Genomic DNA, 46,135 nt, shown 5'->3' with positions numbered 1-46,135 from the left:
TGCTGGCCGTGCCAGGCCAGCGTGTGCCCGCGCACCCGCTTGCCGTTCTGCACGGCCCAGTTGTAGACGCGGTCGCCGTTGGTGAAGTTGAACTGGCCCTGGTTGGGTTCGGTGGCGTCGATCTTCATCTCGTTCTCGGCCGTCACCATGGTGAACTCGCGGCCGGCGATCGTGGTGTACTGCGAGTCGCCGAGCCGGCCCGCGCTGATGGCGGTGCCGAAGTATCGCCCGCTCTGCGCGGCGGCCGCGCCGAGCGTACTCGCCGCGGCTCCGGCCGGCGTGGTCGGCACCATCACCGCGGTGACCACGCCGAGTAAGCCGACGGCGGCGGCGATCAGAACCCGCGGGCTCCTGAGAGGCCGCGGCGGAAGTATGGCTTTGATCCCCATAACTGGCTGCTCCAGACTGAATCACGAGAAAGCGGACACGCGGGGGTCACCCCGCACGATCGACGCCGCGTCCCGTGATCAGGGAACGCACACCACCAGGGCATCGCGAACGGCGGTCCTCACCGCGCACCACCACGAGCAGGTGGAAGCCGCCTTGGGCCACAGTCTGGAAACCACGCCGAAATGTGTCAAGGTTTTGGCGAAAGTTTCAGAGTGACGCTCTCGCCGTCACGGGCGGCGACCCCTGATAACGCCTGATGAGCCGCACGCCGGTCCGCCGCCCCTCCGTGGGCGCGAGGTGCCGTCCTTGACGTCGCCGCTTCGTCTCGTATTGGCTCCGACCTGTCACCACCACCATCTGACAGAAAAGGAACCGCGACCGGAAAACAAGACGTGTGAGCGCTAACAGCCGACCTGGGCCACCACCCGGCGGCCATGGTGCGGAGGCGGTCCGGCGGACAGACACCACGTCCCTGGAGCCGTCCTCCCGGAGAGTCACCGATGAGGAGGTTCACGACGGCGAAGACGAACGCCCCGGACGGTCGCCTTCGTCGCGGCATGTCATCACCGGCGTACGTTCGCGGTGGTGAGGAATCCGCTGAGTGGCGGCCGGCTCTTCCTGCCGCCGGTCCCATCAACCGTTCAGGGCGGCTGTTGGATGCGTCTTCGACGCCCGGATCGCCGGGTAGAGCCCGGCGACCGCGCCGATCAGCATGGTCGCGCCGATGCCACCCGCGAACACGACGGGAGGCACCGCGATGGGCCAGCTGTTCGTCACGGCGAACACCGCGATGACGCCGAACCCGATGACGGCCCCGGCGAGTCCGCCGAGTGCGGACAGCAGGAGGGCTTCTGCCAGGAATTGGGTACGGATGTGGCTCTGGGTGGCGCCGAGAGCCCGCCGTAGCCCGATCTCCCTGCGGCGTTCGAGCACGGAGATCACCATGGTGTTGGCGACGCCGATCCCTCCGACGAGCAGCGCGACGGAGCCCAGGCCGACCAGCAGGCCGGTGAACGCGAGGTCCGCGGCGTTCTTCGCCGCCAGAGCGTCAGAGGGCCGGGAAACACGCGCGTTCTCGGGATTCTCCGGGTTCACCGTGCGCGGCAGGAGCTCGCGCACTGCTTCCACCTCGGCATCGGCCGAGCGCTCGAAAATGGTGGTCGGTTTGCCGTCCCAGCCGAACCGCGCGGCGGCGTACGCCTCGCCGATGAACGCGGAGGTGTCCAGTTCCGGGGCGAGAGGCAGGGCATCGAGTATCCCGATGACCGTGAATCGGGTGTCGCCGAGCCAGACCTGGCTTCCCGGACTCACGATGCCGAGCCGATCGGCGGAGATGGCGCCGAGCACGACGGTGGGGTAGTTCGCGGTCGCCTTGGTGAGCCAGGTTCCCTGGCGGAGCGTGCCGTCGAGGAGGCTCAGGATGTGGAGGTCGGCGACCCGCACGATGAGGCCGCTGGACTTGTCCGGGTCGATGAGCCTGCTCCGGTACACCTTGACGTCCGGCAACGTCGCGACCGCGCCGGCGATCGAGACTCCGCGGATCAGCCCGACCTTGCCGGTGGATTCGGCCGGCAGAGTGGTGTCCTGGCCGGTGAGCGACGTACCCGGCTGGACGGTGAGCAGGTTCGTGCCCAGCGCCGCCAGCTGGGCGTCCAGCCTCGCCCGGCTCGAGGTGGAGATGCCCACGACGGCGATCATCGCCGCGATGCCGTGCGGCCGTGTCCACGCGGGGCGCGCTCCGGCTTTCCGGACGTCATTTGCGGTAGCACTCCGTCAAGCCGTCCTGCGAGACGCCCTCAGGCACCTCGACCTGTGCGGCCTGCCCGGGAGCGGGGTCTTTGACCTTGTACCCGTGGTCGCGGAGGCACTGGAGGGTCTTGAGCTCCTTTTCCTTCGCTTCTTTGTCGGACATCTCGGGCTGGTCGTCAGAGGCTGCGGGCGGCTTGCCGATCTTCTTGATGCAGGCGTCCCTCGCTACCTCGTACGCGTCCTGCCGGTCGCCGAAGTCGATTTTTCCGGCCTCCTTCGGAAGTACGAAGCCCTTGTCGCTCAGGCACGACCGGAACTTGACCTCCCATTCGGTGTACTTCTGGTCGGCCGTACCGGCGGAAGACGAGTTGTTCGGCGGGCCGCTCGACTCGTTGGCGTTGCCGCAACCGGCCAGCAGGCCCGCGAGGCAGGCGAAAGCCGCGAATGCGACGCGAGCGCGAGGGCGGTGAAGTGTATTGGGCATGGTTGGCCACCCTGCGCGATGCGGATGTCCGCGTTGTCGCGGTCGCGTATCGGCGGCCGCTTGGCTACGTATCGGATGTGTGTCAGCCCTCGGAGCTGGATCACCCCACAGGTGAAGACCGGCGTCCGGACCGTTGGCGATGGCGAGCCCAGCGGGGGCCTGATACATCCCCAATACGCGTCTAAGCGGCCGCCGATACGCGACCGCCTCAGCATGGACACCTGAACCGCGCAGGGTGTCCCAATGCGTTTTCGAATTCTTCTCCTCGTTCCCGTGGCGCTGGCCGCGCTGGCGGCGACCGCGACTCCGTCGTTCGCCCTGCGCGGCGGCGTCGAGTCGGTACGGCCGTACTCGTTCATGGGCTCGTTACAGCGCGCCGAATCCCCACGCGCGGACGGCCATGTCTGCGGAGTCACGCTGATCGCGCCGCGGTGGGTGGTCACCGCGGGCCATTGCGCCCGCACGCCCAATCAGGCTCAGGTGGGCACCCCTCGGGGCTGGCGGGTGCGCATCGGCTCCCTGAGCGTGACCTCCGGTGGCGAGCTGGCCGAGGTCGACAAGTTCTATCGGTACTCCACCGAGATCTACGGCAAGGATCTCGCGCTGCTGCACCTGCGCACCCCGGTTCGGGCGAAGCCGGCGCGGATCTCGCCCGCCACGCCGACCGACCACACCGCGACGCGCATCATCGGCTGGGGCGTGACCTGTGACGAGCGCGCGCCGAAGTGCTACCCGGACCGCCTGCGCGAGGCCGACACCGTGGTGCGGCCGGACTCGGTTTGCGAAGTGAGCGGTATCACCGCGAAGCGTGAGCTGTGCGTGGGCAGCCCGGACGGAAGCATCTCGGCCACCAACATGGATTCCGGCGGGCCGGCGCTGGTCCGCCGAGGTGGCAGCTGGCTGCTGGCCGGAGCGGTCAGCGGCAGCAACGGCCCCGACACCCCGACCGTGTACAGCGACGTGTCGTTGTATCGGAAATGGATCTGGGGCATCGTCACGGGCACCGCCGTTCCGCCGAAATCGCACCTGCCGTCCCTGGAGGGCGCCGCGCAGTTCGGCGAGTGCTCCGGCGCCGTGGTCCGCACCGGGACCGGCCGGGCGCAGGATCCGGCCCTGCTCCTCACGAACGGCCACTGCGTCCGGGGCACCCGCCCCGCGCCGGGGTCGGCGCTCGTCGACCAGCCGGCCGCCCAGCCGGTCACGATCACCGACCGCGAGGGCTACCCCAAGGTCGAGGCCAGGACGACCCGGCTGGTGTACGCCACCATGACCGGCACCGACGTCGCCCTGTACCGCCTGGACCGGACCTACGCGCAGCTGGCCGCCGCCGACGCCACGGTCTTCGACCTCACCACAACCCCGGCCGCGGCCGGTGACCGGGTGGACCTGTTGTCCGGCACCTGGGGCCGGCGCTGGAGCTGCGCGGTGAAGGCCGTGGTGCCGGGGCTGCGTGAGGGCGGGTACGAACAGGAGAACGCACTCAGGTACACCAGCGCCTGCGAACCGGGGCACGGCGCCTCGGGGTCACCGCTGATCGCCCCGGACGGGCAGACCGTGGTCGGGCTGCACAACACGAGCAACGACGACGGGAAGAGCTGCACGGAGAACAACCCGTGTGAAGTCGACGCGGCCGGCCACGTGACGGTACGCAAGGGAGCCCACTACGGCCAGCAGGTCGCAGCCGTACCCGCCTGCCTGGCGCCCGGCTCAGTGCTGGACCTGTCCCTTCCGGACTGCACGCTGCCCCGCCCAGCCGCCTGACGGGCAGCGTCTCGGACGCCGGCCGGATCCGCTCCTGAACAGCCTCGCGGCGCGATCCACTCGCCTGGGAAGGACCGGCCTTCCCATGGCGAGCAGGCGCCGGATGTTTTTCGTGCCGCCCGGCAGTATTATTACGTGCCATCGACATCAGCACGATATTAAGGAGCGTCGGCGTGCTGGAACCGCATGACACCGAGGCCTGCCGGCATTGCGGCCGCCCTCTCCTCTCCCAGCCAGGACGTGGACGCAAGCGTGAATACTGCGACTCCACATGCCGCAGCGCCGCACGACGCATCCGCGACCGCTCCACAGATGTAAATGAAAGCTTGACATTCTCCTCTCGTAAAGCAAATATTGACGACGTGACGGAAACGGCGGCGTCGGCCGACCTGACGGACGCAGCCCGGAGGCTGGCGGAGCGACTGAGCGCTCCGGATGCGTCCCCGCTGGACGCGGTGGTCGCCACCCGGGATCTCGCGCGGGCCGTCGACCGGGCCATGCGGGCAGCGGTCGACAGGGCACGGGCGACGGGACACACCTGGCAGGAGATCGGCGACGTGCTCGGCTCCAGCCGGCAGGCGGCGTTCCAGCGGTTCGGCCGACCACTCGACCCAAGGACAGGAACACCCATGACCGACAAGATGCTGCCCGGCGCCGCCGACCGCGCTGCCGCCCTGGTCGCGGACCTGACCGACGGCCGCTGGGAGGACGTACGCCGCGACTTCGACGAGACGGTCGCCGCCGGCCTGAGCGCGGCCCAACTGGCCGCGACCTGGGCACAGGCGATCGGCATGGTCGGCGCGTACGAAGGCATGGGCGAACCGGTGCCCCACCAGGCGGGCGACCACACCATCGTGGACATCCCGCTGTCCTTCGAGGCGGGCGACCTGACCGCCCGCGTCGCCTACGACGGTCACGGCAAGGTCGCCGGGCTTTTCCTCCGGCGTCCCGACCCTGCGTAAATCACTCGGATCAAGAAATGGAGTGACCCTGCGATGTTCTTAACTGAGTTCGTACGCGCACGGAACGACCGCGCGCCGCGTCTGGGCGCCGGTCTCTGCGCGCTCGCCCTTGTGGTGAGCGGGTGCGGGAGCGGGTCGGTCACCCGCGTAACCGCCTCCCCCGCTTCCCGTACTAGCCCCGCCTGGGTCGAGGAGGAGGTGAGCTTCCAGGTGGACGGGATGACCGTCTACGGCACCTGGCGCCATCCGGCCCGGCCAGGCGCGAAGGTCCCGGCTGCCCTGATCATCGCGGGCAGTGGTCCCACCGACCGCGACGGCAACAGCCCCGGGCTCAGCGGGATGGACACGTACAAGACGCTAGCCGGGCTGCTGTCCGCCGGCGGCGTGGCGAGCCTGCGCTACGACAAGCTCGCGAGCGGCAAGACCGGCCTCGGGCCGTACGCGTCCAAGATCGCCGACATCGGCATCGCCCCGTTCAAGCACGAGGCCGCGGCGGCGCTGGACTTCCTGGCCAGGCGTCCCGGGACCGACAAACGGCGGCTCACGGTCATCGGGCACAGCGAAGGCGCCTTGTTCGCTCTCCTGCTCGCCACCAAATCGAAATCGAAGACACACGTAAACAGCCTCGGCCTGCTCGAACCGCTGAGCCGCCGATACCTCGACATCCTCAGCGGTCAGATCACCGCCCAGATCAAGGCCCAGCAGCAGGCAGGGAAGATCACCGCCGCCCAGGCGGCCGAGGTCGAGGACGCCCTGGCCAGGGCTGTCGCGTCGCTGCGCGCCAACGGAACGGTCGCGGCGAACCTGCCCGGCGGCCTGTCGAACGTGCTCTCCCCGGAGAACGCGAAGTTCCTGTCGGAGGTCGACCGCGAGGACCCGGCCAAACTGGCGGCCCGGCTCAAGGCGCGCACCCCGGTTCTGCTGAGTTGCAGCGACGCGGACATCCAGGTGAGCTGCGACGACGTCGAGCACCTGGCCGCGGGGCTGGCGAAAGCCCCCGCCGCCACCGACTTCGTCCGCCTGACCGGGATCAACCACGTACTCAAGGAGGACCCCAGCCGGACCGCGGCCCACTACACAGACCCCCTGCCGTTCTCGTCCAAGCTCAAGCAGGCACTCCTCGCGTTCGTCCGGGCTTCCTGAAGCGCTTCCTCCCCGAGCTGTGAGATGTGGACGAGTAGGTGTCTAGGCGAGGTCCGCGTCGCGGACGACAGCGGCTCGGTCGACCATGGCGACATTGGTTGATGGCGCCGTTCTCGCCGATCAGGCCGATCCTGTCGCCGGGCGCGGCAGTGAAAGAGACGCCGGCGAGCACGCGCCGCGTGCCCAGCGTCCGTACGAGATCGCGGGCGAGCAGCGCCTCACTCACCAGCGGGACCCCCGGTCTCCAGGAGGCGACCGTCCGCCAGCTCCAGCCACCGTTGTACGCCGATCTCGGCGAGGAAACGTTCGTCGTGGCTGACCACCACGAACGCTCCCTGATACGCGATGAGCGCCCCCTCCAGCTGCGCCACGCTGACCAGGTCGAGGTTGTTCGTCGGCTCGTCGAGCAGCAGGAGCTGCGGCGCGGGCTCGGCGCACAGCACGCAGGCCAGGGTGGCCCGCAGCCGTTCGCCGCCGGACAGCACCCCCACCGGCAGGTGCGCACGCGCGCCGCGGAACAGGAAGCGGGCCAGCAGGTTCATCCGCTCCGCCGCGGCCATGCCGGGGGCGAAGGCGGCCAGGTTCTCCGCCACGGTGCGTTCGACGTCGAGCAGGTCGAGTCGCTGCGACAGGTAGGCGACCCGCCCGTCGGCCCGCCTGGTCGTGCCGCCGTCCGGCTCCAGCTCGCCGCTGATCAGGCGCAGCAGGGTGGACTTGCCCGCGCCGTTGGGGCCGCGCAGCGCGATGCGTTCGGGGCCGCGTACGGTCAGGTCGAGGCCCGGCTCGGCGAACAGGCCGCGGGCCCGCAGGTGTTCGCCGAGGAAGACCGTGCGTCCGGCGGGCACGTTCGTCCCCGGCAGCTCCAGCGTGATCTTCTGGTCGTCGCGCAGCGCCCACCCGGCCTCGTCGAGGCGGGCCTGGGCGTCGCTGACCCGGGAGGCGTGCATCTGGCCCGCCCGGCCGGCCGACTCCTGGGCGCCGCGTTTCATGTTCCCGGCGAAGATGCGCGGCAGCCCGGCGTTCTTGAGGTTGCGGGCGGCGTTGCCCGCCCGGCGCTCGGCCCGCTCGCGGGCCTGCTGCATCTCCCGCTTCTCGCGCTTGAGGTCCTGCTCGGCGCTGCGCACGTTCCGTTCGGCGGCCTCCTGCTCGGCGCGTACGGCCTCCTCGTACGCGGTGAAGTCGCCGCCGTAGAAGCGGACCTCGCCCCGGTCGAGCTCGGCGATGCGGTCCATGCGGTCGAGCAGGGCCCGGTCGTGGCTGACCACCAGCAGGCAGCCGGTCCATTCGCCGAGCACGTCGTAGAGCCTGCGGCGCGCGGCGAGGTCGAGGTTGTTCGTCGGCTCGTCGAGCAGGAGCACGTCGGGACTTTTGAGCAGCTGCGCGATCAGCCCGAGCGAGACGACCTCGCCACCGCTGAGCGTACCCAGGCGCCGGTCGAAGTCGATGTCCGCGAGGCCGAGCCGGTCGAGCTGGGCTCGGGTGCGCTCCTCGATGTCCCAGTCGTTGCCGATCGTGGTGAAGTGCTGCTCGCTCGGGTCGCCCGACTCGATGGCGTCCAGCGCGGCGATCACCGGGGCGATGCCGAGCACCTCGGCCACGGTCGGCTCACCGACGAGGGGCAGGTTCTGCGGCAGGTAGCCGAGCACGCCCTCGACGGCGACCCCGCCGCCCGAGGGCCGCAGCTCACCGGCCATCAGCTTGAGCAGCGTGCTCTTGCCCGCGCCGTTCGGGGCGACGAGGCCGGTACGGCCGCCGCCCACGGTGAAGGACAGGTCGTTGAAGACAGGGGTGTCGTCAGGCCAGGAGAAGGACAGGCCGGAACAGATGATGAACGCATCGGACATGCGACAGACCTCGATACGAGACCCGGGCGTGCGAAGAGGGCCCGGCAAGGGGACAGGTTTGGGGGTACGACGACGAGGGCCACGTCGGCGGCGGTCATGCGCGCCTGCCGGGGCCGGTCAACCTCCGGTATCACCCGGAGATGTCGTCGTCACCTGCCATGCCTGGTCTCCTAAGGTCTGAACACGAGCATTCATCACCGTAGCAGCCGTTCCGATCGGGCGCACAGGGTCAACGTGCCTGTGGGGTGCCGACGCCGCGCAGCAGGGTGTCGACCACGACGTCGGCGGCCTGTGCCGGGCTCAGCTCGGACAGGTTCTCGGCGGCATGCTCCATCAGCGGCGGCAGGACCGTGGCCACCCAGCCGCGCGGCAGATCGGAGCGCAGCAGGCCCTCCTCGGTGGCGCGCCGCAGGAAGGCATCGACCTCGTCGATCAGGCCGCGGCGGCGCTCGAGGATCGTCGCCTCGCGGAGCATGAGGCTCGTTTCCACCGGCCATTTGCGGTTGACGGCGATGATGCCCTCGACGTAGCGATGCAGCGCGACCGCTACCGGGGCCTCGCGCAGCCTGGCGGCCTCGATGGCCGCCTCGACCGCGTCGTAGCGCGCTCCGTAGACGGCGGCCATGAGGTCTTCGCGGGAGGCGAAGCGGCGGTAGACGGTGCGGCGGTCCACTCCCGCCTCCGCGGCGATGGCGGCGATGGTCGCCGAGGGGTCGTCGGCGAGCATGCGGGCGCCCGTGCTCAGGACGCGTTCCAGGTTGCGCGTCGCGTCTGCTCTCACCTGCCCAACATACCCCCTTATGTGGCACATGGAGCGTTTTTACGTCACCTTTATGCGGATGTTAAGACGATAAGTGCTACATTGATGAGACATCTAGAGAGGACTCACTCATGGCCAAGACATGGCTCATCACCGGAGCGTCACGCGGTCTCGGACGCCGGCTCACCGAAGCCGTCCTCGAGGCAGGCGACCAGGTCATCGCCGCCGCACGTAGCCCCAAGCAACTCGACGACCTGGTGGCCCGCCATGGCGACCGGATCCGAGCGGTCGCACTCGACGTCACCGACGCCGCCGCGGCCTCCCGGGCGGTCAAGGCGGCCACCGACGCCTTCGGCGGCCTCGACGTGGTCGTGAACAACGCCGGCTACGGCAACAGCGCACCGATCGAGGAGATGGCCGAAGACGACTTCCGCGCCCAGATCGAGACCAATCTCTTCGGCGTGGTGAACGTCACACGGGCCGCCCTGCCCGTCCTGCGTACCCAAGGATCAGGAGTCTTCGTACAGTTCTCCTCCATCGGAGGACGTGTCGGCGGCACTCCTGGAATGGGCGCCTACCAGACCGCGAAGTTCGCCGTCGAAGGCTTCTCCGAAGTCCTTGCCAACGAAGTCGCGCCCTTCGGCGTCAAGGTCATCATCGTCGAGCCGGGCGCGTTCCGTACCGACTGGCAGGGCTCCTCCATGGAGATCCACCCCGTCGGCCCCGACTACGAGCAGACCGTGGGCGCCATCCACCGCTACCGGCGCGACACCGACGGCACCCAGCCCGGCGACCCCGCCCGCGCCGCCAAGGTCATCATCGACGTCGTCCGTGACGACGACCCACCTCGACGGCTCCTCCTCGGCAGCGACGCCGTTGCCTCGGCCCAGAAGGCCGCCGAGATCCGCGCCGCCGAAACCGAGAAATGGGCCGACGTGAGCCGCTCGGCCGACTACCCCGCCGACGAACGCTGACCCTTGCGGTCGCACGCGAGTGCGCCGCTCCTCAAGGTCGAGGTTCGTGCGGTTGTGAGGGGCGGCCGGGCAGGTCGTGCTGGGTGAACATGTCGATCAGCAGCCGGATCGGCAGGCCGGCCTCGGTCGGGTAGCGGAAGTGCTCGTCGAGGTTGATGCTGTAGTGGTTGCGGCGGCCGACCCGGTCGCGGGAGAGGTAGCCGGCCTGGTGCAGGTCGGTCACGATGCCTTGCACGGCGCGTTCGGTGATGCCGATGCCGGCGGCGATGTCGCGCATCCGCGCCTGTGGGTTGCGGGCGATCTCCAGCAGGACGCGCGCGTGATGGGTAAGGAACGTCCAGGCGGACGAACGGTCGTCGGATGCGCTCACAGGTCTTCACCTTCTCCGCCCCCGGCGGTTATCAGCGGCTGCGGGGCGGACTGTACCCTCTCTTCCCAGAAGATCCTATGGGGAAAACTCTTTCCGGTATCGGTCTTCGGGATTACAGTTCGGATGCGAGGAAGGAATCGCGCCCGTACTCGGCCAACCCTGAGAGGACGTCATGACTGTCGCGCCGCCGTCGGCGGCCTGCTGAGCAGGCCGTATAGCCGCCATGCCCCCTTTGAGCCTGGACAGCCAGCGCCTGATCACCGGCGTGCTGATCACCGTGACCGGCGAGGTGGACACCACCAACGCCGCCCAATTGGAGACCTACCTCAGCGGGCAGCTCCGGCCCGGCGAGCCGCTGCTGCTCGACCTGGACGGGCTGACCTTCCTCGACAGCATGGGCCTGCACCTGCTGCTGCGCCTCAACACGGCCCTGAGCGAACAAGGTGCCGCCCTCCATCTGGCGTCCGTGCGCGGCGCACCTGCCCGCATCCTTGAGATCACCGGCCTGTCATCGGCCCTGAACATCCACACCACCGCGGAGCAGGCCATCAGCAGCATCCTGGCCGAGCAGGTCCAGCCATAGGAGCCTCGATCTCAGGCGGGTCCGCTGCGTTCGCCTGGGGGACGGGGCTCCGGGTACTGATCGCCACGAACGAACCGTGGGGCACCTACCACGCGGCTCCGCTGCTGCCCGAGGCGCGCCGTCTGGGGTGGGAGGTCGTGCAGTTGGTGCCCGATCGGTCAGGGATCAAGCCGGGTGATCCGGTCCCGGTCGCGACGCCTGACGAGATCCCGCAGGCCGACCTGCTCGTGGTGACGGGCGCCGGCGACTGGCCCGCCGAGTGTGCCGCGCGGTTGCGCCATCTGCCGCTGGTCGCCAGTTCGCTGGCCTACCAGCTGCCGGTGGAGGCGCCGCGGGCCAAGGAGTTCCGCGAGCGGCTGCGGGCGATCACCGCGTCGTCGCCCGCCGAGGCGAAGGTGTACGACGACTACCTGGGTGTCCGCCGCCCGATCACGGTCGTGGGTACGCCACAGACCGACGACCTGCCCAAGCACAACCCGGAGGAGGGCACCGTCCTGGTGCTCACCAGCGTGACCAAGTCCAGCGGTACCGGCGGCTCGGCCCCCGGCACTGAGTTGCTGCTCGCCGCGGCGGAACGCCTCGCGGCGGCCGGCAAGCACATCCTGGTCGGGCTGCACCCGCGCGAGGACCGCTCGCTGTGGGAACGGTACGAGATCAGCGCGGACGACGTGGTGAACGCCGTGGAGACGGCGGAGCCGGTCTCATCGAAGGTGCTCTATGAGGCGGTCGGGCCGGTGGGTGGCTCGGCCAGGCGGCTGTTCAAGGTGTGGCGGAAGGCCGGTCTGCGGGTCCACGCGGCAGCCTGACGTCGGGCTCCGGCGAGCGATACGGCCAGCCGGTCGGCCGTGGGCAGAGTGCTTACGAGGCGTGCGCCTTGATCGCCACGCTGGTCAGGGCGAGCAGGAGTTCGAGGTCGGGTTCGGCGTCCACCTGCACGGCCACCCAGGCGCGATCGGCGCAGGCGTGCACCTGGTCACAGACCCGCAGATGCGGTTCGAGCCGGTCGATCGCCGCCGCCGTCAGACGTAGGTGCACCTCGTCCCGGCCGGACGGGCGCAAAATCTCGGTGCCCCGCACCGCGAAGGCCACGCCGCGCCGGGTGTCGCTGACCGCCAGTGCCGGCCAGGAGCGCAGCTCGGCCATCGCCCGGGCCACATAGGGCCCGTGACGCAGACTCGCCCGCCGCCAGACGGAGATCCCTGCCACAACCTCAATGCTGCTCTACCGCACACCGCATCGCCATGCTGCGTTCTTCAACCGTTATCTGTTATTCAGACGCAAGGGGCCCCTGGGCACAGGTGGAAACACTTGCGGAGGTGCCGGACACCTAGTGAGGTGTTCCGGCATTCTTCGGTTAGGAGACACCCGTGCAGGATCAACGCGTGCCACCCGACACGCGAGATCGTTTCGAGGCGCTCTATCTCGCCTGTTATCCGGCGGTACACCGCTATGCGATACGTCGTGCAGATTCGGTGGACGACGTCGCCGATGTGATCGCGGAGACCTTCCTCGCCGCGTGGCGGCGGCTGGATGACGTACCCGAGGGCGATGCCGCCGTGCTCTGGCTGTACGGCGCGGCCCGGCGGGTCCTGGCCAATCACCGGCGCGGCGAGTCGCGCCGTACCGCGCTGGCCTCGCGGCTCCGTGGCGAACTGGCTGTCGGACAGGGGCAGACGGCCGCCGACCCACGGACCGAGGCCGTACGGACCGCGTTCGCCGCCCTGAACGCGGCCGACCGGGACGTGCTCGCGCTGGCCTGCTGGGAGGAGCTGACCGGCCCGCAGATCGCCAAGGTACTGGGCTGCAGCAGCACCGCCGCCCGGCTCCGGCTGCATCGGGCCCGTAAACGACTGGCCCGGCTGCTCGACACGACCACGACGGATGGGGTCACCGTGATGACCGCACTGAGGGGAGAGACCCGATGAACAAGATCGACCGCATGGTGTCCGCCATCGATCCGGCCGCCGAGTACACCAAGCCTGCCATGGACCAGGGGGTCCAGGACCTCCTCGCGGAGATCGTGGCGACCCCGCCCGCAAGCCGTCAGTCCTCCTGGCTGCCCGGCAGGAGCACCGTTTCACCGTTGCGTCGTCCCGTGCTGGCGGGGTTGGCCGTCGCGGGCATCGCCGCGGCCGCGCTGGTGGCCGTGCCGCTGGTCTCAGGGACGTCGAGTGCGGCGTACGCGGTGGTGAAGAACTCCGACGGCACCGTTCAGGTGACGGTCAAGGAGTTCCGGGACCCCGACGGGCTGGAGGCCAAGCTCAAGAGCGCGGGGATCGCGGCTGACGTGACGTTCACGGAAGCGGACAAGCAGTGCGCACGTGGGCGTTTCATCGGCGCGGACCTGGCCTACGACCCACCGAGCACCAAGAACATGACCGAGCAGCAGCGCAAGGAGTTCGACAAGCCGGACAACTGGCGCTCCCGAGACGTCGCCGCGCCGATCAACAAGGACACCTTCGTGATCTCCCCACGCTTCATGCGCCCGGAGGAGACGCTCGTCCTGGAGATCCGACCGGGTAACTACTCCGGAATGAACTATGCGTTCCTCCCCTATCTGGCCAAGGCCGGCAGCCCGATCGCGCCCTGCCGGCTCGTGAAGGCGAACTCCGATGAGGAGCTCGCCAAGAAGCTGGCCGGAAACTGAGTACAGCCGAGCACACTCTGCGGCATACCGTGGCCTGATGGCTGACGATATGTTCGAACATCCGCGTCTGGCCTCGATCTATGACGCGCTCGAACCCGACCGTGGTGATCTGGACGCGTATGTGGCCATCGTCCATGAGCTCGGTGCCCGTACCCTGCTGGACGTGGGGTGCGGGACGGGGACGTTCGCGCTGCTCCTGGCCGGTCGCGGTATCGACGTCATAGGCGTCGACCCGGCCCGCGCGTCGCTCGATCTCGCGCGGGCCAAGCCGGACGGCGACCGGGTGCGCTGGCTCCACGGTGACGCGACGGCCCTTCCCTCGATGCAGGTAGATCTGGCCACCATGACGGGAAATGTCGCCCAAGCGATCGTGGACCCGCCAGATTGGGAGGGGACGTTACGTGGGGTCTACGACGCGTTGCGGCCCGGTGGGCATCTCGTGTTCGAGACCCGGGATCCGGCGAAACGCGCCTGGGAGGGGTGGGATCGCGCGGCGACGTACAACGTCACCGAGATCCAGGGCGTCGGCGCGGTGGAGAGCTGGTGCGATGTGCTCGACGTCAGCGGGCCGCTGGTGACATTCCGCGGGACGCACGTCTTCGGCTCGGACGGGCAGGTGCTGACCTCGCACTCGACGCTGCGCTTCCGCGAGCGTGACGAGGTCGAGGCGGCGCTGGTCGCCCATGGGTACACCGTGGAGGAAGTCCGTGGTGCGCCCGACCGGCCCGGCCTGGAGTTCGTCTTCTTCGCCCGGCGACCCCCGATGGTCAGTGTTCTTTGAACAGGGTCCTGCACAGCCGTTCCCTGAGTCCCTGCAGCCGGACGCAGGCCGAGCGATGCTCGACTCTCGCGCGATGCACGGGGTGATGGCGAGTCTTCGCGGTCTTGACGCGATGGCGGGTCTTCGCGGTCTTCAAGCGATGTTTCCGCTCGACAGCAGGATGGGCAGCCTTCCGGGCAGCCCGATGAGCGACCCGATGAGCGGCCGGACGGGCGACTGGGCGGGCAGCGGGAGGGGCAGCGGGCTTCGGCGCCGCGTGAACCTGCTCGGCGGCCGGCGGCGCGGCCTCACCGGTCGTGACCGACATGGCGGCCACCCGCGGAGGCAGCGACGACTGACGCTCCTGGACGGTCCGGCCCACCGAGTAGCCGAGCCCGCTGCCGAAACCCATGGCTCCGGCGAGCGCGAGCGCCATGCACGCCGATCCCCACCGCCGTCGTGGCGGAGTCGGCGTCCTGCGAATGAACGCTGACGGCGGAAGCATCTCCATCATCATCACCCCCGGGGATCATGAGCTGACAGTTAGTGGGCGATCACGAAGCGTTATGATCTCAAGATTTCCACGCAGATCCCGGGTCAACCCTCCATCCAGGTACGAAAGGCGAAAGGGCCGGCTCCGCCACGCGGAACCGGCCCAGACGAGGCCCTCAGGAGGTGAAGATGGTCACCCCAGGCCGCTCTTCATGGCGGTGATCAGCTCACCCCCGGTGGTGTCGCCGCTGAGCTCCCAGAAGAACGCGCCGCCCAGGCCCTGGCTCTTCGAGTAACTCATCTTGCCGCCGATCGTGCTCGGCGTGTCGTAGCTCCACCACTGGCCGCCGCAGTAGGCGTAGGCCGTACCGGCGACGGTGCCGGTGGCCGGGCAGCGGGTCTTGAGCACCTTGTAGTCCTCGATGCCCTGTTCGTACGTGCCGGGCGCCGGTCCTGTCGCCGTGCCGCCGGGGGCGGACTGCGTGACCCCGCTCCAGCCGCGGCCGTAGAACCCGATGCCGAGCAGCAGCTTGCTCGACGGCACGCCCTTGCTCTTGAGCTTCTGGATGGCGTTGTCGGAGTAGAAGCCCGGTGTCGGGATGCCCGCGTACGAGGTGAGCGGCGAGTGCGGGGCCGTGGGGCCCTGCGCCGCGAAGGCACCGAAGAAGTCGTACGTCATGACGTTGTACCAGTCGACGTACTGGGCGGCGCCGCCGTAGTCAGCCGCGTCGATCTTGCCACCGCTGGTGCCGTCGGCGGTGATGGCCGCGGTGACGAGGTTGCCGGACCCGAAGCGGGAGCGCAGGGCCGACACGACGTTCTTGAACGCCGCCGAGCCACTGCTGTCGCAGCTGAGGCCGCAGGCGTTCGGGTACTCCCAGTCGATGTCGATGCCGTCGAACACGTCCGCCCAGCGCGGGTCCTCGACCAGGTTGTAGCAGGAGTTGGCGAAGGCGGCCGGGTTCTGGGCGGCCTGGCCGAAGCCGCCGGACCAGGTCCAGCCGCCGAAGGAGAAGAGCACCTTCAGGTTCGGGTACTTCTTCTTGAGCTTGCGCAGCTGGTTGAAGCTGCCGCGCAGCGCGCCCGCGTCCCAGGTGTCGGCGACGCCGTCCACGCTCTCGCCCGCCTGGTAGAAGCGGTCGTAGTCGGCGTAGCTGTCGCCGATGGCGCACTGCCCGTTCGTCACGTTGCCGAAGGCGTAGTTGATGTGGGTCAGCTTGGCGGCCGAGCCGCTGGTGTCGATGTTCTTGACGTGGTAGCCGCGCTGGTAGACGCCCCACTGGACGAAGTACCCGAGCACCTTGTTGCCGCCGCCGGTGCACCCGGTGGTCGCGCCGGTGACCTGGGCGCTGGCCGCGGACTCGCCCACCGAGTTGTACGCCTTGACCGTGTACGTGTGCGACGTACAGGCGCCCAGCGACCCGATGGTGGCCGACGTGCCGGTCACGGTCGCCTTGACCGTGCTCCCCTCGTAGACGCGGTAACCGGTGACGGTGCCGGAAGAGGCGCCCCACGACAGGGCGATCGAGCTGCCGGTCGAGCCGGTGACACTGGGCGTGCCCGGCTGGCCGGGAGCGCCGGTGCCGCCCGAGGTGGTGACGGTGACGGAGTTACCGGCGGCCGAGACGTTCCCGGCGGCGTCACGGGCGCGGACCGTGTAGGTGTAGCTGGTGGCGGCCGCGAGCCCGCTGTCGGTGTAGGTGGTGCCGGTGACCGTGGTCACCTGCGTCGAGCCGCGATAGACGTCGTAGCCGGTGACGCCGACGTTGTCGGTGGCGGCGTTCCAGGCCAGGGAGGCGCTGCTGGAGGTGGTGCCCGTCGAACGCAGGTTGCCGGGCACGGACGGCGCGGTGGTGTCGGTGCCGCCACCGGTGACCGGCTTCCACAGGGCGGGTACGTTGGGCGGCTCCCAGCCGGGCTGGGAGGTATGGCTCTGGATGCACTCGTAGTCGACGCCGTTGTAGGTGACGCGGGTCCCTGCCGTGTACGCGGTCCACGGGGCCCAGGCGGCGGCGAAGGCGACCGAGCTGGCGCCGTACGCGCCGGTAGGTGCGGTGACCGTGGCGGTCAGCGGCAGCAACAGCGCCGCCAGGACCGCGAGGCCCTTCTTCCGGATCGTGTGTCTCATAGTGCTCCGACCTCCGGCGGTTTTGGGGGTGGGTGGGAGGCCCGACACGAAACTTATAGGAAAGTTTCCTGTCAATTATGAGACGACGCTAGCCGCCGCCTGCGAGATCGTCAAGACAGGCAGTCAATTTTCGTCATACACGGAATTAACACCCCGCCCGGCAGTCTTCATCGTGACCGGCCGGTCGTCACAGCTCACAACCCTCAGAGAACCGTCAGAGAAGAGAGTCACATGAGACGCGCACTCGGTGCCGCCATCATCGCCGTGGCGGCCTTCGGCACCACCGCTGCCGTGTCCGCTCCGGCATTCGCCTCGGACGACCCGTCGCAGCCTCAGCTGATCACCAGCGACCAGCTCACGCCCATCCTGGAGTGCTCCGAGCCCGACGTCGTGTTCAAGGGCGAGCAGGGCAAGAGGATCAGCCTCAAGGACGGCCGGTTCGCGGACGAGGACGGCAGGCTCATCAAGGGTAAGGACGTCAAGGATAAGAAGGTGCGCGTCTTCTCGGAGCGGCTGGGCCCCGAGGATGACGCCTGCGGGGCGGACGAGAAGATGAAGTGCGTGGTCAAGCACCGCGAAGGCGGCCGGGTCAACGTCCGGTTCCGCGATGAGAAGGGCGTTCTGCACAAGCGCGCCTTCAAGAGCAAGCAGGGCGCGGAGTTCTTCACGAAGAAGGACAAGCACGTCATCAAGTGGGTCGGCTGCACCGTCGTGCGCTGATAACCCGTACGTGCCTGGCGATGACTCGCCCCGAGCCCGGGGCGAGTCATCGCGGGGTTACTTGGCGTCCGGGACGGCGGGCTGCTCGTTCGTCCAGCCCACCTTGTACGTCTCCACCTTGGTCTTGGCCGGGAACGGCTTCCCATTGACCGTGGTGTCGGTGTACTCGGCCAGCAGCATCATGGCCTTGGTGTCCACAAGGAGCTGCTGCTTGAGCACGGTGCCCTTGGTGGTGAGCGTCGGCAGGGCGAACTTCTGCCCGGAGCGGTTCAGCGAATCCTGGGCCCGCCCGAGGTCGGTGACACCCTTGGTGGTCTTGAACGCCTGGAAGGCGGCGCTCCTGACCTTCCGCGGGACCGGGTTCTCCCAGAGCATCCGGCTCAGGTCGATGGCCACGTACCGGTCGAGCTGGGATTCCCAGTCGCCGATCTTGGAGTTCGGGGAGGTGGTCTTCGCCTCGTCCGCGGCCTCCTTCGTCCAGGTCTTCACGTCCGCCACGACATATTCCTTGAGGGCGGCCGGATCCGACGGCAGATCCTGGAGCTGCTGGTACGTCACCCACTTCCGGCCCAGGTGGAAGCCCTTGGGGGCGCCTTTCGTCGGCCCCACCTGCCCCTCACCGGGCTCCGTGGACAGGGAGATCTTCATGCCTTCCGTACGGTAGGTCCACGAGGTCGGGGAGCCGTCGGCGCGCCAGGCCGCCTCGTCCTTCTTGGTCTTGGGCCGGGCACCGAGCGTCCGGAAGCCGAACCAGCTCTTGCCCTCAGGTGGCTGCCAGTTGGTGGACACCTCCCGCTGCGTCAGCCAGTAACCGCTGCCGACCGGACGCGGATGGGTCCTGCTCAGGATCGTGTCGACCCGCCAGTACTTGCCCTCGGGCGGGGTCGCCTGCGCGGGTACGGCGAGCGCTCCGGTGAAGGCCAAACCGGCGACGGCGACGATCAGCGATCTCACTTCTGCTCCTTCAGTGGGTTGTCATCTGTCCAGACGCTCTCCTGGATCGCGGTGAACTCCAGGAGACGGCCATCGTCCGTGGCGCGCGTCTCGATCGAGAGGGGCTTCCCGGTGGCCGGATCGATCACCAGCCGGGTACGAGTGCCCCCCGCGTACTCGGTCACGGGACGCTGCGCGGACTGGTATTCGAGTGCCTGCCCGGTACGTCCAAGCGTGTCCGTCACCTGCCCGACGGCCGAGACCCCGGGCAGCGACGCGAGCAGCCGGTAGGCGGCGGCCCGGGTCTCACTCGTCACCGGCGCGTACACGAGCAGGCTCACGGCGTTGTCGACGAGCGCCCGGCCGTCCACGTCGGAGAAGAGCGCGCGCAGCCCCTCTGGAGTCGTCGGCACCTCGTTCATCCTGGTCAGCGGCTTACCGGCCAGGACGATGCGGAAGTCCCAGTCCTCGCTGGAAAAGGTCCACGGCTTGCCCCGCGCCGCCCGGACGATGCCCTCGGCCCGGTCGTCGGTGATCAGGCCGGGAGTCTTGCCCTGTCCGTAGGTCCAGGTCGTCGGCGCGCCGGCGGCCCGCCAGGCGGCCTCGCCCTCGGAGTTCGCGAGCACGGCGCCGAGGTAGGTCTCGCGGTACCAGGTAAGGGCCTCCGGATCCGCTGGGATCCAGGATTCCATCGACTTGCTCTGCCGCAGCAGGTAGTGGTGGCCCGGGTCGTAGAACTCGCGGCCGTCGATCAACTTGCTGCCCCACCAGGAGCCCGCGTCGGGCGTCGCGGCCACCGAGGTCGCGGCGGCCAGCAGGATCTGGTTGGCGCTCATCGGGGCGACCGCACTGTGCGTGGCGGGCGACCCGCCCGGCGACACGGAGCTGGTGGCCAGCAAGGCCACGGCCGCCGCCCCGGCCAGGCCGAGCCCCAGCGTGCTCCATCTGGCGGTCCTGCGGCGCCGCCGTGCCCCCTCGTGAGCGAATACGCCGGCCAGCCGTTCGCGCCCGGCCCGCCGGACCTCCGGCGACAGCGGCGGCGCGGGCAGCAGTTCGCGCACCGCCCGGTAATCATCCATCAGAGCCTCCAAGCAAGGGGTTGACGCCGCCCAGAGCGGCCCGGAGCTTCCTGCGCACCCGTGACAGACGGGACCCGACGGTGCCGTACGGGATGCCCAGCGCCTGGGCCACCTCCTCATGGCTCAGCTCGCCCAGGGCGCTCAGCAGCAGCACGTCCCGGTCCCCGTCCGAGAGCGCCTGCAGCTCCGCCGTGAGCCGCGCCTGCTCGTTCGCGGCGTCGACGCGGCTGACCACGCGTTCCTCGTGACCGTGGTCCGTGCCCTCGGGAGCGGCCGCGCTGCGGCGCAGCGCCGCCAGCTTCCTGGTCTCAGTACGGCGGTGCACCGCGATCAGGTTGGAGGCGATGCCGTACAACCAGGGGCGCACCTCCCCCCGTTCGCGATCGAACGTGGTGCGCTTCCTGAACGCGGCCAGAAACACCTCGGCGGCGAGGTCGTCGGCGGCCTCCTGACCGAGCCGCCTGCCCAGGTACGCGTGAATCTCCCCGATATAGCGGTCGTAGAGCTCCCCGAACCGCTCGGGTCTTCGGTACGACGCCTCCACCAGGTCCGCGTCGCTGATCGCCCCCGAGGGATCAACGAGCCGGAGCCGAGCCGTCATGTTGGCAGTCACACCTGTTACTCAACCGATGGGGCGATCTGCTTTCACGGGCCTCAGCCGTCGATGGCCACCAGGCGCGGTTCGCCCGCGACCAGCTCGACCTCCTCCCGGTGCCCGGAGGCGCGGTGGATCAGGGTGATCCGCTGGTCCACCGGCGAGCGCAGCACCGCCCGCACGCTCCCCTCACCCCAGGTCAGCTCCTCGACGACGACCCGCCCCCGGCAGGCGACGCCGCGGATCGTCCCCTTCGCCAGCGGCTCGGGTACGGCGGGCAGCAGCTCCACGGCCCCCGGCCGGGAGTCCACCAGCAGCTCGATGACCAGCCCGTGCAGGGTGTGCGCGGCGTCGGCGTTGTAGATCTCCCGGCCCGGGTTGTGCGAGGTCATGAGCGATCGGAACAGCATGTCCGTGCCCAGGATCTTCATCAGGTTGGCCTGGGCCAGCCCCGCGTCCTTCAGCCGGGCCGCCGCCAGTGCCCGGTGCAGGCTGCCGTGGGCCGACAGGTTCTCGTCGCCGCGCAGCTCCAGAGCGCGGTGCGCGGCCGCGGCCAGCTCCGGCTCGTCGTCGGGGTTGATCTCGTGCAGCGGCCACACCGGATAGAGGTGGCTGACGTGCCGGTGATCCTCGTGCGGGGCCGCGTCCCAGGCCCACTCCGTGAGCGCGCCCCGCTCGTCGATCCGGTACGGCGGCAGCCGCTCGGCCAGCGGGGATCCGGCCAGGCCCAGGGCGTGCCTGGCCGCCGCGATGTCCATGGTCGCGTTGACGCTCGCGTACGAAGAGCCCTCGGGACCCACCTCGGGCGAGAACGACGGCACGATCACGAAGTCGGACCCGGCCAGGAACCCCTCCCAGAACGCCGCCGCCTCCGCCAGCCAGCCGGGCAGTTCGTCAGGCAGGTCACCGGTGACCTGGTGGTGCTCATGGAGCGGGTACAGCAGCCAGTCGGCCCCGGACAGCCACATCGTCCACGGCCAGTCCTCGTCGAAGTGGAACAGGTAGCCGCTCTCCCCGTCGGTACGGCTCGGCGCGAGGATGCCGTCGACCCCGTAGATCTCGCGGGCGTTGACCCTCCAGTGGTCGATCTGGTCGCGGATCAGGGCGGCGTACCCCGTCATGAGCTCGGGCATCGCGCCGATGTTCACCCCGGCCACCTGAAGGTTGAGGTTGGCGTCGGTGGTGAAGTCGCCCGACCAGGCCGCTCCCCACGCGCCGAGCCAGAGACCGGTGAGCCGGGGCGGCAGCACGCCCGAGGAGCTGAGCAGCAGGTAGCGGCCCGAGTGGAACAACCGCTCGATCAGGGCGGGGCCGGGCGGCTCGGCGATCAGCTCGCCGACCGACGGGTTCTCGGCCACACCCAGGTCGAGGGTGACCCGCTCGTAGATGGGCCGATGGATGGCGACATGCCGCGCCAGCAGTTCGTCGTACGAGTGGCCGGCCAGGGCGGTGAGCGCGGCCTCCAGCCGGTCGGTGCCCCAGCCGGGCTCCTCGTACCGGTCCAGCTTCGTCAGCAGCAGCGTCTCGCCCCGCGTCACCACCGCATCGCCCGACACGGAGACGTCGGCGGCCAGGACGAGCGTCAGCCCCTCGAACCCGGCGGCGCCCAGCCCGGCCGGGTAGGCACCGCGAGCGCTCAGGAAGACGTGCCCACCCTTCTCGTAAGCGGTGGTCTGGTAGACGACATCGTCGGGCTTGCCCGGCAGGTCGCCCGTCAGACACAGCCTCAGCTCGCCGGTCAGCCGCTGGACCACCACGGAGTCGGCCCGCGAGACGAACGCGTGGTGCGCGCGCCCACCCGACGTGCCTGCGACCTCCCCGGTCGCGGAGCCCGATGTGCCTGCAACCTCCCCGGTCGCGAGGCCCGACGTGACCACGATCTCCCCGGTCGCGAAGTCGGTGACGCGCCGATAGGGCCCGGCGCACGGGCCCTCGACGACCAGCTCGTACCCCGGATGGAACGCCTGCGTCCAGGCCAGGCCCCGCCCGTCGGCCGCCACCCGCTGCGCCTCGGCGGCCCGCCCGGACAGGATCAGCTCGCGGATCTCCCCCAGCCGGTCGGCGATCGCGGGCGGGCGCAGGTCGCGGGTGCCGTTGGGCAGGACGAAGCGGTGATGGTCGAACACCACGCGCTGGGCGTGCGGCTCGCCGTAGACCATGATCCCGTACTCGCCGTTACCGGAAAGGAACGCGTCCTCCCAGGTAAGCGCGGGCTCGGTGTCGTGAATGCGGTGCGCGGGCATCGGACCTCCGGCATGGGGAAGCGCTTTCCCAGCCCACCCTATTAAATGCTACAGATGCTTGACGCGGCAAAAAAATAATGTCGAGATAAGGACGTACGACAGCGAGATCGCCTTCGACCGGAAGCGAGTGTGAGATGTCCATCGACTACGGCGAGCGCATCCCGAACAACGTCAACCTGGCCGATGACCGGCGGCTGCGACGGGCGCTGGAGTCCTGGCAGCCCGGCTTCCTGCGCTGGTGGGGCGAGATGGGGCCGGCGCTGCCGACCCAGGACGTCTACCTGCGCACGGCGGTGGCGGTCGGCCGGGAGGGCTGGGCGCACTTCGGCCACGTGGCGCTGCCCGAATACCGGTGGGGCATCTTCCTGGCAGAGCGCGACCCCGACCGGCGCATCGCCTTCGGCCGGCACCGGGGACAGCCGGTCTGGCAGCAGGTGCCCGGCGAGTTCCGCGCCGAGTTGCAGCGGCTCATCGTGGTGCAGGGCGACACCGAACCGGCCAGCGTGGAGCAGCAGCGCCGCCTCGGGCTGACCGCGCCCAGCCTGTACGACCTGCGCAACCTGTTCCAGGTCAACGTCGAGGAGGGCCGGCACCTGTGGGCCATGGTCTACCTGCTGCACGCCTACTTCGGCCGCGCCGGTCGCGACGAGGCCGACGCACTGCTGCTGCGCAACTCCGGCAGCGAGGACTCGCCACGCATCCTGGGCGCCTTCAACGAGGAGACGCCGGACTGGCTGTCGTTCTTCATGTTCACCTACTTCACCGACCGCGACGGCAAATACCAGCTGGGCACGCTGAAGGAGAGCGCCTTCGATCCGCTCAGCCGTACGTGTGAGTTCATGCTGAAGGAGGAGGCCCACCACATGTTCGTCGGCACCACCGGCGTGGACCGGGTGGTGGAGCGGACCGCGACGCTGATGCGCGAGCACGACACCGACGACATCCAGAAATATGGCGGCATCCCGCTTGATGTCATCCAGAAGTACATCAACTTCCACTACAGCGTCAGCCTGGACCTGTTCGGCGGCGAGACCTCCACGAACGTGGCCAACTACTACACGGCCGGGCTCAAGGGCCGCTGGCAGGAGGAACGTCGCAAGGACGACCACCTGCTCACCGAGGCGGCCACCACCGTCCAGCAGGTCGTGGACGGCCGCCTGGCCGACGTGCGCCTGCCCGCGCTGACCGCGCTCAACGCCGACCTGCGCGGGGAGTACATCGCCGACTGCACCACCGGCCTGACCCGGTGGAACCGCATCCTGGACGGCGTCGCCACCCTGTACCTGCCGTATGTCGGCTTCAACCGCCAGGTCGGCGCGTTCGCCGGTCACCACCTCACCCCGGACGGCCGCCTCGTCGACCGGGCGACCTGGGAGCACGACCGGGACCGCTGGCTGCCCACCCCCGCCGACAAGGCGTACGTCCACAGTCTGATGCGGCCGGTCTACGAACCCGGCAAGATCGCCGCCTGGCTGGCCCCGCCGCGCAACGGCATCAACGGCCGGCCGCTCGACTACGAGTACGTCCACATCTGAGGGGTCATGGATGTCTCGGGCTCGGACCGCGGAAGGCGAGGGCGGGGACGTGGCCGCCGTACAACTCGCTGACCGTCACGAAATGGAAGCCGCGCTTGGCCAGCCTCTTCAGTACTTGGGGGATCGCCGCCACGGTGGTCGGCCTGATGTCATGAAAAAGGATGATCGTTCCGGGTCGCGCCGGGCCGACCGCGGCACGGGTCACGTGGCCGCTGTTGCGGTACAACCAGTCCATCGTGTCCACGCTCCACAGCACCAGCGGGTGCGGTGACTGCCTGCGTACGACGCGGTCGAAGGCACCGTACGGCGGGCGGACCAGCGTGGGCGTCACCCCGGTCGCCTTCCGGATCGCCTGGTCGGTCCTGGCCAGGTCCGCTCGCACCTCACGGGCGGACAGCCTGGTCAGGTCGCGGTGCGACCAGCTGTGGTTGCCGACCTCGTGCCCGGCCCGCACGACGCCGCGCACCACGCCGGGGCGCGCGACCACGTTCTGCCCGACGACGAAGAACGTGGCCCGCGCCCGGTACCTGGCCAGGTACTGGAGCAACCTGGGGGTGTACGGACTCGGGCCGTCGTCGAAGGTGAGCGCCACGCACTTGACCCGGCGGCAGTCGACCGAGCCGTCCGCCGTATATCCGGGCAGCGCCATGCGGCCGGACGGACGCATGACCTGAGCCTGCGCCCGCCGGCCGAAGTCCGACAGCAGCGGCTCCACCTCGGCGCGCGGCAACACGGCTTGTACCTGCACGACGGCCCCGGCCGCCACCTCCCCCTCGTCGAAGGTCACGACCAGATCGCCGTCCTTGGTGAAGCCCAGGTCGTCGAGCGTCTGGGCGCTCCGGTCCGCGAGCCGTGCCGGCCGGTCGATGCCATCCGGCACCTTCTCGGCCAGCGCCTTGTCGGCCAGCGCCTCGAACCCGCTCATGGACGCCGCGTCGATGAGCGACATGGCGGGCACGACCTGGCCCTTGACCCCGTCGTACCAGAGCGACGTCGTCGACTTGCCGTCGCCCGCGCCCCCGAGCTGGTAGACGGTGAACCGGACCCCGATCACATCGCCCGAGGCCGCCACGAAGCCGAACCCGACGTTCAGCTCCGGCGCCTTCCCGGCCTGCTCGCCGCACCCGCTCTCCCGCGCCCACTTCAGGAACGTGGCCCGCCGCGCCTCGACCAGCCGGCGCAGCGCGTCCGTCAGCGGCTGCGCGCCCGGCACCTGCGGGTACGTGGTCGACCAGGCACAGGATCCCTCGTTGCCGTTGTCGCGAACCACCCGCAGCCCACGCATCCACGTCGGCGCGACCGTCGCGACAGGGTCCTCCGACCGGACGGAGGCCTGCCACACCTGGGACGCCTGCCCGATTCCCCCGCACGATGTCGATGTCAACGTGACCACCGCAAGCGCTGCCACCAGACGCCTCATGATCACGACCCCCCGTCGTTTCCGCCCCTGACCCGTTCGACTCCTGGTTCCAGCTATTGGTTCGCCAAACAGGCCGTCCTGGATGGTCTACTTCGACGGTAACTCGGCCGGTCAGCTACGTTTGCCCAGCATGAGTGACAATCGCATCCCGCCCCCCTTCATCGCCGATGAGCGCGCCATGCTCACCAACTGGCTCGACTGGCATCGCGAGACTCTGGCTGTCAAATGCGAGGGTCTGTCGGAGGAGCAGTTGCGGCAGCGTTCGGCTCCGCCGTCGACCATGTCGCTGCTCGGTTTGGTCCGCCACATGGCCCACGTGGAGCGGGCCTGGTACCGGGGGGTGCTGAACGGCGAGGACGTCCCGAAGTTGTGGGGCAAGGATGCCCGCCAGGACGCGGACTTCGACGACGTCGACACCGCCTCGGCCGACGAGGCGTTCAAGACCTGGCAGAGTGAGATCGAGCACGCCCGCGAGGTGTCGGCCGAGGTGCCGCTCGACGCCCTGGGCAAGGCACAGCGCCACGGGCAGGACTGCTCCCACCGGTGGATCCTCGTCCACATGATCGAGGAGTACGCCCGCCACAACGGCCACGCCGACATCCTGCGTGAGCAGATCGACGGTGTGACGGGCGAATAGCGTCCCCCCGCTGACGTCCCCCGCCCGGCACGCGGCGCTCAGCTAGGCCGCCGAGCACGCGGCGCTCGATCAGGCCACTGAGCACGCGGCGCTCAGCCAGGCCGCTGAGAGGGCGGAGGTGGGTTATATACCTACTATCTAGGTAGGATATGGTGGTTTTAGTTCCAGCGACCACCGTGAAGGATGTCCCATGCGTTCCGCCGCGCTCACCATGCTCACCGCCTCGGGGCTGGCCGTCTCGGGGCTCCTCGCCGCCTGCGGCAGCGGCGGTCCCGCCGTCCAGGCGCAGGCCACCGGCGGGGCACCCGTCTACGGGGGCACGCTGACCTACCTGGAGCATCAGCCGCCCACCTGCCTCTACCTGCCCGCCGCCGGGTTCTATCCGAACGGCGGCGTGCTGAACCAGCTCACCGACAAGCTGACCTGGCAGGACCCGAAGACACTGCGGATCGAGCCGTGGATCGCCACCAAGTGGGAGGTGAACAAGGACGCCACCGAGTACACCTTCCACCTGCGCGACGGCGTGACGTTCAGCGACGGCAGCCCGCTCGACGCCTCGGCCGTGGCCGCCAACTTCGACGTTTACGGCCTGGGCGACACCGACCTCAAGCTGCCCCCGGCCGAGTTCGTCAACAACTACGAACGCAGTGAGGTCATCGACAACAGAACCGTGCGCTTCCATTTCAAGAAGCCGTCACCCGGTTTTCTGCAAGGAACCTCGGTCATCGGCGCGGGCCTGGTGTCGAAGAAAACGATCTCGCTGCCGTACGAACAGCAGTGCCAGCTCAAGAACGTCATCGGGTCCGGCCCGTTCACCGTGGCGAAACAGGTCGTGGACAAGGAGATCGACCTGACCGCCCGCAAGGACTACAACTGGGCGCCGGCGTCGTCGAAGCACCAGGGCCGCGCGTACCTCGACACGATCAAGATCATCGTGACGCCCGAGGACAACGTGCGGGTGGGCGCGCTCACTTCAGGCCAGGCCGACTACGTCCGCTACGTCCAGGCTTATGACGAAAAAACCGTCAAGGACGCGAATTTCAAGATTTATGCGGAGCCGACCAGAGGCGTGAACAACGGCCTCTACCTGCGGCCCGGCAACAGCATCCTCAGCGACCTCGACGTACGCAAGGCGCTCCAGGCCGGAACCAACGCCAAGGAGGTGGTCGACACCCTGTTCACCCCGAGCTACCCGGTCGCCACCTCGGTCCTCAGCCACCTCGCCCACGGGTACGTCGACCTGTCCAAGGAGCTCGCCTACGACCCGGCCAAGGCCAACGCCCTGCTCGACAAGGCCGGCTGGGCGCGCGGCGCCGACGGCATCCGCGCCAAGGACGGCAAGCCGCTCCAGCTGGGCGTCTTCGTCTCGGGCCCGCAACCGCTGTCCAAGCAGACCCTCGAACTCATCGCCCAGCAGTGGACCAAGATCGGTGTGAAGCTGGAGATCCGGCCCGCAGACGCCGGCACCCAGGCCGTCGACATCAAGAACGCGGAGAAGACCGCCATCGCCCACTCGATGGTCGGCCGCGCCGACGAGGACGTGATCAAGAGCCACTTCCACAGCCAGAACCGCGACGTCATCCTGTCCAAGGACGCCAAGCTCGACAAGCTCCTGGAGGAGGAGTCGGCCCTGGCGGACAAGGCCGCCCGCGACGCCAAAGTCGGCGAGATCCAGCGCTACGTGGTGGACCAGGGCTACGCGATCCCGCTGTTCGAGGAGCCGCAGGTCTACGGCGCCGCCCCTTACGTCCAGGGTGTCGCCTTCGAGGCGGTGGCCAGGCCCACGTTCTACTCGGTCTGGCTGTCGAAGCGGTGACCCGATACGTCCTGCTGCGCGTCGGGCAGGCGGCGCTGGTGCTGTGGGCCGCCTTCACGGCGGGCTATGTGCTCCTCCAGCTACTGCCCGGCGACTCGATCCTGATCAAGTTCCAGAACCCGGAACTCGGGCTGTCGCCCCAGCAGATCGCCGAGATCCGCGCCTACTACGGCGGCGGCGACCCGCCGATCATCGGCTACCTCCACACGCTGCTCGGCTTCCTGCGCGGCGGCTTCGGCTACTCGATCGACACCGGCACTCCGGTGGTCGAACGGCTGGCCGAGGCGCTGCCGGAGACGGCCAAGCTGGCCACGGCGGGGTTCGCGCTGGCCGTGCTGATCGCCGTCGTGCTCGCCTTCGCCGCCGGTTACAGCCGTACGTCCTGGCTGCGCGGGGCGCTGCTGGCGGTGCCGTCGCTGTTCGTCTCGGTGCCCGCCTTCTGGCTGGGGATCCTGCTGATCCAGGTGTTCTCCTTCCGGCTCGGGCTGGTGCCGGTGATCGGCGGCAGCCCGACCCAGCAGCTCCTGCTGCCGGTGCTGACACTGGCCGTGCCGATCTCGGCGCCGATCGCGCAGGTGCTGGCACGCGGCATAGACCAGGTGTACACGCAGCCGTTCGTACCCGTCGTGGCCGCCAAGGGCGCGTCGCGGTGGTGGATCTTGTGGCGGCACGTGGCCCGCAACGCGATGCTGCCCGCGCTGACCGTCGCCGGGATGACGTTCGGCGAGCTCATCGCAGGGTCGGTCGTCACCGAGACGGTCTTCGGCCGCAACGGCATCGGGCGGCTGACCGAGCAGGCGGTCAACGCGCAGGACACGCCGGTGATGCTGGCCGTCGTGGTGCTCGCGAGCACCGTGTTCGTCCTGGTCAACCTGGGCGTGGACCTGCTGTTCCCGGTTCTCGACCCCCGGCTGAAGGCGGCGGCGTGAAGATCCTTTCTCTTGTCGTGCTCTGGGAGGCGGCGGCGTGAAGGCCCTGTCCTGGTTGACGATCGCCCTTGTCGTGCTCTGGGCCGTCGTGCCCGCCCTGTTCACCGGGTACGACCCGCTGGCCGGCGTACCGGCCGAGAAGCTGCGCCCGCCGAGCACCGAGCACCTGTTCGGCACCGATGCCGTGGGCCGCGACCTGTTCGCCCGCGTGGTGCACGGCTCCGTGCACTCCCTGTCGGGCGCGTTCGTCGCCGTCGCCGTGGGCCTGCTCGCGGGCACGCTGCTCGGTCTGCTGGCCGGGTCGACCGGCGGGCTGCTCGACGACGCCGTCATGCGGGTGGCCGATGTCCTGCTGTCCGTGCCCGGCCTGCTCCTGGCGCTGACGGTGATCATTCTGCTCGGTCCCGGCACGGTCAACGTGGCGGTCGCGGTGGGCATCGGGTCGGTCGCCGCGTTCGCCCGCCTGTCGCGCTCGGAGGTCGTACGGGTGCGCCGGTCCGATTACGTGGAGGCCGCGTTCGGCAGCGGCGGCCGGTTCCCGGCCGTGCTCTGGCGGCACGTCCTGCCCAACTCGCTCGGCCCGGTCATCGCGCTGGCCGCCCTGCAGTTCGGGGTGGCGATCCTGGCCATCTCGACGCTCGGCTTCCTCGGCTATGGCGCCGAGCCGCCGACGCCCGAATGGGGACTGCTCATCTCGGAGGGCCGCAACTACCTGGCCACCTCGTGGTGGCTGACGACGCTGCCCGGCGTGGTGGTCGTGGCCGTCGTACTGGCCGCTAGCCGAATCAGCCGCTCGATCGGAAGGAACACGACATGAGCTGGTCCATTGGAGGCCCCAACCAATGAGCCTCCTGGACGTACGCGACCTCGCGGTCTCCTACGACGCCCGGCCGGCGGTCCAGGGGATCTCGTTCACGGTCGAGCCCGGCGAGGTGGTCGCGGTGGTCGGCGAGTCCGGCTCCGGCAAGACGACCACCGCCCACTCGATCATCGGCCTGCTGCCCCCGAACGCCACCCTCGACGGCGGCCGGATCCTGCTCGGCGACTCCGACCTGGCCACCTGGTCCACCCGCCGGATGGAATCGATCAGGGGCGCCCAGATCGGCCTGATCCCGCAGGACCCGTCCAACTCCCTGAACCCGGTCAAGACCGTCGGCGCCCAGATCGGCGAGGTCCTGCGCATCCACAAACGCGGCGACCGTCGTACGATCTCCCGCCGCGTCGTGGATCTGCTCACCCGCGTCGGCCTGCCGGACCCGGAGACGCGCGCCCGCCAATACCCGCACGAGCTGTCCGGCGGGATGCGTCAGCGGGTCCTCATCGCCATCGCGATCGCCCTGGAACCAAGGCTCGTCATCGCCGACGAGCCGACGAGCGCGCTGGACGTGACCGTGCAGCGGCGCATCCTGGACCTCATCGACGACCTGCGCGCCGAGTTCGGTACGGCGGTGCTGCTGGTCACCCACGATCTGGGCATCGCCGCGAACCGCTCGGACCGTCTGATCGTCATGAAGGACGGCCGGATCGAGGAGCAAGGCCCGTCGGGCCAGGTCCTGTCGGATCCGCAGGCCGCCTATACCGGGCAGCTGCTGCGCGACGCGCCGGCGCTGTCGGTACGCGAGTTCCGCGCGGTCGAGGAGCCTACGGAGGTGGAGCCCGCGATCGTGGTCCGCGACCTGGTCAAGGAGTTCCGCGTCGGGAGACGTCCGTTCCGCGCCGTGGACGGGGTGTCCTTCGAGGTACGCCCCGGCACCACGCACGCCCTCGTGGGCGAGTCCGGATCGGGCAAGACGACCACGGCCCGCATGGTCGTACGCTTCGCCGAGCCCACCTCTGGCACCGTCACGATCGCCGGCGCGGGGACGGTCGCCGGAAAAGGGACAGAGCGCGACTTCCGGCGCCACGTGCAGCTCGTCTACCAGAACCCCTACGGCTCGCTCGACCCCCGCCAATCCATCGCCGCGATCGTGGAGGAGCCGCTGCGCAACTTCCGGCGCGGGGACCGCGCCGCCCGCCGCCGCAGGGTGCGTGATCTGATGGAACGTGTGGCGCTCCCCGAGAGCCTGCTCGACCGCAGGCCGCGCGAGCTGTCCGGCGGCCAGCGGCAGCGCGTGGCCATCGCCCGCGCGCTGGCCGTCGATCCGGGGGTCGTGGTGCTCGACGAGGCGGTCTCCGCGCTCGACGTGACCGTGCAGGCGCAGATCCTGGACCTGCTCGAAGAGCTCCAGCGTGATCTGGGGCTGACTTATCTGTTCATCTCGCACGACCTCGCGGTGGTGCGCCAGATCTCACACACCGTTTCCGTCATGAACAAGGGACGCATAGTGGAATTCGGAACCACACAACGGGTCTTCACCGACCCACGGCACGACTACACCCGCGAACTCCTGGCCGCGATCCCGGAGCCGGTGCGATGAGGCTGGGATTCTTCAGCCGGCTGCTCGACGAGGTGCCCGCCGACGAGCGCTACCGGCTGGCCGCCGAGCAGATCGGGCACGCGGAGTCCTTCGGGTTCGACACGGCGTGGGTGGCGCAGCACCACTTCGACGGCGCGGAGGGCGGGCTGCCCGCGCCGCTGGTCTTCCTCGCCCATGTCGCGGCGCGTACCAGCCGGATCAGGCTCGGCACCGGCATCATCACGCTGCCGCTCGAACATCCGGTACGCGTGGCCGAGGACACCGCCGTACTCGACCTGCTGACCGGCGGCCGGCTCGAAGTGGGCGTCGGCAGCGGCGGCACGCCGTCGTCGTTCACCGCGTTCGGGAAGGAGAGCGCGCGGCGGGCGGCCGTCTACGCCGAGCATCTCGCGGTGCTCGTCGACGCCTGGTCGGGCCGCGACCTCGGCGGCGGCAACCGGCTCTATCCCGCGGCGCCGCGCCTGCTCGACGCCGTCTGGGAGGCGACGTTCTCGGTGAGCGGCGGCGCCAGGGCGGGCCGGGCGGGCAACGGGCTGATGCTTTCGCGTACCCAGCCACGCCCCGAGGAGCATCCCGAGGCGACGCTGGCGGAGATCCAGCGGCCCATCGTGGACGCCTACTACGAGAACCTGCCCACGGGCACCGCGCCCCGGATCGTGGCCTCGCGGACCGCGTTCGTGGCAGACAGCCGGGCCGAGGCGCTGCGTTACGCCGAACGCGGGCTGAGCCGCGCCCGGCTGCCCTTCGAAACCTCCCGCGACCGCATCGCCGCCTTCGACGTGCACGTGGGCACCCCGCAGGACGTCATTGACAGCCTCAAGGCGGATCCCACGCTCGACCGGGTCACCGACCTGGTCCTCCAGGTGCACTCGGTCGACCCGCCGCACCCGCTGATCCTCCGCTCCATCGAACTGCTGGCGACCGAGGTCGCCCCCGCGTTCGGCTGGGCCCCGGCTCCCGCGACGGAAATGACCTCCACGCGAACAGGCCCCGCATGACCTCCACACCAACCGAGCTCCACCGGGCCCCCACCCCAACCGAGCGCCACCTGACCTCCACGGAATTGAGCACTACATGATCGACGTTATCGACCACCTGGTGGGGATCGAGCCGGACTCCCCGCTCGATCGCCTGCGTGACCGGCGGCCGGACGCCCGCGAGCACGCCCAGCGCGGCTTCGACGCACTGCTCACCCCTGACGTGCCCGGCGCGGTCTCGCTGGTCGAGCGGGACGCGGTGGCGGCCTTCGTGACCGGCCTGCACAGCGATCCCCGTACCGCCCGCTTCTACGCCGACCGGCTCGCCGAGCTGGCCCCCGAGCTGCTCGGCGCGGTCCGGCTGGAGATCGAGGCCGGGAGTACGACCGGCCCCTACGGCACCTACCCCGCCGACGGACCGCTCGCCGCCGAGAGCGACGAGGGGCTGCGCTACCGGACCCGGCAGCCCGAAGCGCTCGGGTCGCGGCTCGCCGCCGCCTTCGAGCACGCGCACCTGCTGGTGTTCCGCCCGCGCGAGGCCGATCCCAAGGACCTGCGGGCGCTCGCGGACGCGGGCTGGAGCGACACGGCCATCGTGACGCTTTCGCAGCTCGTGGCCTTCCTCAGCTTCCAGATCCGGGTGGTCGCGGGCCTGCGGCTGCTCGGCGCCGCCCAGAAGGAGACCACCGCATGACCGGCTTCACCACCGACCGACTGGGCTTCACCACCGACCAGCTGGGCTGGAAGCCGTGGCTGGCGCCGCTGGCCGAGCACGAGCTGACCGAGGCCCACCGCGAGGCCCTGGTCGACGAGGCCCGGGCCGCCTCGCCCTACTTCAGGCTGCTCGCCCGCGACCCGGAGATCCTGCACGCGCGGACCAAGACCGACAACGACATCTTCTACAACACCAAGGGCGGCCTGCCGCGCCCGGAGCGCGAGCTGGCCGCCACCGCCACCTCGCGCCGCAACGGGTGTGTCTTCTGCGCCTCCGTGCACGCACGGTTCGCGGCGCACTACTCCAAACGGCCCGACGACGTACGACGGCTGCTCGACGAGGGCGTGGCGGCGGCGCAGGAGGGGCGGTGGCGGGCCGTCATCGACGCCTCGGTGGCGCTGGCGGCCACGCCGTCCGAGTTCGGCGCCGAGCACATCGAGGCGCTGCGCGCGGCCGGGCTGGACGATCTGGCGATCAGCGACACGATTCACGCGGCGGCCTTCTTCAACTGGGCGAACCGGCTCATGCTCTCGCTAGGAGAGCCCACCAGCGACCGGAAGGCAGACCAGTGACCGATCCGCATCTCGACCACCTCGTCTACGCTGTACCCGACCTCCTGCTCGGCGTCGCCGACTTCGCCGAGCGCACCGGGGTCACCCCTGCGGCCGGGGGCCGTCACCCCGGCGGCACCGCCAACTACCTGGTCTCCTTCGGTGAGACCTCCTACCTGGAGATCATCGGCCCCGATCCGGACGCCGCGGACGGCCTCCAGCGCTCCGTCTTCGACCTGGAGACCCTCTCCGAGCCGCAGCTCATCACCTGGGCCGTACACCCGGCTGACCTCGACAAGTCCGTACGGCAGGCCCGCGAGCACGGCTACGACCCCGGCGACGTCGAGCCACTGTCCCGGCGCACCCCTGACGGCAGCCTGCTGGAGTGGCGGCTCACCAGGCGGGACGATCCCGCGCCGGTCAGGCCGGTGCCGTTCCTCATCGATTGGGGCGGCACCACCCACCCAGCGGCGTCGGGACTGCCCCGGCTGGGCCTGGCCGCCTTCAGCGCCGTACACCCGGAGCCCGCCGCGCTCCGCCGCGACCTGACCGCGCTGGGCGTCGAACTGGACATCGCTGAGGGCCCGGAGATCGCGTTGCGGGCGGTGCTCGACACTCCCCTGGGCCAGGTACCCCTGGCCTGAACCTCGCATTTCGTTGGCTTGATCGCGGGCCAACCGCAAGAATGGCGCGATGGCTGACACTACGGAGACCGACTGGGTCTCCAGGTTCGCGGATGAGGTGATCTCCGAGGCGGAGCGTCGTGCCCCGGGGAAACCGATCGTCTGCGCCTCGGGATTGAGCCCGTCCGGGCCGATCCACCTGGGCAACCTGCGGGAGGTCATGACTCCGCACCTGGTCGCCGACGAGATCCGCCGCCGCGGCCTCGACTGCGTGCACCTGCTGTCGTGGGACGACTACGACCGCTTCCGCAGGGTGCCCGCGGGCATCGACCCGTCCTGGGCCGACCACATCGGCAAGCCCCTGACCTCGGTGCCCGCCCCGCCGGGCAGCAAGCACGCGAACTGGGCCGAGCACTTCAAGGCGCCGATGACCGAGGCGCTGGCCGAGCTCGGCGTCACCTTCACCGGCATCAGCCAGACCGAGCACTACTCCGCCGGCACCTACCGCGAGCAGATCCTGCTCGCCATGCGCGAGCGGGAGCGGATCAACGCGGTCCTGGCCCGCTACCGCACCAAGGAGACGGCCCGCACCGAGCCGGTCGGCTACTACCCCTACAAGCCCTATTGCGAGCTGTGCGAGCGGGATCTCACGACGGTCACCGCCTATGACGACGACAGCACGGAGCTGGCGTACGTGTGCGAGTGCGGGTTCGGGGAGACCGTGCGCCTGGCCGAGCACGACCGCGGCAAGCTGGTGTGGAAGGTCGACTGGCCGATGCGCTGGGCGTACGAGGGCGTGGTGTTCGAGCCCTCGGGCGTCGACCATCACTCCCCGGGCTCGGCCTGGGTCGTCGGCGGGCAGATCGTGGGCGAGGTGTTCGGCGGCGAGCGGCCGATCGGCCCGATGTACGCCTTCGTCGGCATCACCGGCATGGCCAAGATGAGCAGCTCCAAGGGTGACGTGCCGACTCCGGCCGACGCGCTGGAGATCATGGAGGCGCCGGTGCTGCGCTGGCTGTACGCGCGGCGCAAGCCGTCCCAGTCCTTCAAGATCGCCTTCGACCAGGAGATCCAGCGGCTCTACGACGAATGGGACAGCCTGGGCCGCAAGGTCGCCACCGACGCCGCCCAGCCCGCCGAGCTGGCCGCCTACGAGCGGGCCGTACGCACGGCCGAGGGCCCGCTGGCCGCCACGCCGCGGCCGGTGGCGTACCGGACGCTTGCTTCCATCGTCGACATCACCACGGGCGACGACGAGCAGACGCTACGGATCCTGCGCGACCTCGACGGCGAGCTCACCTCGCTCGACGAGGCCCGGCCGAGGCTCGACCGCGCGCAGCTCTGGGTCGACACCCAGGTCCCCGCCGACCAGCGCACCCGCGTGCGCGAATCGCCCGACGCCGAGCTGCTCGCCGCGCTCGACGAGGACGAGCGCGACTCGCTCCGGCTGCTGGTCGACGGGCTCGACGAGCACTGGTCGCTCGACGGGCTGACCACGCTGGTCTACGGCGTACCGAAGGTGCGGGCCGGGCTGGCGCCCGACGCCAAGGCCACGCCCGAACTGAAGGCGGCGCAGCGCGCCTTCTTCGCCCTGCTGTACCGCCTCCTGATCAACCGCGACACCGGCCCCCGCCTCCCCACCCTCCTCCTGGCCGTCGGCGCCGACCAGGTCCGGAAATTGGTCGGCGCATGAGGGGTGGCCAGGCCCGGGAGACGACCGTCTGACGGTCGCCCGGGTGCGGTTACTTGCGGCCGGTGCGGGGTGGGCTGGGGCGTTCGGGTGGGAGGACCTCGACCGAGGTCTTGCGGATGTGGTCGTAGACGAGCGACGTACGCACGTCGGCGATGTTGCGGTGCCGTGAGACGTGGTCGAGCACGAAGTCGCGCAGGTGGCCCGTGTCGCGCACCGCCACCTGGATGATGAAGTCGTCGCCGCCCGACACCACGAAGATCGCCAGCGTCTCCGGCAGCGTGGCCACGTAGTCGCGGAAACCCTCGACCGACTCGCGGATCTTGGGGTGCAGCCGTACGTGGATGAGCGCCTGCACCGGGCGGCCGATGGCGGCCAGGTTGATCTCGGCGTGGAAGCCTTCGATCACCCCGTTGCCGCGCAGGGATCGCACCCGTTCGAGGCAGGTCGAGGGCGCGATGCCGATCCGCTCGGCGAGCTCGCGGTTGGTCTGGCGGCCGTCGCGTTGCAACTCGACGACGATGGCCGTATCAAGTTCGTCCACAACCGCATCCTGACACGAATCTCCGAACTTTCTTCGGAATCGCCCACCCTGAGTTGTTGATCCAGCAGAGAAAAGTGCAATCTCCCCTCATAAGTTCGGAGAAGGAGAGAAGGATGACCGCGCTCGCAGACTGGATCGACAGCCTTGACCACCGTAGCGACCTGCCCACCCGGGAGCTCCCGGTGAAGTGGGTGATGGTGATGGACCGCGACCTGCCCCGCGGCCTCCAGGCGAACGCCGCCGCCTGCCTCGCCGCCTCCGTGGGCCGTACGGTGCCCGCGATCCTCGGCTCGGGCGGCACCGACGCCGGCGGCCACGCGCATGCCGGGCTGCCGTGGATCGGCTGCACGGTGCTGGCCGCGCCCGCCGCGATCGTCAGCCGGGTGCGGGCCGAGGCCGCCGCCGAGCCCGACCTGGTCGTCACCGACATGGCGGCCATCGCCCAGCGGACGAACGTCTACGACGACTACTTGGCCGAACTCGCTCGCACCGAGGACCCGCCCTACTACGCGGTCAGCCTGCTCGGCCCGCGCGAGGTGGTGGAGCGCCACACCGGACGGCTTCCTTTGCTCCGCTAAATATCCGGGTGCCTCAGTTGCGGGAAACCCGGGACTCTATATGCGGACATATACATATATCCGCGATCAATGCAAGAAGCTGTCAAGCGGCTTGCATGCGGGCCAGCGCACCTTCGGGGCATGAACAAGCCCTTCGCCGTGAGCGTCACTGTAGTCGTTCCTGCGATGAACGAGGCCGGCAATCTCCCTCACGTCTTCGCGACGCTGCCTACCTGGATCGACGAGGTAGTCCTTGTCGACGGCAACTCGACCGACAACACGGTAGCCGTGGCCCGGCGGCTCCGGCCCGACCTGCGCGTGGTGGCGCAGTCGGGACGCGGCAAGGGCAACGCCCTCATTGAGGGATTCGCGGCGGCACGTGGCGACATCATCGTCATGATCGACGCCGATGGCTCGACCGACGGCGGAGAGATCTTCTCCTTCGTCAGCACGCTGGTTGACGGCGCCGATTTCGCCAAGGGCTCCAGGTACGCCCCCGGTGGTGGCTCCGACGACATCAGCCCACTGCGCTCGCTCGGCAACAAGGTCCTCACGGGCCTGACGAACCTGCTGTACGGCACGCGCTACACCGACCTGTGCTACGGCTACAACGCGTTCTGGGCCCGCCACTTGGACGCGATGGCACTGGACTGCGACGGTTTCGAGATCGAGACGCTGATGAACGTCCGCGCCGCCCAGGCCGGACTCCGCATCAGCGAGGTGCCCAGCCACGAGCACTCCCGCATCCACGGCGAGAGCAACCTGCACGCCGTACGCGACGGCTGGCGCGTACTGAAGACGATCCTCCGGGAGCGCACCAGGGGGGCGATGTCTCCGCAGGCCCAGGTGGCGCTCGCCGAGTGAACGGTGTCATTCTCGGATCATGCGCTACATAGTCATCGGAGCAGGAGCAGTTGGCGGCACTATCGGAGCACGGTTGTTCCAGGGCGGGCACGAGGTTGTGCTGGTCGCGCGCGGCGCCCACTATGAGGCGCTGAAGAGCGGCGGGCTGCTCCTGATCACGCCCGACTCCACCGAGACCCTGGACGTGCCCGTGGCCGACGGCTCCGTGCCGACGCGCGACGACGACGTGCTGATCGTGGCGACCAAGTCGCAGGACACGATCAGCGCGCTCGACCCGTGGCCCAGGCACCTGCCGGTGGTGTGCGCCCAGAACGGCGTCGACAACGAGCGGGCCGTCCTGCGGAGGTTCGAGAAGGTGTACGGCATGTGCGTGTGGCTGCCCGCCTCGCACCTGGAGCCCGGAACGGTCGCGGCCTTCGGCCACCCGTACTCGGGCATGCTGCATGTCGGACGTTATCCACAGGGTGTGGATGAAATCTCCCGGCAGCTCGTCACCGACCTCAACAAGAGCGGCATGTACGGGCTCGACGCGCCCGACGTCATGCGCTGGAAGTACGCCAAGCTGCTCGGCAACCTGAACAACGCCGTCGACGCGGTCTGCCGCAGCGGTTCCGGCGGCGAGGCGCTGACCGAGCAGGCCAGGGCCGAGGGCATGGCCGTGCTGGAGGAGGCGGGCATCCCCTACGCCACGCCGAGCGAGCAGGCGGAGGTCCGCGGCAACAAGGTGGACGTGCGGCCGATCGAGGGCATCGAACGCGGCGGCGGATCCTCCTGGCAGAGCCTGGCCAGGTCCAGCGGCTCGATCGAGGCCGACTACCTCAACGGCGAGATCGTGCTGCTCGGCCGCGAGTACGGGATCCCGACCCCGGCCAACGAGGTGCTCCAGCGCGAGGCCAACCGCCACGCGCGCGAGAAGCTGCCGCCCGGCTCGATGTCGGCCGCCGAGCTGGCCGCGCTCATCGACGAGCGTTCCGCAGCCGTATCCCGCTGAAGCCCAGCGTGCTGGCCGTCACCTCGTTCCAGAACGGCCAGAGGTTGTCCAGCACGCGCAGCTGGATCCCGGCCTCCTCGTGCAGGTCCAGGAGATCCGGCACCGGCTCCGCGGGGCCGAGCGGCTTCACCGGCACCTCGGCCACGAGCGCGTGTCCGTCGTCGCCGACAGCGCGGAAGGGGCCGGCGGGCAGCCGGTAGGCGTAGAGACCGACGTCCATGAGCGCCTTGAGCCAGCCGTACTCGATGGCGTGCACCCGGTCGCCGCAGCCCGCGCCGATGATCCGGTCGGCGTCGGCCGCGGTGGTGCCGTCCGTTTTCCAGGCCATCGCCCGCGGGCAGGCTCGCGGGAACCAGTAGTCGGGACAGCGCTCGTAGCCGACCGCCCAGACGTACGGCTCGCGCAGGGCGGAGGTCGGCGCCACGTGCGGCACGAACAACTCGATCGTCGGGTCCTCGGAGAAGTGCAGCACTTGGCCGGGCTCAGGTCTCATGATCTCCATGATGACCTGGAAACCCCGGCCAGATCGGCGTTCGCGCGGCATAGTCCGCCCGAGCCGGGGCAGTAGGGACTCGCTCTGACGACAGGGAGTGAGCTGAAATGATCTTGCTGGGTCTACTCCTGGTCCTGCTCGCCGGTGGCGCCATCGCGTTGGTCGCCGCCGAGGAGACCTCCAGGTACATTCTGTTCGGCTATACGTTCGAATTCAACTCGTTCGGCATGTTCATCGCCGGCGCCGTGACCACGGCCGTGCTGCTGCTGGGCATCGCGATGATCAGCTCCGGTTCCCGCCGGTCGGCCAAGCGTCGCCGCCAGAAGCGCGTGGCGCGCGCCGAGGCCTCCAGCCGGGTGGCCAGGCTCGAAGAGGAGAAGCGCGAGCTGGAGCGGAAGCTGCAACACGAGCAGACCGCCGCGCACGAGCCTGAGCACGTGCGCGAGCCGGAGAACATGCGCGAGACGCAGAACCTGCGCGTGCCCCAGCAGGTACGCGCGCCTGAGCACGCAAGCCGGCCCGAGCCTGGGCACGAGTCCGAGTCGACCGACCGGCTCGTGGCCGGTGGCGCCGAGAACCCGAGGCGGCGGTAGCCCTGAGCGCGGCAGGCGCGGGGGCGTCAGGGCCCTCGCGCCGAGCCGTCGCCAGAAATCCCGGTAAAAGGGGGTGTACTCTGCGAGGCGATCTCATCATGCCTCCGGAGGTCGCATGCCCCCCACGCGTGGCCGTCCCATCGCCATCAAGCTCCTCATCCTGCTGATCGTCCCGCTCACGTCATTGGTCGGCCTATGGGCCTTCGCGGCGACACTGACCGGCGGCGACGGCCTGCGCCTGCTGGAGATCAACGATCTGGTCACGAACCTGGCCGACCCGTCCGAGCAGATCAACGTCGAGCTCCAGAACGAGCGGCTGGCCTCCGTCGAGTTTTTGACGACCAAGCGCGGCGCCGCCCAGCTGGCCAGGCAACGCGCCCGGACGGACACGGCCGTCGCGGACTTCCGCAAGCTGGCCGGCGACCAGCAGGCCATCTCATCCGGGATGGCCGTGCAGCTCAGAGCCCTGTACGACCGGCTCGACGCGCTCCCCGCGATCCGCCGCCAGGTCGACGGCGGAAACCCCGCCCCGCTCGACGTGATCGACGGCTACAGCCAGATCGCCGACGCCTCCTTCCGCATGTACGACGCGATGATCCTCATGCCGGACATGACGCTCTACCGGCAGGCGCGCGCGGTCACCATGCTGGGCGAGGCCAAGGACCTGCTGTCGAGAGAGCGGGCGATCATCGCCGTGGTCCTGGACCGGGGCAAGGCGACCACCCTTGAGCGCCGGGAGTTCACCGGCATGGTCGCCACCAGGCGCCTGCTCTACACCCAGGCGCTGTCCCACCTCGACTTCGAGCTGCGCGGGCCGTACGAGCAGCTGGTCTCCTCGCCCGCCTACCGCGAGTTCATGCGCGCGGAGGACGCCATCATGGGCCAGGCCACCACGAACGGCCTGCCCGCCGCGGCGGCCACCTGGCCCGTCGACGCGAACAACCTGTGGACGGTCGTCGATCGCAACCAGCGCCAGGCCGTACGGGAGATCACGCAGCGCGTCACGCCCACGGCCGTCAACGTGCTGATCAAGATCGGCGTGGCGGGTGGCGTCGGCCTGCTCGCGGTCATCGCCTCCATCCTGCTGTCGCTCCGCTTCCGCGGCCGCCTGGTACGCGAGCTCGCCGGGCTCCGCGACGCCGCCACCGAGCTGGCGGAGGTACGGCTGGTGGCGCTGGTCAAGCGGCTGCGTACGAACGTCGGCGCGCCGACGCCCGACGAGCTGCCACCGCTGGAGGTGAGGACGGACACCAGCGAGGTGCTCGACATCGTCCAGGCGTTCAACAACGTGCAGGCCACGGCCGTGACGGCGGCGCTGAGCCAGGCCAGGCTGCGTCACGGCGTCAGCCAGGTCTTCGTCAACCTGGCCAGGCGCAACCAGACGCTGCTCCACCGCCAGCTGCTGCAGCTCGACAGCATGGAACGCGGCGCGGAGGAGCCCGAGACGCTCGGCGACCTGTTCAAGCTCGACCACCTCACGACCCGCATGCGCAGGCACGCGGAGAGCCTCATCATCCTGTCCGACCAGGCGCCCGGGCGGGGCTGGCGCAACCCGGTGCCGATCCACGACGTGCTGCGCGCGGCCGTGGCCGAGGTCGAGGAGTATCCGCGGGTCGAGGTGCTGCAGCCGCCGCCCGTCTCCCTGGTCGGCTCGGCGGTCACCGACGTCGCCCACCTGATGGCCGAGCTGATCGAGAACGCCACCCTCTTCTCACCGCCGCAGACCCGGGTGGACCTGCGGACCACGATCACTCCGCACGGGGTGATCGTCGAGGTCGAGGACCGCGGTCTCGGGCTGACCAGGGTCGAGCTCGACGAGCTCAACACGCGGCTGGCCGAGATGCCGGAGTTCGATCTGGCGCAGAGTGACCAGCTGGGGCTGTTCGTGGTGGCCAGGCTGGCGGCGAGGAACGGGATCAAGGTCACGCTCGACGTCTCGCCGTACGGGGGGCTCACCGCGCTCGTCAGCCTCCCCGCCGACCTGCTGGCCGACCAGCCCGTACCCGCCTGAGGACCCTCCTACAGGGAGCTGAGGTCCAGGAACGGGTCTACAGGGAGCTATAGGTCCAGGAACGGGTCGCTGAAGTGGGCGGTGGCCAGGACCGCGCGCTCGGCCCGCAGCGCGCCGAGCACCTCGGCACGGGTGGCGGCCGCCGCCGCCTGGTCGTCGTCGTAGACGTAACGCACGCTCGGATCGGCCAGCTGCGCCGGGTGCAACACCAGGTCGCCGGTCATCGCCAGCTCGCCCAGCCGGACGATCTGGTGGCCGGGGGTGTGCCCCGGGGCGAGCTGGACGCGTACGCCCGGCGCGACCTGGGTGTCGCCGTCGACCACCTGCAGCCGGCCCTTGATCGGGGTGACGATCTGGTCGAGCATCGCGCCGTGGGCCGCGTCGACCTCGGCCTGCTGGAGAACGTACCTGGCGTTCTCGAACAGCGGCCGGCCGTCCGCGACCGCGCCACTGGCGTGGTCGCTGTGCAGGTGCGTGAGGATCACGGTGTCGACGTCGGCCGGTTCGACGCCGGCGGCGGCCAGCTCACCGGGCAGTGTCCCCGGCACCGGCGCCCAACTCGACGCCGGTGAGTCCGCGGCACCGATGCCGGTGTCGACGAGGGTGACCCGGCCGGCCCGGTCGCGTAGCAGGTAACAGTGGAAGTGCAGGATCCACGGCTCGTCCACGAGCCCTCCCCCCGGGAACATCTCGGCGAGCGGGCGGCGGATCGTCGGGCCCATGGGACCCACGGCGTCGCAGAGAGGCGTCACTTCGACGCCGGAGATCGTGCGCGGCTGATGTGGCATTCGCCCAGATTAGGCGGCCACGCGCTGGCGCGGAACGTACTCGTTCTCGAGGTCGGCGGCGTAGACGGCGCGGCTGCAGTGGGCGCACCTGTAGATGATCGGGCCCTCGTCGAGCTCGTTGTGACACCGCGGGCAACGGGTGCTGGTCTTCATGGTGATCCCCCCAAGGAGTTCGTGGTTCTATGAAAGCCTCATCAGATTGCAGCGGCCCTGCATCTCACTTGACAGGTTGCCGGTGCATTGATGGGCGATCTGTGTCGTCGTGCACACCTGCTGCGGGTAATTCGCAGCACTCCGGCACCGAGAAGAACATTGTTACGCCGCGCCCTCGGCGGCGAGGCGGAAGAGGCGAGAACCCCCCGGGAATAGCCCAAGCGGGCTAGGTGTTGTATGGGCCGGAACGTGTGATACGTTGCCAGCGGCGTTGAGCTCCTCGCTCCGCCACTTCCCTCATAGCCCGCTCCGGTGTTGCCGGGCCCGGCTCATTCTTCACACTCGCCGGCTTTCTTCGGCGATGCCCTCGAGGAGGGTCCATCATGTCTGTTCAAACCATTCCCAAACCGCGCTCCGGTGCCCCCATTCGGCAGGTCAGTGGCCTGCTCGACGTACGGGAGAAGGGCGCCTTCATCCGCGCGGGACACCTGCCCGGCCCCGATGACGTCCGCGTGCCGCCCGAGCGGATCAAGCAGCTCGGCCTGCGCCCCGGCGACCACGTCGTCGCCACCGTCGCGAGCGGCAAACCGGTCCAGGTGGAGTACGTCAACGGCACCGCCGACTGGCGGCACCGTCCGCACTTCGCGGATCTGACCCCGATCCATCCCACCGAACGCCTGCGCATCGAGACCGAGTCGCTCAGCACCCGCGTCATCGACCTGTTCGCGCCGATCGGCAAGGGCCAGCGCGGGCTCATCGTGGCCCCGCCCAAGGCCGGCAAGACCATGGTCCTGCAAGCGCTCGCGGCGGCCATCGCGCGCAACCACCCTGAGACGCACCTCATGGTGCTGCTCGTCGGCGAGCGGCCCGAAGAGGTCACGGAGATGCGCGCCTCCATCCACGGCGAGGTCTTCTACTCGACCTTCGACCACCCCGACCGCGACCACACCGCCGTCGCCGAGCTGGCCATCGAACGCGCCAAGCGCCTCGTGGAGAACGGCGAGGACGTCGTGGTCCTGCTCGACTCGCTGACGCGGCTCGGGCGCGCGTACAACAACCTGGCCCCCGGCGGCGGCCGCGTGCTCACCGGCGGCATCGACGCCACCGCGCTCTACCCGCCGAAGCGCTTCTTCGGCTCCGCGCGCAACGTGGAGGGCGGCGGCTCCCTGACGATCCTGGCCACCGTGCTGGTGGACACCGGGTCGCGCATGGACAACAGCCTGTACGAGGAGTTCAAGGGCACCGGGAACATGGAGGTGCACCTGGCCCGTGACCTGGCCGAACGACGCCTCTTCCCCGCGGTCGACCTGGGCATCTCCGGCACCCGCCGCGAGGAGATCCTGCTGCCGGCCGGCGAGCGGCAGGTGGTCTGGAAGCTCCGCCGGATGCTCGGCGCGCTGGATCGGCAGCAGGGGCTGGAGCTGCTGGTCGGCAAGCTCCGCGAGACACCCTCCAACGCGGCCTTCCTGCTCGAGGCCGGCGCCTGACCCCCTGGCGCGTCAGGTCCCCCCGGGACATGACAATGGGCGCATGCTTGCTGACATCATCAAATACCTGGCCTGCCCGGTCTGTGCCCGTGAGATGTGGTCGGCGGGTGACACGCTCCGCTGCGCCGAGGGCCATGCGTACGACGTGGCCAAGCAGGGCTACGTGAGCCTGCTGGTCGGCTCGCGGACGCCGGGAACGGCGGACAGCGCGGCGATGGTGGCGGCGCGGGCCGAGTTCCTGGGAACCGGACACTACGCTCCGCTCGCCGACGCGCTCGCCGAGAGTGTGCGGTTGAGGATAGTCGGCGCCAATGGCCGGGAAGACGATGCTTTCCGTAGGGATAGGTTCTCGGCACTGCCGGACGCGGCGGCCGAGAAGGCGTACCGTAGTGCCGCAGTGGCTCGTGGAGCAGGGACGGCGCGGCAGGACGCCGATCACGCGCCGGAGCCGGTGATCGTTGATGCCGGAGCCGGGACCGGTTATTACTTGGCGGCGGTGCTGAGAGCGGTGGACCGTGGCATCGGGATGGCATTCGACGTTTCCAAACACGCCGTGCGGCGTGCCGCTCGGGCGCATCCGAGGGCGGGGGCCTTCGTGGCCGACGTGTGGCGGCCGTTGCCCATCAGGGACGGGGTGGCCGACGTGGTGATCGACGTGTTCGCGCCGCGGAACGGTCCCGAGTTCCGGCGTGTTCTGCGGCCTGGCGGCGCGGTGATGGTCGTGACGCCCGCTCAGGCGCATCTGAGCCCGCTCGTCCAGGAACTGGGGCTGCTCTCCGTTGACGAGGAGAAGGAGCGGCGGCTGGCCAGGAGCCTGGAGGGCTTCGACGAGACCGAGCGGCGGACGGTCGAGTTCGACCTGGAGCTGAGCCCTGACGAGATCGCCGGCGTGGTGGGGATGGGACCGAGCGCGTGGCACACTGAGGCGACCGAGCTGACGGAGCGGATTTCCAGCTTTCTCTCACGGTTTGCTGTGAAAAAGCGGGAAAAAGTGACGGCCAAGGCCGCGTTCCACCTGTCTATCTTCGAGGCCTCGCCGCGATCAAGGGCTGTTCCTTGACGGACATCTGCGACTCGTGTTATTGATGGGGCATTTAGTCCGAAATTCCCCCACATTCCCGGAGTATTTCCGCGAGACAAGCGCAATACTGGACGGCAACCCACGCCCGGAGGCGGGGTGAGAGAGGGAGGGGGGCGCGCCGGATGAAGGCCGAGGAACGCTGGCAGGCCAGGTTCCGAGCGTCGCGCATGACGTTGCCCTCTTGGGCACGGCTGGCCCCGAACCGCTCGATCTATCGCTCCAACGCCACCGGCACCTGGGAGGTCTACGCCTGGGACCGTGCCAGCGGCGCCAACCGCCAGGTGACCGACCGGCCCAAGGGCACGGCCCACGCCGCGATCGACCCCACCGGCCAGTGGATCTACTGGTTCGCCGACACCGAGGGCGACGAGTTCGGCCTGTGGTGGCGCCAGCCGTTCAACGGCGGCCCCGACGAGCAGGTCGCTCCCGACCTCGAGCCCGGCCAGCCGGGCGGCATCGCCCTGTCCATGGCGGGCCACGCGGCGATCAGCCTGGCCAGCGAGGGTTCGTTCAGGATCCATCTGGTGAAGCCCGGCGAACAGTCTCGCCTGCTGTACGAGCACGCCGAGGCGGCCTGGGTCGCCGACATGTCCCTCGACGGCTCACTTATCGCGATAAATCATGCCGAGTATGGCGACTTCCGTCA

The 46,135-nt window shown here is 69.6% G+C and carries 47 protein-coding genes (1 of these 47 cut by a window edge); 29 read left to right on the top strand and 18 right to left on the bottom strand.

What is annotated here, in order from left to right; translation table 11 throughout:
* The 3 genes from AB0B61_RS28385 to AB0B61_RS28375 all read right to left on the bottom strand — a co-directional run.
* Nucleotides 1-389 (bottom strand): endo-1,4-beta-xylanase (locus AB0B61_RS28385; protein ID WP_358437824.1); only part of this gene is annotated, 389 nt, incomplete at its 3' end.
* A gap of 634 nt (nt 390-1,023) precedes the next feature.
* Nucleotides 1,024-2,088 carry an ABC transporter permease gene (locus AB0B61_RS28380; RefSeq protein ID WP_358437821.1) on the bottom strand — a complete coding sequence of 355 codons (1,065 nt, stop codon included), beginning with the start codon at nt 2,086-2,088 and terminating at the stop codon, nt 1,024-1,026.
* A 55-nt stretch (nt 2,089-2,143) separates the two neighbouring features.
* Nucleotides 2,144-2,623 (bottom strand): hypothetical protein, encoded by a 480-nt coding sequence (locus AB0B61_RS28375; protein WP_358437818.1) that lies wholly within the window; start codon nt 2,621-2,623, stop codon nt 2,144-2,146.
* A 243-nt stretch (nt 2,624-2,866) separates the two neighbouring features.
* On the opposite strand from AB0B61_RS28375, the gene AB0B61_RS28370 reads away from it, so the two are divergent.
* From AB0B61_RS28370 to AB0B61_RS28360, 3 genes are all read left to right on the top strand, one after another.
* Entirely contained in the window at nt 2,867-4,384 is a 1,518-nt protein-coding gene (locus AB0B61_RS28370) for a trypsin-like serine protease (RefSeq protein ID WP_358437816.1), read from the top strand.
* A gap of 362 nt (nt 4,385-4,746) precedes the next feature.
* Nucleotides 4,747-5,346, top strand: coding sequence for a DUF3887 domain-containing protein (locus AB0B61_RS28365; RefSeq protein ID WP_358437813.1), 600 nt, complete (start codon nt 4,747-4,749; stop codon nt 5,344-5,346).
* 33 nt (nt 5,347-5,379) lie between these two features.
* Nucleotides 5,380-6,489: an alpha/beta hydrolase gene (locus AB0B61_RS28360; protein WP_358437810.1), complete on the top strand. Its 1,110-nt coding sequence runs from the start codon at nt 5,380-5,382 to the stop codon at nt 6,487-6,489.
* Between the two features lie 218 nt (nt 6,490-6,707).
* Here the strand turns inward: AB0B61_RS28360 and AB0B61_RS28355 are convergent, their stop codons facing one another.
* Both AB0B61_RS28355 and AB0B61_RS28350 read right to left on the bottom strand, forming a co-directional pair.
* Nucleotides 6,708-8,333: an ABC-F family ATP-binding cassette domain-containing protein gene (locus AB0B61_RS28355; protein ID WP_358437807.1), complete on the bottom strand. Its 1,626-nt coding sequence runs from the start codon at nt 8,331-8,333 to the stop codon at nt 6,708-6,710.
* Nucleotides 8,334-8,562: 229 nt separating this feature from the next.
* Nucleotides 8,563-9,114: a TetR family transcriptional regulator gene (locus tag AB0B61_RS28350; RefSeq protein ID WP_358437804.1), complete on the bottom strand. Its 552-nt coding sequence runs from the start codon at nt 9,112-9,114 to the stop codon at nt 8,563-8,565.
* Nucleotides 9,115-9,224: 110 nt separating this feature from the next.
* Between AB0B61_RS28350 and AB0B61_RS28345 the strand changes: the two genes are divergently transcribed.
* A complete protein-coding gene (locus AB0B61_RS28345) occupies nt 9,225-10,067 on the top strand; it encodes an oxidoreductase (RefSeq protein ID WP_358437802.1) in 843 nt (280 codons plus the stop codon).
* A gap of 31 nt (nt 10,068-10,098) precedes the next feature.
* Here the strand turns inward: AB0B61_RS28345 and AB0B61_RS28340 are convergent, their stop codons facing one another.
* The gene (locus tag AB0B61_RS28340) at nt 10,099-10,437 is read right to left on the bottom strand and encodes a helix-turn-helix domain-containing protein (protein ID WP_358437799.1); all 339 of its coding nucleotides are present in this window, start codon (nt 10,435-10,437) and stop codon (nt 10,099-10,101) included.
* A gap of 223 nt (nt 10,438-10,660) precedes the next feature.
* Here AB0B61_RS28340 and AB0B61_RS28335 point away from each other — a divergent pair, with 223 nt between their 5' ends.
* Both AB0B61_RS28335 and AB0B61_RS28330 read left to right on the top strand, forming a co-directional pair.
* Nucleotides 10,661-11,020: an STAS domain-containing protein gene (locus tag AB0B61_RS28335; RefSeq protein ID WP_358437796.1), complete on the top strand. Its 360-nt coding sequence runs from the start codon at nt 10,661-10,663 to the stop codon at nt 11,018-11,020.
* Nucleotides 11,021-11,157: 137 nt separating this feature from the next.
* Nucleotides 11,158-11,826 carry a hypothetical protein gene (locus tag AB0B61_RS28330; protein WP_358437793.1) on the top strand — a complete coding sequence of 223 codons (669 nt, stop codon included), beginning with the start codon at nt 11,158-11,160 and terminating at the stop codon, nt 11,824-11,826.
* A gap of 52 nt (nt 11,827-11,878) precedes the next feature.
* On the opposite strand, the gene AB0B61_RS28325 is transcribed toward AB0B61_RS28330, so the two are convergent.
* A complete protein-coding gene (locus tag AB0B61_RS28325) occupies nt 11,879-12,226 on the bottom strand; it encodes a luciferase family protein (RefSeq protein WP_225300176.1) in 348 nt (115 codons plus the stop codon).
* 161 nt (nt 12,227-12,387) lie between these two features.
* Between AB0B61_RS28325 and AB0B61_RS28320 the strand changes: the two genes are divergently transcribed.
* Genes AB0B61_RS28320 through AB0B61_RS28310 form a run of 3 tightly spaced genes read left to right on the top strand, consistent with a single transcriptional unit; the run spans nt 12,388 to nt 14,448 of the window.
* Nucleotides 12,388-12,945 carry an RNA polymerase sigma factor gene (locus tag AB0B61_RS28320; protein WP_358437789.1) on the top strand — a complete coding sequence of 186 codons (558 nt, stop codon included), beginning with the start codon at nt 12,388-12,390 and terminating at the stop codon, nt 12,943-12,945.
* Nucleotides 12,942-13,667, top strand: a complete 726-nt coding sequence (locus AB0B61_RS28315; protein ID WP_358437786.1) for a hypothetical protein — start codon at nt 12,942-12,944, stop codon at nt 13,665-13,667. Before AB0B61_RS28320 ends, AB0B61_RS28315 begins: the two co-directional genes overlap by 4 nt.
* Nucleotides 13,668-13,704: 37 nt before the next feature.
* Nucleotides 13,705-14,448 carry a class I SAM-dependent methyltransferase gene (locus AB0B61_RS28310; protein WP_358437783.1) on the top strand — a complete coding sequence of 248 codons (744 nt, stop codon included), beginning with the start codon at nt 13,705-13,707 and terminating at the stop codon, nt 14,446-14,448.
* Here the strand turns inward: AB0B61_RS28310 and AB0B61_RS28305 are convergent.
* Nucleotides 14,435-14,863, bottom strand: coding sequence for a hypothetical protein (locus tag AB0B61_RS28305; RefSeq protein ID WP_358437780.1), 429 nt, complete (start codon nt 14,861-14,863; stop codon nt 14,435-14,437). The genes AB0B61_RS28310 and AB0B61_RS28305 overlap by 14 nt on opposite strands.
* A 249-nt stretch (nt 14,864-15,112) precedes the next feature.
* On the bottom strand, nt 15,113-17,047 hold the full coding sequence (locus tag AB0B61_RS28300; protein WP_358437777.1) for a glycosyl hydrolase family 18 protein: 1,935 nt from the start codon (nt 17,045-17,047) through the stop codon (nt 15,113-15,115).
* 231 nt (nt 17,048-17,278) lie between these two features.
* Between AB0B61_RS28300 and AB0B61_RS28295 the strand changes: the two genes are divergently transcribed.
* A complete protein-coding gene (locus AB0B61_RS28295) occupies nt 17,279-17,767 on the top strand; it encodes a hypothetical protein (RefSeq protein ID WP_358437774.1) in 489 nt (162 codons plus the stop codon).
* 57 nt (nt 17,768-17,824) lie between these two features.
* Here the strand turns inward: AB0B61_RS28295 and AB0B61_RS28290 are convergent, their stop codons facing one another.
* Genes AB0B61_RS28290 through AB0B61_RS28275 form a run of 4 tightly spaced genes read right to left on the bottom strand, consistent with a single transcriptional unit; the run spans nt 17,825 to nt 22,617 of the window.
* Complete coding sequence (locus AB0B61_RS28290) at nt 17,825-18,721, bottom strand: hypothetical protein (protein ID WP_358437772.1); 897 nt, start codon at nt 18,719-18,721, stop codon at nt 17,825-17,827.
* Nucleotides 18,718-19,779: a CU044_5270 family protein gene (locus tag AB0B61_RS28285; protein WP_358437770.1), complete on the bottom strand. Its 1,062-nt coding sequence runs from the start codon at nt 19,777-19,779 to the stop codon at nt 18,718-18,720. The genes AB0B61_RS28290 and AB0B61_RS28285 overlap by 4 nt, the downstream gene beginning before the upstream one ends.
* A complete protein-coding gene (locus AB0B61_RS28280) occupies nt 19,772-20,380 on the bottom strand; it encodes an RNA polymerase sigma factor (protein WP_358437768.1) in 609 nt (202 codons plus the stop codon). The genes AB0B61_RS28285 and AB0B61_RS28280 overlap by 8 nt, the downstream gene beginning before the upstream one ends.
* A gap of 53 nt (nt 20,381-20,433) precedes the next feature.
* Nucleotides 20,434-22,617: a glycoside hydrolase N-terminal domain-containing protein gene (locus AB0B61_RS28275; protein WP_358437765.1), complete on the bottom strand. Its 2,184-nt coding sequence runs from the start codon at nt 22,615-22,617 to the stop codon at nt 20,434-20,436.
* Between the two features lie 134 nt (nt 22,618-22,751).
* Here AB0B61_RS28275 and boxB point away from each other — a divergent pair, with 134 nt between their 5' ends.
* Nucleotides 22,752-24,152 carry a benzoyl-CoA 2,3-epoxidase subunit BoxB gene (boxB, locus tag AB0B61_RS28270; protein ID WP_358437762.1) on the top strand — a complete coding sequence of 467 codons (1,401 nt, stop codon included), beginning with the start codon at nt 22,752-22,754 and terminating at the stop codon, nt 24,150-24,152.
* A gap of 4 nt (nt 24,153-24,156) precedes the next feature.
* Here the strand turns inward: boxB and AB0B61_RS28265 are convergent, their stop codons facing one another.
* Complete coding sequence (locus tag AB0B61_RS28265; RefSeq protein ID WP_358437760.1) at nt 24,157-25,536, bottom strand: polysaccharide deacetylase family protein; 1,380 nt, start codon at nt 25,534-25,536, stop codon at nt 24,157-24,159.
* 166 nt (nt 25,537-25,702) lie between these two features.
* Between AB0B61_RS28265 and AB0B61_RS28260 the strand changes: the two genes are divergently transcribed.
* The 10 genes from AB0B61_RS28260 (at nt 25,703) to lysS (ending at nt 35,930) form a co-directional block, all read left to right on the top strand.
* The gene (locus AB0B61_RS28260; protein WP_358437757.1) at nt 25,703-26,209 is read left to right on the top strand and encodes a DinB family protein; all 507 of its coding nucleotides are present in this window, start codon (nt 25,703-25,705) and stop codon (nt 26,207-26,209) included.
* A gap of 190 nt (nt 26,210-26,399) precedes the next feature.
* Nucleotides 26,400-28,025, top strand: a complete 1,626-nt coding sequence (locus AB0B61_RS28255; RefSeq protein ID WP_358437754.1) for a TIGR04028 family ABC transporter substrate-binding protein — start codon at nt 26,400-26,402, stop codon at nt 28,023-28,025.
* A complete protein-coding gene (locus tag AB0B61_RS28250) occupies nt 28,022-28,954 on the top strand; it encodes an ABC transporter permease (RefSeq protein WP_358437751.1) in 933 nt (310 codons plus the stop codon). The genes AB0B61_RS28255 and AB0B61_RS28250 overlap by 4 nt, the downstream gene beginning before the upstream one ends.
* Nucleotides 28,955-28,991: 37 nt before the next feature.
* Entirely contained in the window at nt 28,992-29,771 is a 780-nt protein-coding gene (locus AB0B61_RS28245) for an ABC transporter permease (RefSeq protein WP_358437748.1), read from the top strand.
* 25 nt (nt 29,772-29,796) lie between these two features.
* Nucleotides 29,797-31,371, top strand: coding sequence for an ABC transporter ATP-binding protein (locus AB0B61_RS28240; protein WP_358437745.1), 1,575 nt, complete (start codon nt 29,797-29,799; stop codon nt 31,369-31,371).
* Nucleotides 31,368-32,369, top strand: coding sequence for a putative FMN-dependent luciferase-like monooxygenase (locus AB0B61_RS28235; protein WP_358437742.1), 1,002 nt, complete (start codon nt 31,368-31,370; stop codon nt 32,367-32,369). The genes AB0B61_RS28240 and AB0B61_RS28235 overlap by 4 nt, the downstream gene beginning before the upstream one ends.
* 76 nt (nt 32,370-32,445) lie before the next feature.
* A complete protein-coding gene (locus tag AB0B61_RS28230) occupies nt 32,446-33,042 on the top strand; it encodes a CMD domain protein (protein WP_358437739.1) in 597 nt (198 codons plus the stop codon).
* Nucleotides 33,039-33,635 (top strand): alkylhydroperoxidase domain protein, encoded by a 597-nt coding sequence (locus AB0B61_RS28225; RefSeq protein ID WP_358437736.1) that lies wholly within the window; start codon nt 33,039-33,041, stop codon nt 33,633-33,635. The genes AB0B61_RS28230 and AB0B61_RS28225 overlap by 4 nt, the downstream gene beginning before the upstream one ends.
* A complete protein-coding gene (locus tag AB0B61_RS28220; protein ID WP_358437733.1) occupies nt 33,632-34,258 on the top strand; it encodes a VOC family protein in 627 nt (208 codons plus the stop codon). Before AB0B61_RS28225 ends, AB0B61_RS28220 begins: the two co-directional genes overlap by 4 nt.
* Before the next feature lie 49 nt (nt 34,259-34,307).
* Complete coding sequence (gene lysS, locus AB0B61_RS28215) at nt 34,308-35,930, top strand: lysine--tRNA ligase (RefSeq protein WP_358437730.1); 1,623 nt, start codon at nt 34,308-34,310, stop codon at nt 35,928-35,930.
* 49 nt (nt 35,931-35,979) lie between these two features.
* On the opposite strand, the gene AB0B61_RS28210 is transcribed toward lysS, so the two are convergent.
* Nucleotides 35,980-36,471 (bottom strand): Lrp/AsnC family transcriptional regulator, encoded by a 492-nt coding sequence (locus AB0B61_RS28210; RefSeq protein WP_358437727.1) that lies wholly within the window; start codon nt 36,469-36,471, stop codon nt 35,980-35,982.
* 113 nt (nt 36,472-36,584) lie between these two features.
* Between AB0B61_RS28210 and AB0B61_RS28205 the strand changes: the two genes are divergently transcribed.
* From AB0B61_RS28205 to AB0B61_RS28195, 3 genes are all read left to right on the top strand, one after another.
* Complete coding sequence (locus AB0B61_RS28205) at nt 36,585-37,049, top strand: DUF2000 domain-containing protein (RefSeq protein ID WP_358437724.1); 465 nt, start codon at nt 36,585-36,587, stop codon at nt 37,047-37,049.
* Nucleotides 37,050-37,169: 120 nt separating this feature from the next.
* Complete coding sequence (locus AB0B61_RS28200) at nt 37,170-37,892, top strand: glycosyltransferase family 2 protein (RefSeq protein ID WP_358437721.1); 723 nt, start codon at nt 37,170-37,172, stop codon at nt 37,890-37,892.
* 19 nt (nt 37,893-37,911) lie between these two features.
* The gene (locus AB0B61_RS28195) at nt 37,912-38,883 is read left to right on the top strand and encodes a 2-dehydropantoate 2-reductase N-terminal domain-containing protein (protein WP_358437718.1); all 972 of its coding nucleotides are present in this window, start codon (nt 37,912-37,914) and stop codon (nt 38,881-38,883) included.
* On the opposite strand, the gene AB0B61_RS28190 is transcribed toward AB0B61_RS28195, so the two are convergent.
* Nucleotides 38,849-39,376 carry a DUF6886 family protein gene (locus tag AB0B61_RS28190; protein WP_358437715.1) on the bottom strand — a complete coding sequence of 176 codons (528 nt, stop codon included), beginning with the start codon at nt 39,374-39,376 and terminating at the stop codon, nt 38,849-38,851. The two genes, AB0B61_RS28195 and AB0B61_RS28190, sit on opposite strands and share 35 nt — an antisense overlap.
* 107 nt (nt 39,377-39,483) lie before the next feature.
* Between AB0B61_RS28190 and AB0B61_RS28185 the strand changes: the two genes are divergently transcribed.
* Complete coding sequence (locus AB0B61_RS28185) at nt 39,484-39,969, top strand: hypothetical protein (protein ID WP_358437712.1); 486 nt, start codon at nt 39,484-39,486, stop codon at nt 39,967-39,969.
* 115 nt (nt 39,970-40,084) lie between these two features.
* Nucleotides 40,085-41,980 (top strand): nitrate- and nitrite sensing domain-containing protein, encoded by a 1,896-nt coding sequence (locus AB0B61_RS28180; protein ID WP_358437709.1) that lies wholly within the window; start codon nt 40,085-40,087, stop codon nt 41,978-41,980.
* 47 nt (nt 41,981-42,027) lie between these two features.
* Here the strand turns inward: AB0B61_RS28180 and AB0B61_RS28175 are convergent, their stop codons facing one another.
* Both AB0B61_RS28175 and AB0B61_RS28170 read right to left on the bottom strand, forming a co-directional pair.
* Nucleotides 42,028-42,768, bottom strand: a complete 741-nt coding sequence (locus tag AB0B61_RS28175) for an MBL fold metallo-hydrolase (protein ID WP_358437706.1) — start codon at nt 42,766-42,768, stop codon at nt 42,028-42,030.
* A gap of 9 nt (nt 42,769-42,777) precedes the next feature.
* The gene (locus AB0B61_RS28170) at nt 42,778-42,921 is read right to left on the bottom strand and encodes a hypothetical protein (RefSeq protein ID WP_358437703.1); all 144 of its coding nucleotides are present in this window, start codon (nt 42,919-42,921) and stop codon (nt 42,778-42,780) included.
* A 383-nt stretch (nt 42,922-43,304) separates the two neighbouring features.
* Here AB0B61_RS28170 and rho point away from each other — a divergent pair, with 383 nt between their 5' ends.
* The 3 genes from rho to AB0B61_RS28155 form a co-directional block, all read left to right on the top strand.
* Entirely contained in the window at nt 43,305-44,408 is a 1,104-nt protein-coding gene (gene rho / locus AB0B61_RS28165; RefSeq protein WP_358437700.1) for a transcription termination factor Rho, read from the top strand.
* Between the two features lie 43 nt (nt 44,409-44,451).
* On the top strand, nt 44,452-45,468 hold the full coding sequence (locus AB0B61_RS28160; protein ID WP_358437698.1) for a putative RNA methyltransferase: 1,017 nt from the start codon (nt 44,452-44,454) through the stop codon (nt 45,466-45,468).
* A 143-nt stretch (nt 45,469-45,611) separates the two neighbouring features.
* Nucleotides 45,612-46,135: the beginning of a prolyl oligopeptidase family serine peptidase gene (locus AB0B61_RS28155; RefSeq protein ID WP_358437696.1), read on the top strand. 1,243 nt of this gene lie beyond the right edge of the window; the window shows 524 of its 1,767 coding nt (coding positions 1-524); the start codon lies at nt 45,612-45,614; the stop codon falls past the right edge of the window.

Origin of the sequence: Nonomuraea sp. NPDC049158 (assembly GCF_040648335.1) — a bacterium.
GTDB lineage: Bacteria > Actinomycetota > Actinomycetes > Streptosporangiales > Streptosporangiaceae > Nonomuraea.
The sequence above is the reverse complement of the archived record's forward strand: the minus strand, read 5'-3'. Positions and strand labels throughout refer to the sequence as shown.

Excerpts from the sequence above, each read along its gene's own strand:
- AB0B61_RS28380 (WP_358437821.1), bottom strand. The coding sequence starts at position 2,088 with ATGATCGCCGTCGTGGGCATCTCCACCTCGAGCCGGGCGAGGCTGGAC.
- AB0B61_RS28375 (WP_358437818.1), bottom strand. The coding sequence starts at position 2,623 with ATGCCCAATACACTTCACCGCCCTCGCGCTCGCGTCGCATTCGCGGCT.
- AB0B61_RS28370 (WP_358437816.1), top strand. The coding sequence starts at position 2,867 with ATGCGTTTTCGAATTCTTCTCCTCGTTCCCGTGGCGCTGGCCGCGCTG.
- AB0B61_RS28360 (WP_358437810.1), top strand. The coding sequence starts at position 5,380 with ATGTTCTTAACTGAGTTCGTACGCGCACGGAACGACCGCGCGCCGCGT.
- AB0B61_RS28355 (WP_358437807.1), bottom strand. The coding sequence starts at position 8,333 with ATGTCCGATGCGTTCATCATCTGTTCCGGCCTGTCCTTCTCCTGGCCT.
- AB0B61_RS28345 (WP_358437802.1), top strand. The coding sequence starts at position 9,225 with ATGGCCAAGACATGGCTCATCACCGGAGCGTCACGCGGTCTCGGACGC.
- AB0B61_RS28335 (WP_358437796.1), top strand. The coding sequence starts at position 10,661 with ATGCCCCCTTTGAGCCTGGACAGCCAGCGCCTGATCACCGGCGTGCTG.
- AB0B61_RS28315 (WP_358437786.1), top strand. The coding sequence starts at position 12,942 with ATGAACAAGATCGACCGCATGGTGTCCGCCATCGATCCGGCCGCCGAG.
- AB0B61_RS28310 (WP_358437783.1), top strand. The coding sequence starts at position 13,705 with ATGGCTGACGATATGTTCGAACATCCGCGTCTGGCCTCGATCTATGAC.
- AB0B61_RS28305 (WP_358437780.1), bottom strand. The coding sequence starts at position 14,863 with ATGGCGCTCGCGCTCGCCGGAGCCATGGGTTTCGGCAGCGGGCTCGGC.
- AB0B61_RS28300 (WP_358437777.1), bottom strand. The coding sequence starts at position 17,047 with ATGAGACACACGATCCGGAAGAAGGGCCTCGCGGTCCTGGCGGCGCTG.
- AB0B61_RS28295 (WP_358437774.1), top strand. The coding sequence starts at position 17,279 with ATGAGACGCGCACTCGGTGCCGCCATCATCGCCGTGGCGGCCTTCGGC.
- AB0B61_RS28285 (WP_358437770.1), bottom strand. The coding sequence starts at position 19,779 with ATGGATGATTACCGGGCGGTGCGCGAACTGCTGCCCGCGCCGCCGCTG.
- AB0B61_RS28280 (WP_358437768.1), bottom strand. The coding sequence starts at position 20,380 with ATGACGGCTCGGCTCCGGCTCGTTGATCCCTCGGGGGCGATCAGCGAC.
- AB0B61_RS28275 (WP_358437765.1), bottom strand. The coding sequence starts at position 22,617 with ATGCCCGCGCACCGCATTCACGACACCGAGCCCGCGCTTACCTGGGAG.
- boxB (WP_358437762.1), top strand. The coding sequence starts at position 22,752 with ATGTCCATCGACTACGGCGAGCGCATCCCGAACAACGTCAACCTGGCC.
- AB0B61_RS28260 (WP_358437757.1), top strand. The coding sequence starts at position 25,703 with ATGAGTGACAATCGCATCCCGCCCCCCTTCATCGCCGATGAGCGCGCC.
- AB0B61_RS28255 (WP_358437754.1), top strand. The coding sequence starts at position 26,400 with ATGCGTTCCGCCGCGCTCACCATGCTCACCGCCTCGGGGCTGGCCGTC.
- AB0B61_RS28240 (WP_358437745.1), top strand. The coding sequence starts at position 29,797 with ATGAGCCTCCTGGACGTACGCGACCTCGCGGTCTCCTACGACGCCCGG.
- AB0B61_RS28235 (WP_358437742.1), top strand. The coding sequence starts at position 31,368 with ATGAGGCTGGGATTCTTCAGCCGGCTGCTCGACGAGGTGCCCGCCGAC.
- AB0B61_RS28230 (WP_358437739.1), top strand. The coding sequence starts at position 32,446 with ATGATCGACGTTATCGACCACCTGGTGGGGATCGAGCCGGACTCCCCG.
- AB0B61_RS28225 (WP_358437736.1), top strand. The coding sequence starts at position 33,039 with ATGACCGGCTTCACCACCGACCGACTGGGCTTCACCACCGACCAGCTG.
- lysS (WP_358437730.1), top strand. The coding sequence starts at position 34,308 with ATGGCTGACACTACGGAGACCGACTGGGTCTCCAGGTTCGCGGATGAG.
- AB0B61_RS28205 (WP_358437724.1), top strand. The coding sequence starts at position 36,585 with ATGACCGCGCTCGCAGACTGGATCGACAGCCTTGACCACCGTAGCGAC.
- AB0B61_RS28200 (WP_358437721.1), top strand. The coding sequence starts at position 37,170 with ATGAACAAGCCCTTCGCCGTGAGCGTCACTGTAGTCGTTCCTGCGATG.
- AB0B61_RS28195 (WP_358437718.1), top strand. The coding sequence starts at position 37,912 with ATGCGCTACATAGTCATCGGAGCAGGAGCAGTTGGCGGCACTATCGGA.
- AB0B61_RS28190 (WP_358437715.1), bottom strand. The coding sequence starts at position 39,376 with ATGAGACCTGAGCCCGGCCAAGTGCTGCACTTCTCCGAGGACCCGACG.
- AB0B61_RS28185 (WP_358437712.1), top strand. The coding sequence starts at position 39,484 with ATGATCTTGCTGGGTCTACTCCTGGTCCTGCTCGCCGGTGGCGCCATC.
- AB0B61_RS28180 (WP_358437709.1), top strand. The coding sequence starts at position 40,085 with ATGCCCCCCACGCGTGGCCGTCCCATCGCCATCAAGCTCCTCATCCTG.
- AB0B61_RS28175 (WP_358437706.1), bottom strand. The coding sequence starts at position 42,768 with ATGCCACATCAGCCGCGCACGATCTCCGGCGTCGAAGTGACGCCTCTC.
- AB0B61_RS28170 (WP_358437703.1), bottom strand. The coding sequence starts at position 42,921 with ATGAAGACCAGCACCCGTTGCCCGCGGTGTCACAACGAGCTCGACGAG.
- rho (WP_358437700.1), top strand. The coding sequence starts at position 43,305 with ATGTCTGTTCAAACCATTCCCAAACCGCGCTCCGGTGCCCCCATTCGG.
- AB0B61_RS28160 (WP_358437698.1), top strand. The coding sequence starts at position 44,452 with ATGCTTGCTGACATCATCAAATACCTGGCCTGCCCGGTCTGTGCCCGT.